Origin of the sequence: Thioclava dalianensis (assembly GCF_000715505.1) — a bacterium.
Lineage (GTDB): Bacteria > Pseudomonadota > Alphaproteobacteria > Rhodobacterales > Rhodobacteraceae > Thioclava > Thioclava dalianensis.
The window spans coordinates 1-56,648 of record NZ_JHEH01000017.1 but is presented as its reverse complement, the minus strand read 5'-3'; the positions used below and the strand labels follow the sequence as shown (position 1 = coordinate 56,648).

Below are 56,648 nucleotides of genomic sequence, written 5' to 3'. Positions count from 1 at the left end.
GGGATCTTCCGCAAATCCGCCGAGGGCGGGCGGATCATGCCCATCGACAAGGGGATCTCGAATGAGTGGCAGGTGCCGGCCGCCGCGACGCTTGATGCGAAGGACGGTGAGCTGGTCGAGGCCGAGCAGACCGGCCCGCGTGGTCGCATGGGGCTGCCCAAGGCCCGCGTGATCGAGGTTTTGGGCGATCCGTCCGCGCCGCGCGCCGTGTCCTTGATCGCGATCCACCAGCACGGCATTCCCGATGATTTCCCCGATGCGGTCGTGGCCGAGGCCGATGCCGCCCGACCCGCCAAGCTTGAGGGGCGAGAGGATCTGACCGATCTCAACTTCGTCACCATCGACCCGGCGGATGCGCGTGACCGCGATGACGCGGTGCTGGTGCTGCCTGATGACGACCCCAAGAACGCAGGCGGCCATCACCTTTGGGTCGCGATTGCGGATGTCGCCCATTACGTCACGCCGGGCTCTGAGCTGGATCGCGAGGCGCGCAAGCGCGGCAATTCCAGCTATTTCCCGGATCGCGTCGTGCCGATGCTGCCCGACAGCCTGTCCGGCGACCTGTGCTCGCTGCATGAGAATGTGGACCGCGCGGTTTTGGCGGTGAAAATGACCATCGACGCGCAGGGGCGCAAGATCGCGCATCGCTTCACGCGTGGCATGATCCGCTCCATCGCCTCGCTGGAATACGGTCAGGTTCAGGACGCGCAGGACGGCAATCCCGACGAGAAAACCGAGGATCTGGTCGAGCCGGTGATCGCGCCGATCTACGCCTGTTATCAAAGCCTGCTGAAGGCGCGTGCGCAGCGCCAGCCGTTGGAGTTGGACCTGCCGGAGCGCCAGATCGTGTTGGGCGATGATGGCAAGGTCGCCTCGATCCGGTTCAAGCAACGCCTTGATGCGCATAAGCTGATCGAGGAATTCATGGTTCTGGCCAATGTGGCCGCCGCCGAAGAGCTGGAGCGCCTCAAGCGCCCGCTGCTTTACCGCGTCCACGAAGAGCCCAGCCTCGATAAGATCGAAGCCCTGCGCGAAGTGGCGCAGGCCTCGGGCTTCACGCTGGCCAAGGGGCAGGTGCTCAAGACCGCGCATCTCAACAATCTGCTGGCGCAATCCGAGGGCAGCGAGTTCGACGAGCTGTTGAACATCACTACGCTGCGCTCGATGACGCAGGCCTATTACCACCCGCAAAATTACGGCCATTTCGGCCTTGCGCTGCGCTCCTACGCGCATTTCACCTCGCCGATCCGGCGCTATTCAGACCTGATCGTGCACCGCGCGCTGATTGCGGGGCATCGCTGGGGCAAGGATGGGCTGAGCGAGTGGGATATCGAGAATCTCGAGGACACGGCCAAGCAGATTTCCGATACCGAGCGGCGCTCCATGGTGGCCGAGCGCGACACGACCGATCGCTACCTTGCGGCGTATCTGAGCGACCGCGTGGGCTCTGAATTCACGGGGCGGATCGCGGGGGTGCAGAAATTCGGCGCTTTCGTGAAGCTTGACGAGACCGGCGCCGACGGGCTGATCCCGATCCGCGAGATCGGGCGCGAGTTCTTCCACTATGACCGCGAGGCGCAAGAGTTGGTCGGCGCGGAGAGCGGGCTCACCATCGCGCCGGGCCTGCGGGTGACCGTGCGGCTGGCCGAGGCTGTGCCGGTAACCGGCGGGCTGGTGCTGGAACTGCTCGATGTCGATGGCAAGGCAATGCCCAAGGGCCGTCGTCACAAGGGCAAACGCCCGGGCACGCGCCCGCCGCGCAAACCTGCGCGCGGGGCGGCGAAGAAAAAGGCCATCGCGCGCAAGGTCAAGCGCACGCGCAAACCCTAAAGCATCCACTCAATCGGCAGGCGCTGCACGATGGCAAGCGCCAGCCGGTGGGTCCATGGCACGCCCGGTTCCTTGTGCAATTCGGGCTGTCCCGGGCGCGACCAGCGCAGACGTTGGGTGCGCGTCATACGCACCCGCCACGACCGCTCGGGGACGGAATTGCGGAAACTGTCGGAGATCTCCGAGGCAATTTCGGGCGCTGAAATCACCAGCCCCAGCTCGGTATTGAGCCGCATTGAGCGCGGGTCGAAATTGAACGATCCGATGAAGACCCGCGCGCGGTCGACGGCAAACACCTTGGCATGCAGCTTGTTGCGTGAAAACGGCGAGGTGCCGCGCACCGATGTGCCCAGAAACTGCCGTGGCCGCATGCCGCGGGGCCGCCGTGCGTTGGCATCAGGCGCGAATTCATAGAGCTCCAGCCCCGCGCGCAGCAGCGCCCGCCGCCGATGGGCATAACCGGAATGGACAATGGGCACATCGGTGGCCGCGTAGGAATTCGTCAGCACCTTGATCTGCACGCCGCTGCGCGCGATTCGGCGCAAGAAGCGCACACCCGCCCGTCCCGGCACGAGATAAGGCGTGATCAGCACCAATTCACGCTCTGGCTGCCCGAGCGCCCGGATCAGGTAGTGCCACAGCAATTTGCGCCCGCGCAGACGCCCGATGATCTTGCCGGGGTCGTCATAAATTACCTGTGCCTCGGCTTGGATCACCTCTTCATCAGAGCCGAGGATTCGGTTGCAATGATCGGGTGCGCGCAGCAATTTGGCATAGCTGCTGGCTTCGGGTTCTGACAGCCGCAACGCCTCGGCCTTGACGATCGCCTCGGCGGCTTCTGGTGTGCACCCGCCTAGGATCAGCGCCGCCGGAATGGCCAGATCCGCGTTCCAATACAGATCGAACTGGGTGCAGATCCGGGGCAGGACCGGCCCCGCGATGGCGGCGTCGAGATCCATATAGAGCCCGCTTTCCGACAACCCGTCGAAATAATCATCCCCGATATTGCGCCCGCCGAGGATCGCGATCCGGCCATCGACGATCATCGATTTGTTGTGCATCCGGCGATTGAGCCTGCGAAAATCCGTGAGATAGCCCAGAAACCGCGCGGTGCGGATCGGGAAGGGGTTGAAGAGCCGCACCTCGACCCCTTCGAGCTGATGGAGGGCTGCCAGCGTGCGATCCATGCCAGCGGTGCCGTTGTCGTCGATCAGCAGCCGGACCCGAACCCCGCGCGCGGCGGCCTGTCGGATCGCATCCAGCAAGATCGCCCCCGACGTGTCATTCTGCCAAATGTAATATTGCAGATCGAGCGAGACCTCTGCCGCGGCGATCAGTTCCAATCGGGCGGCCAGCGCATCAATCGGGTCGGCAAGCATCTGGATGGCACATTTTTCCGCAGGTGCAGCTTTGAGCCGCGCATCGAGCGCTCGCGCGATGGCTCCGGTCTGAGGCGCCATGAGGACCTGCGAGCGGGGGAAGGGGCCTTTGGGGCGACGGTGAGAGAGACGCGCGACGATCAATACCAAGGCGATCAGGCCAACCAAGCCCGCAAGAAAACCCAACAGGGCCAGATGGATCAGCTCTCTTTCCATGTCCTGCGCAGTGTAGAGGGTTATCGATTTTGGGAAAGAGCCTCTGGCCGATCCGCGGCGATTCTCTGATGTAACCCCGCAACGGCCCAAGCGGTTCCAAGCGGCGAGTTATGACATTTCTGCATAGCAGCATGAACTGGACAGTACAGGGTGTTTTGGCCTATCTCGCTGCCCGGGAGCCACGATATTTTTGGAGAGATCATGAAACGCACCATGCAATGGGGTGCCCTTGCCCTGCTGACGATCATCACGCCCGGCCTCGCTGCTGCTGGCACTGTTGAAAAGCTCAAGCTTGGTGAGACCAAGGTCCTCGCCAACTATATCGGCGGTGATTGCAACGCACCCGCTCCGAGCTTCCAGGCGATCAAAGATTACCTGCCCGACTCGAAGCTCGTGACCTATTCGGATGGCGGCGTCGGCCCGTTCGAAAGCAAGCGCTGCGGTGGCACCATCGAGGGGCGTCAGGTCCTCGCAACCGGCGTTGAAGCCGGCACCGAGATCCGCACCTTCCAAGCCAGCCGCATTGGCGTGAAAGTTTACTGATAGCGCAGCGATGCGCCGCTAGAATGTGAAAGGCCGGAGCAGATCGCTCCGGCCTTTTTGCTGTTCAGGGGGCGCCGCATTGCTGCGGCGCAAAGGGCGCGCTGCCTCAGCCGATGGCTGCGGCGCGCACGTCCTCGTCGATGAAGGGCACGTATTGTGCGAAGTTGTCCGAGAACATCTGCACGAGTTTCGCGGCCTGCGCGTCGTAGGCGTCGCGATCATCCCAAGTGCGGCGCGGATCAAGCAACACATCCGAGACGCCCGGCACTTCGACCGGCACTTCGAAGCCGAAATTGGCATCCTTGCGGAACTCGGCATTGTGCAGCGAGCCATCGAGCGCTGCGGTCAGGAGCGCGCGGGTGGCGCGGATCGGCATCCGCGAGCCGGTGCCAAACGCACCGCCGGTCCAGCCGGTATTGACGAGCCAGCACGACGAGCCATGGGCACGGATCTTTTCTTGCAGCAGCTTGCCATAGACCTCGGGGCGGCGCGGCATGAAGGGCGCACCAAAGCAGGTCGAGAAGGTCGGGACCGGCTCGATCACCCCCATCTCGGTCCCCGGCGTCTTTGAGGTGAAGCCCGACAGGAAGTGATACATCGCCTGAGCCGGGGTCAGCCGCGCGATCGGAGGCAGCACGCCGAATGCATCACAGGTCAGCATGATGACATTCTTGGGGTGGCCGCCAAGCGCATTGTCCGAGGCGTTCGAGATATAGTGCAGCGGGTAGGCGCAGCGCATGTTCTCGGTGATCGAGCTGTCGGTGAAATCCAACTCTTTGGTTTCGGGGTCGAACACCATGTTCTCGACGACGGTGCCGAACATCGAGCAGGTCGCGTAGATCTCGGGCTCGGCCTCTTTGCTCAGATTGATCGTCTTGGCGTAGCAGCCGCCTTCGAAGTTGAAGATGCCTTTCTCGGACCAGCCGTGCTCGTCATCGCCGATCAGGATGCGCGAGGGATCGGCCGACAGCGTGGTTTTGCCGGTACCCGACAGGCCGAAGAACACAGCCGCATCATCGGGATCGTCGATCGCATGGTTGGCCGAGCAATGCATCGCCATGACATCCTTGCCGGGCAGGATGTAGTTGAGCAGCGTGAACACGCCTTTCTTGTTCTCGCCCGCATAGGCGGTGTTGCCGATCAGGATCACCTTCTTGTCGAAGTTGAACGCGATCACGGTTTCCGAGCGGCAGCCGTGGCGCGCGGGATCGGCCTTGAAGCTCGGGCAGTTGATGATCGTCCATTCGGGGTCGAAGCTGTCGAGCTCTGCGCGCTCGGGGCGGCGCAGCATCGTGCGCAGGAACAGCGCGTGCCATGCCAGCTCGGCGACGAGGCGTACATCCAGGCGATGGGCCGGGTCCGATCCGGCATAGAGATCTTCGACGAACATGTCGCGGCCCTGAAGATGGGCGAGCATGTCCGCATGCAGAAGGTCAAAGGCCTCGGGGGACATCGGGTTGTTGTTGTCCCACCAGACGGTGTCTTCAACCGACGGGGTCCGCACGATGTGCTTGTCCTTGGGCGAGCGACCGGTATGGGCGCCCGTGGTGCAGTAAAATGCGCCCCCCTTGCCCAGCGTTCCCTCTCCGCGCTTGATTGCCTCTTCGATCAGGGCTGGTTCCAGCAGGTTATAATAGACCGTCCCCAGACCTTCGATCCCTTGGGCTTCAAGGCGCTTTGCTGGGTTTACATGTCCATTGTTCATCTGTCGCTCCCGATGCCGTCATGCGGCGTATCTTGGGTTCCTCTCGGCACCTCGGGGCCTCGAGATGCCGATCAGGGTAGAGAAACTGCCCCGATGAATGGGCTATAGCATGACAATTTTGACAAGGAACAGAAAGCTTGCCGTCGTTAGCGCAACCATTTTCGGGGTTAGCGCCACCATCGCGAATTCTTGCGCAAAGGTGAGGCAAATTAGTCAAACCTTTGAGATTTTCCGCTCTGATGATTCGGGAATTATACGTGATTCGCACATCTTGGTTGATTTGCCGGACCCAAATGCAGATGATGTGTCTAACAACAAAAGAACAGCTATGAGGGGTAAGGGCATGTCAAGGATCGCTTTGGTTGACGATGACCGCAATATCTTGACCTCGGTGTCGATGACGCTTGAGGCGGAGGGATACGACGTCGAAACCTATAATGACGGTCAGGCCGCTTTCGATGCATTCAGCAAGCGCCTGCCGGATATGGCGGTTCTGGATATCAAGATGCCACGGATGGACGGGATGGAGCTGTTGCAAAAGCTGCGCCTGAAAACCGCGATGCCGATTATTTTCCTGACCTCCAAGGATGACGAAATCGACGAGGTGCTCGGCCTGCGGATGGGCGCCGATGATTACGTGAAAAAGCCGTTCTCGCAGCGCCTTTTGGTAGAGCGGATCCGGGCGCTCTTGCGTCGTCAGGAAGCGATCAGCACCGGGGAAGTCGCCACGACCGAAGAAAACAAGGTTATGGTGCGCGGCGCGCTTGAGATGGATCCCCTGCGCCATGCCGTGACTTGGAAGGGCAAGGACGTGACGCTGACCGTGACGGAGTTTTTGCTGTTGCAGGCGCTCGCCCAACGTCCCGGTTTCGTCAAATCCCGCGATCAGCTGATGGATGTGGCCTATGACGATCAGGTCTATGTCGATGATCGCACGATCGACAGTCATATCAAACGCTTGCGGAAAAAGATGCGCACGGCCGATGACGAGTTTTCGGCCATCGAGACGCTTTATGGCATCGGCTACCGCTATAACGAAGAGTGACCCGTACCAGCCATGAGCATCGCGGGGAGGATTGGATTGGGACGGTCGCGCAGGACCAAAGGCAGGCCGACGAAGGCAGGCACTGACGTCATCTTCGGTGAAGATTGGGTCGGGCCTGAGGATGGTGTCGATGAGGACCTGCGGCTCGGTCGTGCCCGCCGTGGGATGATCGCGCTCAACCGCTCGCCGCTTGCCCGCAAGATCATTATCTTCAATTTGCTCGCGATGGTCGTGCTTGTGGTGGGTGTGCTCTATCTCAACCCGTTTCGCGACACATTGGTGATGCAGCGCGAAGCAGGCCTCGTGAATGAGGCGCAGCTCGCAGCCGACGTTTTCGAGGCACAGCTGCCTGCCGGTGCACCGGTCAATCTGGCGGCGGGCGATGGGATTGACCCTGCCGCGACGATTGCGGGCATCCAGCTGCCAGATGGCTCAAATCTCTACCTCTTTGATCCCAGTGCGGCGCTGATCGGCACGTCCACCATGGGAAAGCGCGCCCCGGCAGAGCAGGTCGAGGGGCTTGAATTGGACCGCCGCACCACGATCCTCACCGATTTTCTCGGAAAGATCTGGGGGACCATGTCGCGGGTGATCGCGCGCTCGGGCGATAACGCGACGGTCAATCCGCTTGAGACCGTGCGCCAGATCGTTCCCAGCGCGCTTGCGGGCAAAACGCAGATCCTGTCGCAAAAGAACGCGGCGGGGGCCACGATTTTCGCCGTGGCCACGCCCGTGCGGCAAGGCGACCGGGTCGTTGGCGTACTTGGCCTGACCTCGGTGGCCGGTCAGATCGACGCACTCGTCGCGATTGAGCGCGAGCAGGTGCTGCAGATGTTTGTCATCGCGATCATCGTCTCGATTGGCCTCAGCCTTGTTCTGGCCTCGACCATCGCGAATCCGCTCTCTGATCTGGCCGCTGCCGCCGAAATCGGACGCGAGAAGAACGCCCGCAAAATGGCCCCGGCGCGCGTGCGCATTCCCGATCTGACCGCGCGTCCCGACGAAATCGGGCGGCTGTCGGGGGCGATGCGCGGCATGGTGGCGGCACTCTATGACCGGATCGACGCCAACGAACAGTTCGCCGCCGATGTGAGCCACGAGATCAAGAACCCGCTGGCCAGCCTGCGCTCTGCCGTCTCTTCGCTGCGCATGGTCAAGAAGGAAGAGCATCGCGACAAGCTTCTGGATGTCATCGACCATGACGTGCGGCGGCTGGACCGGCTGGTCAGCGACATCTCCAACGCCTCGCGGCTCGACAGCGAGCTGGTGAAGGAAGAGGAAGAGCAGTTCGATTTGGTGAAGATGGTGGGCAACCTGACGGAGTATCTCGGTCAGGAGGCGCGCAAGAAGGGCGTCGAGTTCATCACCGATCTGCCCAAGCATCCGGTTGAGATTTCGGGGCTGGAGGCGCGGCTCGCGCAGGTCTTCGTCAATCTGATAACCAACGCGACCTCGTTCTGCGAGGATGGCGATGCGGTGCGCGTCTGGGCACGGCGGCGCGACAATCGGGTGCTCGTCGTGGTGGAGGATACCGGCCCCGGCATTCCGCAAGAGGCGTTGAGCAAGGTCTTCAAGCGGTTCTACTCGGAACGCCCCGAGGGTCAGTTCGGCGATCACTCCGGCCTTGGCCTTGCGATCTCCAAGCAGATCATCGAGGCACATGGTGGCGTGATCTGGGCCGAGAATATCCGCCCGACCGATGCCGATCTGACGTCCGACCCGCTGGGAGCACGTTTCGTCGTCGGCCTCCCGGTCTGATCCTGTGACCGTCCCGTTGCTCAACCGCAGCGAAAATATCCACGCCACCGCGGTGGCGCTCGATGCCGAGCGCGGTGTGCTGATCCGTGGTGCCTCGGGCAGCGGAAAGTCTCAACTCGCCCTGCGTCTTATGGCTTTTGGTGCGCGGCTGGTCTCGGATGACCGCACCGATCTGCGCAGCGATGACGCGGGGCAGTTGATCGCAAGCGCGCCGCCCGAGCTTGCCGGGCGGATCGAGGCGCGCGGCGTTGGCATCCTGCGCGCCGATGCCTTGTCGCAGGCGCGCGTCACGCTCTGCGTCGACTTGGACCGGATCGAGGATCAGCGCCTCCCACCCTATCGAAAAGACAGGGTGCTTGGCGTTGCGCTGCCCCTTGTGCTGCAATTGCAAAATGGCCATCTTGACGTGGCAATATTGCAATTCTTGAAAGAAGGCCGATGGGCGTGACCCGATCCGATCCGGCGACACAGCAAGAAGGTCAGCGAGTGGTGCTCGTCTCTGGCCCGTCTGGGGCTGGGCGCACGACGGCGATTGGCGCGCTTGAGGATCTGGGCTACGAGCCGATTATCAACCTGCCGTTGAGCCTGATCCCGCGCCTGCTTTCGGGCCATATCGGTCACCCGGTCGCGCTTGGGGTCGATGTGCGCGGGCGGGATTTCTCCGCCGCCGCCCTGATCGAGCTGATCGACACTTTGACCCGCGAGCCCGATCTCAACCTTGAGCTGCTCTATCTCGACGCGCGCGAAGACGTTCTCGTGCGGCGCTACTCCGAGACCCGGCGGCGGCATCCGCTGTCGCCCGATGCCCCGCCCGGATCGGGTATCGCGCAGGAGGTCGATATCCTCGCGCCGATCAAGCTGCGCGCCGATGTGCTGATCGACACCTCCGAGATGAGCCCGCACGACCTGCGCGCCGAGCTGGGGCGCTTTTTCGACACTGGGCGCATCGAGCGGCTGGCGGTTTCGGTTCATTCCTTCAGCTACAAGCGCGGTGTGCCGCGCGGGATTGATCTGATGTTCGATTGCCGTTTTCTGGCCAATCCCCATTGGGACCCGGCGCTGCGCCCGCTCGATGGGCGCGACGCGGCGGTGGCGACCCATGTTGAGAGCGACCCGCGCTATGCGGAATTCTACGCCAAGGTGATGGATCTCTTGCTGTTTCTCCTCCCGGCCTATGTCGCGGAAGGCAAGGCGCATCTTTCGGTGGGATTTGGATGTACCGGTGGGCAACACCGCTCTGTTATGATGACTGAAACAGTCACCAAAGCGCTTGCAGAGGCCGGTTGGCAGGTGTCTAAGCGCCATAGAGAGCTAGAACGAAAATCGCCCGACGGGGCTGCATCGAAGATGGAGGCAGGCGCGTGATCGGGATCGTGATCGTCGCACATGGAGGGCTGGCACGCGAATATCTCGCCGCCGTTGAGCATGTTGTGGGGCCGCAAGACGGTATCCGGGCCATCACCATCGAAGACGATCACGACCGCGCCGGGAAACAAGCCGAAATTCGCGATGCCGCCGATGATGTCGATCTGGGCGAAGGGGTGGTCGTGGTCACCGATATGTTCGGAGGCTCTCCCTCGAACCTGTCGCTCAAGGCCTGCGAGCAGAACGGGCGCGAGATCATCTACGGCGCGAACCTCCCCCTGCTGATCAAGCTCGCCAAATCCCGCAGCCTCGATGTGCACGCGGCGGTCGAAGCGGCGCTTGATGCGGGGCGCAAGTACATCAACAGTTACACCGTGAAGAAGGCGAATGCCAAATGTCCGTGACCCGAACGCTTGAGATCGTGAACGAGAAGGGTCTTCACGCACGTGCATCGGCCCGCTTTGTCGAGGTTGTTGAGGATCACGACGCCTCTGCGCTGGTCGCTAAGGACGGGCAGTCGGTTTCGGGTGACTCGATCATGGGGCTTTTGATGTTGGCAGCCTCGCGCGGAACCACTATTGAAGTCACGACACGCGGGGCCGATGCCGAAACGCTTGCCGATGCCCTAGAGGCTCTGGTGAAGGACAAGTTCGGCGAAGGCATGTAACCCGCACGGAACCGAGAGGTCCATATCGTGGATGAGCATGTCGAGATCGCCGCAGCTCAAGCGCAATCGAAGGCCTACGACAAGCGCAGGCTGTCCTATGCCGGCACGTTTTCGAACCCTTTCAAAGTGGGAACGATCCGCGCGCTGGAATGGGTGACTGCCAAGACGCGCCTGCTGCGGCTCATTCGCAAATTCGAAAAACGCGGCGCACCGGTCGGGCAGGAGTTCTGGCCGCAGGCGCTCGACATCATGGGGATCGATGTCACGACTCCGCCCGAGCAAATCGCCCGGATCCCCAAGACCGGCCCGCTGGTCGTGGTGGCCAATCACCCGCATGGGCTCGTCGATGGCATGGTGCTGGCCTATCTGATCGGTCAGGTGCGCGATGACTACCTGATCCTGACCCGTTCCTTGCTGACCGGCATTCCCGAGATCGAGCAATATATGCTCCCCGTGCCGTTCCCGCATGAGGCAAACGCCCGCGAAGACAGTCTCAAGATGCGCGCGGCCTGCATGGCGCAGCTGCGGCGTGGCGGGGTCGTGGTGCTGTTTCCGGCTGGGCAAGTCGCGCATTCCGCGACGCTTTTCGGCCCCGTGATCGAGCAGGAATGGAACCCGTTCACCGCAAAGATGCTGGCCCGCTCCGGCGCCAGCGTGGTGCCGATCCATTTCCCGGGCTGCAACTCGCGGGCCTACCAGATCGCCAACCGGCTCAGCGCGACCGTGCGTCAGGGGCTGTTGCTCTATGAAATCCGGCGCGCGCTCAACAAGCCGCAGCATCCAGTGATTGGCCGGGCGAAAACGGCTGAGGAGATCGCGGAGCCACTTAAAAACCCGCGCAAATTCCTGGCCGATCTGCGGGAAGAGACCCTCAAGCTTTAACTCGGGTCCTCCGCTTGGTCGAAATATCTCGGGGGTGACTTCGGCACAGCCGAAGAGGGGGCAGAGCCCCCTTCGCGCCGCCAGCGCTCAGCGCGTCGGCACCGGCGTCTCGCCGCGATAGTCGTAAAAGCCGCGCCCGGATTTGCGGCCCAGCCAGCCAGCTTCGACATATTTCGTCAGAAGTGGGCAGGGGCGGTATTTGGTGTCGGCCAGACCGTCATGCAGCACGTTCATGATCGCAAGGCAGGTGTCGAGCCCGATGAAATCCGCAAGCTCCAGCGGCCCCATCGGGTGGTTCGCGCCCAGCTTCATCGATTCGTCGATCGAGCGGACATTGCCGACGCCTTCATAAAGCGTATAGACTGCCTCGTTGATCATCGGCATCAGGATCCGGTTGACGATGAAGGCGGGGAAATCCTCGGCGGAGGCAGAGGTCTTGCCAAGCTTTTCGACCACGCCCAGCAGCGTCTCGTAGGTTTCCTTGTCGGTCGCGATCCCGCGGATCAGCTCGACCAGTTGCATCACCGGCACCGGGTTCATGAAATGGAACCCCATGAACTTCTCGGGGCGGTCGGTGCGCGAGGCAAGACGGGTGATCGAGATCGACGAGGTGTTCGAAGTCAGGATCGTTTCGGGCTTGAGATGCGGCAGCAGCGCGTCGAAAATCTGCTGCTTGACGGTTTCGCGCTCTGTCGCGGCCTCGATCACCAGATCGGTCGGGCCGAGATCGGTCAGATCGGTCGTCGTCGAGATCCGCGCCATCGCGGCATCGCGGTCAGCTTGGCTGATCTTCTCGCGCGACCCCTGCCGGTCGAGATTTTTCCCGATCGTCGCAAGCGCCTTGTCGAGAGCTTTGCCATCAATGTCGTTGAGCAGGACTTCGAACCCCGCAAGCGCAAAGACATGGGCGATCCCGTTGCCCATCTGACCTGCACCCACGATGCCGACTTTCTCGATCGCCATATTCTGCCCTTTCTTACGTTTGACCCGACCATACGCCGCCAGCCGCCCCATGCAAGAGGCCCACGCCGACAGGGGGCATTTTATCAATAACTGTTTGGCAAGTCTTTCCCGGCACACTGCCATTGGGTGAGTCGAAAGGATAGGTGGGACGATGGCATTTGAATATGCAGGGGCTGGCGCGCTGGATTACTATCCGTGCCGATATGGAAAGTCGAAACTGCTGTTTCGCGGGCCACGGCGCTCGCTGAACGGATCATATGTGGCCGCAATCGGCGGCAGCGAAACCTATGGGAAATTCGTCTCAGAGCCATGGCCCGCCTTGCTCGAGCAGCGTATGGGCCTGCCGGTCGTTAATTTTGGCTACATGAATGCGGGCATCGATGTCTTCATGAACGAGCCGCAGGTGACTCAGGCCACGGATGCGGCGCAGTTCTCGGTCATACAGCTGACCGGCGCGCAAAATATGTCGAACCGCTTCTACGCGGTCCATCCGCGCCGCAATGATCGCTTCCTGCGCGCCTCAAAACTGATGCGCTCGATCTTTCGCGATATCGATTTCACGGAGTTCAATTTCACACGCCATATGCTGACGACGCTGAAGGTCCATGAGCCCGCGAAATTCGCCGCCCTGTCAGAGGAGTTGCGCCAGGCGTGGATGCAGCGCATGCAGGCGCTGCTGGAGCGGGTAGCGGGGCGCAAGGTGCTGCTCTGGCTAGGCGAGTATCGTGACCCCGATCATTGCGATCCGCTAGGCGCAGAGCCGTTTCTGATCACGCGCGCGATGATCGACGCCTTGCGGCCAATGGTCGATGAGGTGGTGCGCGTTGACCCTTCGGTTACGGCACGCAGCTCGGGCACCACGGGCATGCATTTCGGACAGATGGAAGAGCCCTCGGCTCTGATGATGCCTGGCCCCATGGTCCATGCCGAGATTGCCGAGGCGCTGGCCCCGGTGGCGCGGCGCATGCTCTAGGCGGCGCGCGATGTGAAAAGGCCGGGGAACTTCCCCGGCCTTTCAGGTGTCGCAAAACTCTCGCTCAGAGCTTTTCGGTCAGCTCAGGCACGGCGTCGAACAGATCCGCCACAAGACCGAAATCGGCGACCTGGAAGATCGGTGCTTCTTCGTCCTTGTTGATCGCGACGATGACCTTGGAGTCCTTCATCCCGGCGAGGTGCTGGATCGCCCCGGAGATGCCACAAGCGATATAGAGCTCGGGCGCCACGACCTTACCGGTCTGACCGACCTGCCAATCGTTGGGCGCAAAGCCCGAGTCCACAGCCGCGCGCGAGGCGCCAACGGCGGCGCCCAGCTTGTCGGCCAGAGCCTCGATCACCTTGAAATCATCTTCGGAGCCGACGCCACGGCCACCCGACACGACGATCTTCGCCGAGGTCAGCTCGGGACGGTCGCTTTCCGCGACCTTATCCTCGACCCAGCTCGACAGACCGGCGGCCTCGGCCGCCCCCACGGTCTCGACCGAGGCCGCGCCGCCGTCGCCTGCCGCATCGAAGGTCGAGGTACGGAAGGTGATGACCTTCTTCTCGTCTTTCGACTTCACGGTCTGGATCGCGTTGCCCGCGTAGATCGGGCGCTCGAACGTGTCCGCATCGACGACGCCCGACACATCGGACAGGATCATCACGTCCAGCAGGGCTGCCACGCGGGGCATCACGTTCTTCGCATCGGTCGTCGCAGGCGCCACGATGTGGCTGTAATCGCCCGCGAGGCTCACGATCAGCGCGGCGGTGGGTTCCGCCAGACGGTGACCCAGCGAGGCATCCTCGGCGACGAGCACTTTGGCCACGCCGTCGATCTTGGACGCGGCCTCGCCTGCCGCGGCAGCCGAAGCGCCCGCGCAGAGCACCGTCACGTCGCCCAGCGATTTCGCCGCGCTCACCGCCTTCGCGGTCGCATCGAGCGACAATTCGCCATTATTCACTTCACCCAGCAGCAGAACGGCCATCACACGACCCCCTTCTCTTTGAGTTTCGCCACAAGCGTGTCCACATCGGGCACGATCTCGCCTGCCTGCCGCGTTTCGGGCTCTTTGACCGAAACCACTTCAAGGCGCGGGCTGACATCGACGCCGAAATCGTCGGCGGATTTTTCCTCAAGCGGCTTTTTCTTCGCTTTCATGATGTTGGGCAGCGATGCGTAGCGCGGCTCGTTGAGGCGCAGATCGGCGGTGACGATCGCGGGGAGCTTGACCTCGATGGTCTGCAAACCGCCATCAACCTCGCGGGTGACCTTCGCGGCCTCGCCCTCGACCACGACTTCGGAGGCAAAGGTCGCTTGCCCCCAGCCCAGCAGCGCGGCCAGCATCTGGCCCGTCGCGTTCATGTCGTTGTCGATGGCCTGCTTGCCCAGGATCACCATCTTGGGATCTTCGGCCTCGACGACCTTGGCAAGGATCTTGGCCACGGCCAGCGGCTCGATATCTTGGTGCACGTCATCGGCGGCGACGACGAGAATCGCGCGGTCCGCCCCCATGGCAAGCGCCGTGCGCAGGGTTTCCTGCGCCTGCTTCACGCCAATCGAGACGACGATGATTTCTTCGACAATGCCCTTTTCTTTCAGACGGATCGCTTCTTCGACTGCGATCTCGTCGAACGGGTTCATCGACATTTTGACATTGGCGAGATCGACACCGCTTCCGTCCGCTTTCACGCGGGCTTTCACGTTATAGTCGATCACGCGCTTAACCGGCACCAGGACCTTCATGGCGTGTCTCCCTATTCTGGCGTCCACGTTTTCGCGGTGGACAGACTTTCTCGGTAATTTTGTTACTAGAGGATAGGACCAAGGGACAGTGCTAATTCGCCTCTTTGGCCCGTGGAAACGTCACGTATTTTTGCGCCTGCTTGTGTTCTTTGCACGATGCTGCGCGGGGCAGCGACGCGTGAGCGCGATCTCGCGGTCGGCAAAGTCCCGATCGGGGCTGCGATGCGAGACGATGACGAAACCTGCCTCGGGCAGCAGGGCGCGCAGGCCTTCAAGCGTGGCGCGTGCGGTTGCGGCATCGAGCCCTTCGGTCGGCTCGTCGAGCAGCAAAATGTCGGGATTGCGCAGGGCGGCGCGCGCAAGGGCCAGCCGCTTGGATTGCCCGCCTGACAGACCCGATCCGCCCTCGTTGAGACGCGCCTCGAACCCGCCCCGCGCCGCAAGCACTCGGTCGAGCGATACTGCCCGAAGTGCTGCCTCCGCCGCCTTTTGCGACAGCAGCTCTCCCGCGGGCACCGCCAGCGCGAGGTTCTCGGCCACACTGCCGCCGATCAACTGGCTACGTTGGGGGACCATCGTGAGATGGCGGCGCAGATCCGTCTCGGGCCAATGCGCGAGCGTCTCACCCAACACCGAGCAGGTGCCTTCGCTGGTTGGCAGAAGGCCCGCCAGCACCGCCAGCGCGGTCGATTTTCCGGCCCCCGACGGTCCGGTGAGAAACAGCGTCTCGCCCCGGTGTAGCTCAAAATTCAGCTCCGCAAAGACCGGCCCGCTCGCGCCCGGGCGGGTGAAGCTGAGATCACGGACCCGCAGCAGCGGGGCGTCCGCGACAGGGTGCGCCTGTGTCGGAGCAATGGGGCGTTCCGGGGTGCGGGCCAGTTCGACCACACGCGCGCCCGCTTCTTGCATCCGGCCGATTTCGGCCATGCCCCGGCGCAGCAGCATCACCGATTCCGCCAGCGCAAGCGCCACGAAAAAGCCGATGGCGGCGCGGGCGGGAGTAATCTGGCCCGATGCGGCCATCTGCCCCGCGATGGCAAGGGCAGCCCCCGCCGCGAGGGCCGTGGTCAGCCCGATCACGGCACCGATCCGGCGGTCGAGCGCCTCAAGGGTGCGGCGTGCGCGGGCTTCGGCGGTGACCTCTTCGAGGGCGCGGTTGATCTCGCTCTGCAGTTGGCCCGAGACCGCAAGATCGGCCCGCCCGCGCAGCAGCTCCAGCGTGCGCGTCCGGATCGCCTGAAGCGCGGTTTCCGCAGCCCGCGCCTGATGGCGCGCGGCACGGGCGACCCAGATCAGCCCGCCGCCGCCGCCGATCAGGTAGATCGCAAAGACGCTCAGCCCGACCGGCAGGCTCTCAAGCCACCACAGCATCAGCAAAGCGGCCAGTTGCGCCATGCCGCCCGCAAGGAAAGGCACGATCAGGCGCAGCAACAGCCCGTCCAGCGCATCGACATCCGAGGTCATCCGGTTGAGCGCTTCGGCGCCCCGCAGCCGGGCCTGTTCCTCATGCGGGCGACGCGCCACCCCGTCCATCAACGAGAGCCGCAGATCTGCCAGCGCGCGCAGCGTGGCATCATGGGTCAACAGCCGCTCGCCATAGCGTCCAGCGGCTCGCCCCAGCGCCAGCCCTCGCACCCCCGCAGAGGGCTCGAAAATGTTCAGCGCGATCCCGGTGATTCCGGCGGCGCCTGCCGCGGTCACCAGCCAGCCCGACAGGCCCAGCAGTGCCGCCCCCATCGCCAGGACGATGAAAGACAGGATCAAGCCGCGCGAAAACGCCCATTTTTGTTGGACGATCAGACGCCATGCAAGGCCGAGTAGAACGCTCATGCAACGCCCTCCAATGCAATTGCGCGATCCATCGCGGCCACGAGGGCCGGATCGTGACTGGCGACGATCAGCGTGATGCCAGCTTCGCGCAGTGCCACCAGCCCCGCGATCACCTTGGCGGCGGTGTCCGGGTCGAGATCGGCGGTCGGCTCATCGGCGAGCAGCAGCGGGCGGCGGGCATAATGGGCGCGCGCGATCAAAAGCCGACGCGCCTCGCCGCCTGACACGCCACCGCCCATATCGCCAAGCCGGGTCTCCAGGCCGCCGGGCAGGCCCGCGATGATGTCTTGGGCGGCTGCGGCACTCAATGCGCCGTCCAGATCGCCCTCCCGGCCCAGCGTGATCAGGCCCCGCAGGCTGGTATCGGCAAAGCGCGGCACCTGCGGCAGCCAGCCCAGACCGGCGCGCCACGCATCGGCGCTTTGGGCATCGAGCACATCCGTGCCCCATTCGATGGTGCCGCTTTCGCTCTCCAGAAGTCCCGCCAGGGCCGACAGCAGTGTGGTCTTGCCCACACCGGAGGGGCCAGTGATCGCAACGGCCTCACCCGGTGCGACCGCGCCATCAGGCAGCGCAATCGGGGCCGCGTCGCGGGCCGGGCGCAATCGCAGCCCCTGCCAGCGCAGGATGCCGCCTGCGAGCGGTTGGCCCGCGCCGCCGTCCCCAAGGATCTTGCGGGCGGCCTCGATCTCGGTCTCGGCGGTGTCGAGCTCGGACCCGACGGCCAGCGCGGCCGCGCGGTCATGCCAAGCGGCGGCCAGATCGCGCAAGGGTTGGAAGAATTCCGGGGCGATCATCAGCAGAAAGATCCCGGTCGCCGGCGTCATCGGCGCGCCCCATGTTCCGAAATGCATCCAGCCGATCAGCGAGAAGCCGACATACATCGCCACCATCGCCACACCCAAGGCCGAAAACAGCTCAAGCACGGTCGAAGAGAGGAAGGCCACGCGCAACACGGCCATGGTGCGGCGGCGCAGATCCTCGGTCTTGTCTTTCAGAACCTCACGCGCGCGCCCCTCGGCGCCCAGAAGGCGCAGGTCGCTCATGGCGGCGATGCGGTCGATCAGCAGGCTGTTGAGCGCGCCGATCTCGATCATCTGCTTTTCCGACGCCTGCTGCGCGGCCATCCCGATCAGAGCCATGAAAATCGGGATCAGCGGCCCTGCGATCAGCAAGATGAGGGCGACAACCCAGCTTTGCGTGGCCGCGATCACCAGAAAGGCGAGCGGCACGATGCGGGCGCGCATGAAGCTTGGCTGATAGCGCGTGGCCCAAGGCGTCAGCGCGGCGAGTTTCTCGGCAACCAGCGCGGCGCTATGGGCAGGCGAGAGCGCGGCTGCCCCTGTCGCCTGACGGGCGGCCTGCGCGACAAGGCGGCTGCGGGCGTGAATGACGATGGCTTCGGCGGCATCCGCGCCCAGCTTTTGCGCCGCCCAATCAAGCGCGATCCGCACAAGTGCCAAAGCCACGAAGCACAGCGCGCCTGCGAGCGGCGAGAGCGCGGGGCTGACCCCGGGGGCCACGAGGTGACCCAGAACAAGCCCGACCACGGCCGCCTGTACCGGCCAGATCAGCGCCGAGAGCACGGACAGCCATCCCGAGGCGCGCAGGCGCTTGGACTGTGGGGCGGCGAGACGGTTGAGGATCTGCTTGGGGCTTTGCGGGCTGCTATCGGTCATTGGCTTTCCTGCGCTTGCAAGAGCCAGATAGCGGGCTGGGACAGTCGCGGCAATGGCGCTGCGACAATAGGCCCCTTGCCAAAGCGCTTACAAAAACCAGAACCGCCCGGACATACAGGCCCGGGCGGTCGGTTCGAGGGTTACCAGTCTCGAAAAGATGATGTCGTCACACCGCCTATCAGGCGGCGCGCGCGGTCAGCTTAGCACGGAGCGATATACTCGCGGCCATACTGGTCACGATAGCGGCACTGGCCCGGCTGGTTGGCACGGCCGATCACGGCGCCCGCAACGGTACCTGCGGCGGCACCAAGGGCTGCGCCTTCGGCACGTTTGCCGTCTTTGGACACGGCAGCGCCGAGTGCGGCGCCCGCGACACCGCCGGTCAGGGCCGACTGGTTCTCAGGCGTCATTTGGCAAGCAGCAACACCGGTGACGAGCGGCAGAACGAGAAGAAGTTTTTTCATGATTGGTCTCTCCCAGGTTTTTCATTCTGAGCGCTCAACGTGCCGTCTGGTCACGGGGTTCCAAAAGTTCTTCAGTAATGGTTCCCGTTTGCGTGAGCGCGCGGCGGAGTTTTGCTGTGCCGGGATATAAGAAACGCCCGAAGCCAGTGGCCCCGGGCGCTCTACTCTGCTCGATTAGGCCTTCCCGTTTGGGATTAGCTCTTGGTTTTCGGCGACGGACGGGTCTCGAGAGTCACCGAGAGCGTGAGCGGCTTGTTGGCGCGCAGCAGCGAGAGCTGGACCGTCGTGCCGGGGTTGTCCGAACCGATGGCGCGGGTCAGATCGCGGGGCGTTTTCATCGGCTTGCCGTCAACAGCCACGATGATATCGCCGCGTTTCAGGCCCGCTTTCTGCGCCGGGGTGTCGTCGCTGACATTGGCGACCAGCACGCCTTCGGGTTTGTCGAGGCCCAGTGCCGCTGCGATATCCGCGCTAACCGGCTGGATGCCCACGCCGAGGAAGCCGCGCTTCACGGAGCCGCCGTTTTGCAGATCCTGCACAACGGTCTTGATCGTGTCCGAGGGAACCGAGAAGCCGATGCCGACCGAGCCACCCGTGGGCGAGATGATCGCGGAGTTCATCCCGATGACCTTGCCCTCTGCGTCAAACAGCGGACCGCCCGAGTTGCCTTTGTTGATAGCCGCGTCCGTCTGGATGTAGTTGTCGAACGGACCCGAGTTCAGATCGCGCCCGAGCGCAGAGACGATGCCCGCCGAGACCGAAGTGCCCAGACCGAACGGGTTGCCGATCGCCACAACCGGCTCGCCGACCTGCACTTTGTCGGAATCGCCAAAGCCCACGGTGGTGAGATCCTTGTCGGTCTTGACCTTGATCAGCGCGATGTCGGTGGCCTTGTCCTCGCCGATCACCTTCGCATCCTCGCTGGTGCCGTCCGAGAACGTGACCTTCACGCTTTCCGCACCGTCCACGACATGCGCGTTGGTAACGATATAGCCGTCTTTCTCGATGATGAAGCCGGTGCCGAGCCCGGTGATCTCGGGGCGTTGCATCTGTTGATCCGGACCGTCCTGATCCCCGGGCATGCCGAAGCGGCGCGAGAAGAACTGGAACGGGAAATCCTGGGGCATGCCCATCTGGGCCATTTCCTGATCATCCGCCTTTTTCTTGATCTCGATCGTGACGACAGCGGGCATCACCTGTTTCACAAGATCGACCGTGTTTGTGAGAGCTTGCGCCGAGGCGATGGTGGGAGCGGCAATGATCCCCGTTGTAGCGATCGAGCCCGCGCCAAGCATTGCAGTGGCCGCGAGGGTGCGCAGCAGGTGGGGTTTGCGGATCTCTTGCATTCGTATCTCCTTGAGACTGGTGTGCGTATTAACCGATTGCATCCTATGTGAGGGCCAAGCCTGTCGGGGACTCTGCGGGAAGGTTGCAGTGATGTTATTCTTTTCACCTTAAGGGGATCAGGGCGTGACTTGCCTTGCACGTGAGGCCATCTAGGATGCGAGACAAGGAAAGAGGCCGATGAAGATTTTGCTGATCGAAGATGACGCGACCACCTCGGATTACGTGTCCAAAGGGCTGCGCGAAGAGGGGCACACGGTCGACGCGCTGACCAATGGTCGCGACGGTCTCGCGCAGGCGCTGGCGGGCGAATATGATGTGATGATCGCCGACCGCATGCTGCCCGAGCTGGACGGTCTGTCGGTCGTGCGCGCCGTACGTGCCGCCAAGATCACCACGCCGGTGATCTTTCTGACCGCGATTGGCGGGGTCGATGACCGGATTGAAGGGCTCAACGCGGGTGCCGATGACTATCTCGTCAAGCCCTTCGCCTTTGGCGAGCTGTCTGCCCGGCTGGCAGCGCTTGCCCGCCGTCCGCAGGCGCAGGCCGAGCAGGTCGTGCTGGAGGCGGGCGATTTGCGGATGGATCTGATCTCGCGCCGGGTGACCCGCGCAGGCCAAGAGATCGACCTTTTGCCGCGCGAATTTGCCCTGCTGGAGTTCCTGCTGCGTCGCAAGGGCCGGGTGCAGACCCGCACGATGCTGCTGGAAGGGGTCTGGGATCTCAATTTCGATCCGCAGACCAATGTGGTCGAGACTCATATTTCGCGGCTGCGCAACAAGGTGGATAAGCCCTTTGAGCGCGATCTGATCCACACCGTGCGCGGCGCGGGCTACCGGATCGAGGGATGAGGCGCTGGCGGTTGAACCGGGCCGCTATTCTGGCCTCGACGCCGTTGCGACAGGCGCTGGGGCTGATGGCGCTGGTTTTCGCGATCCTGCTGGTCACGCTTGGATTTGCCTATGTGGCGCTGCGCTCTTCGAGCGAGGATTCGATCCGCGCCGATCTCAAGCAACAAACGGCGGTGTTTCAGGTGGCCGCCAATCCCGAGACGCTCTCGGTGATTGTCTCGGCCGAGGCGCGTGCCGCCGATCCGGCCGAGCGCGCGATTGCCTTCGTGCTGGCGGATGGGCGGCAGGTTGGCAATGTTCATGTCGTGCGCAAATCCGGGCAATGGGTGATCGGGCGCAACCCCGATTTCCCCGCGCTCTCGCAACATGGCTATTTCACTCTGGTGATGCCGCTCGCGGGCGGATTTCTGGTGATCGGTGAGAGCCAGGCCCCGATTGCCGAGCTGACATCGACCTTCCTTGCGATCCTGATCTTTTCCTTCGTGCCTTCGGTGCTGGTCTCTGCCGCTTATGGTGCTTGGGCGGGGATGCGCACGCGCCGCCGGGTGAGCGTGATCGAGGACACGCTCGATGCGCTGACCGAGGGGCGGCTGGATGCGCGCGTGGCCCGGTCGGCGATCCGGGCGGCGCGCGGCGATGATTTGGCGCGGATCGGCGCGCGGCTCAATGTGATGGCGGCGACGCAGGAATCGACGGTCGAGGCGCTGCGGCAGGTCTCGGCCGATATCGCGCATGATCTCAAAACGCCGATGCAGCGGATCTCGGTCTTGCTGTCGCAGTTGCAAACCGAGCTGCCCGAGGGCTCGGAGGCCCGGCAGTTGGCGGCGCGGGCCAATGCAGAGGCTGAGGGGGCGGTCGCGGTGTTCCACGCGCTGCTGCAGATCGCGCAAATCGAGGGGGGGAGCCCGAAGAACCGCTTCACGCCGGTCGATCTGGGCGCATTGGCCGGCGATATCACCGAGCTTTATGCGGCCAGCGCAGAGGAGGCAGGCGGCCAGATCGCATTGGCGAAGCGTCCCAGCGGCAGCATGATGGTGCTGGGTGATCGCAGCCTGCTGGGCCAGATGCTCTCGAATCTGATCGAGAACGCGATCCGTCACGCAGGCGATGCGCCGCAGATCACGGTCGAGGTTGTCGCGCGGGACGAGCTTGTTGAGCTGCGCGTGCGCGATCGCGGGCCGGGCATTCCCGAGGCCGAGCGCGGGCAGGTGCTGCAACGGCTCTACCGGCTGGAGCACTCGCGCACGACGCCGGGCAACGGGCTCGGATTGGCGCTGGTCGACGCGGTGGCCGGGTTGCACGACGCGCAACTGACTCTTTCGGACAATGCGCCGGGCCTAGTCGTAACGCTGGGGTTTCCCCGGGTCTAAGCTGATCTTAACTGTCTTTGAGGTCGAATTCGGTGAGGAAGCGCGCCGCCAGCGGCAGGCTCGCGGCCCCAATCGCGCGGGCATCGGCCCCGGCATGGCCTTCCAGCACGCGCGGCGCAATCATCCCCGAATGGTTCATCCCGGCAAGCGCGTCGCGGGTCTGCGCGACAAGGCGCGCCCGCAGCGCATCGGGCATCCAGCCATCAATCACCACGGCTTCCAGATCGCACAGCGCCCCGGCCGAGGCCGCAATATGCGCAAGCCCTTTGGCGGCCCCCTCCATCCACGGATCGAGGATATACGGCGGCACCGACCAATTCTCGCGCGATTCCCAGAGAAACTCGGAATCCTGCCCCTGCGCGCGCAGCCGAGCCTCCAGTCCGGAGAGAGAGGCCACGTCCAGAAGCTGGACCTGACCACCTTTTCCATCGGGCACCGGCATCGAAGCCAGCGCGCCCGCATTGCCACGCGACCCGGTGACGAGCGAGGCGTTCATCACCAGCCCGCCGCCCACGAAGAAGCCAAGGAAGGCGTAGATGAAATGGCGCGGAAGCTCTTCATCGGCATGCAGAAGCTCGGCATTGCACGCAGCCGAGGCGTCATTCTCCAGCAGGACAGGCCACGGAAATTCGGCCTCCAGCTCGGCCCGGATGTCGCGTCTGCGCCAGCCGCTCATCGCTGTAGGAGGCAGCCCCAGCGCCGTCCCCCAGTCCCACATCTGGAACGGAGCGCCGATCCCCATGCCAAAGACCCGTGCGCGCCTGCGCGGCTTCATTTCGGCGAGGATCTCTTGCACCGCGCGGCGTGCGAAGGCGACGGTGTCATCGGGCGTCGGATAATCGTGACGCGCAACGCGGCTTGCGCGCGGCTGTCCCAGAAAATCGATCAGCATCAACTCGCTGCGGCGCCGCCCCACCTTGAGCCCAAGAAAATACCCGCCCTCGGGATTGAGCCGCATCGGAACGGTCGGTTGCCCCACTTTGCCGCGCACCGGATCGCATTTGAGCAAGAGGCCTTCGGTCTCAAGCGCGCGCATGATCACCGAGACGGTCTGCGCCGAAAGCCCCGTGAGCCGCGCGATTTCGGATTTGGCCAAAGCGCCTTTATGGCGAATGATCGACAGGACCAGACGCTCGTTATGGTTGCGCATGGCCGTATGGTCAGAGCCCATTTTGGGCAGCGCCATTCCGGTTGATCCGGTCTCTTGGGTCGCTCTGTTCACGGGCCTCTCCCTCCGGCGTGTTGCGCCGATCTATCTACAATGGCGCGGTCGGTCAGTTTCGTCAATTAATAAATCAGAGTGATTTATCTATTGACTGGCCGGTATGATTCGGGTCACTTTTGTTCACGAGGCCGGCGATGTCCGGCAGGAGATCTCTTGGGAGGAGACTGATTATGATGAAGAAAACGCTGATTCTCGGCGCGACCGCTCTGACGATGGCTGCCAGTGGCGCTTGGGCGGAAACCACCGCTTGCCTGATCACCAAAACCGACACAAACCCCTTCTTCGTCAAGATGAAGGAAGGCGCTCAGGCCAAGGCCAAGGAGCTGGGCATCAAGCTCAACACCTATGCCGGCAAGCTGGACGGCGATGTCGAAAGCCAGATCGCTGCGGTTGAAAGCTGCATCGCAGCCGGTGCGAAAGGGATCCTGATCACGCCCTCCGACAGCCGTGCTCTGGCACCTTCGGTCACGCAGGCCCGCAAGGCCGGGGCGCTCGTCATCGCACTCGACACCCCCTTCGAGCCCGCCGATACTGCCGATGCGACCTTCGCCACCGACAACTTCAAGGCTGGTGAGCTGATCGGCGAATGGGCCAAGGCCAAGATGGGCGACAAGGCGGCGGATGCGAAGATCGCGCTGCTCGACCTCAACCCCAGCCAGGTTTCGGTGGATTACCTGCGCGATCAGGGCTTCATGAAGGGCTTTGGCATCGACATCAAAGATCCCAAGAAAATCGGTGACGAGGACGACTCCCGCATCGTCGGTCATGATGTGACCAACGGCAACGAAGAGGGTGGCCGCACCGCGATGGAGAACCTTCTCCAGAAGGATCCGGGCGTCAACCTCGTCTACACGATCAACGAGCCCGCAGCCGCTGGTGCCTATGAGGCGCTCAAGGCCGTCGGTCTTGAGAAGCAGGCGCTGATCGTTTCGGTCGATGGCGGCTGCCCGGGCGTGGAGAACGTCAAGGAAGGCATCATCGGTGCGACCTCGATGCAATTCCCGCTGCTGATGGCCTCCAAGGGCGTCGAGGCGATTGCCGCATTCGCCAAGGATGGCACCAAGCCTACGAACTCCAAAGGCTTGGATTTCTTCAACACCGGCGTGGAGCTGGTGACCGATCAGCCGGTCGACGGCATCGAGTCGATCACCTCGGAAGAGGGCCTCAAGCGCTGCTGGGGCTAAGATCTGCATGACGACCCGAAGGGGCCGCCATGCGCGGCCCCTTCTGTTTTCGCAGCCGGCACAGGCCGGTTCCTATTGGAGATAAAGGATGTCGGACATGACCCAAACAGAACCCGGCGGACAATCCTTCGAGCGCGATCTCGACAAGAGCGACAAATCGGTCGCGGCATTCGAGGCGCGCAAGCGTGGCCCGCTCGGCACGATCCAGCACGTATTGCACGGCAACCCGACGATGGTGCCGGTGATTGTGCTGCTGATTTCTGTCGCCGTCTTCGGGCTGATCGCGGGAGGCAAGTTCTTCTCGGCCTTCAACCTCACCTTGATCATGCAGCAGGTCTCGATCATCGGGATTCTCGCCGCCGCCCAATCGCTGATCATCCTGACGGCTGGGATCGATCTGTCAGTGGCCGCGATCATGGTGCTGATGTCGGTGATCGCAGGCAATCTTGCCGTGTATCACGGCGTGCCCGCGCCGCTGGCGCTGCTGGTGGCTTTTGTTGGCGGCGCCTGCGCCGGTCTGATGAACGGGTTTCTCGTCACCAAGGTCAAGTTGCCGCCCTTCATCACGACGCTGGGCACGTGGTCGATCTTCTTCGCGCTCAACCTGTGGCTTTCGGGCGCACAGTCGATCCGCTCGCAAGATATCGACAGCAACGCGGCCTTGCTCAAGTTCTTTGGCAACACGATCACGGTTGGCAATGCGCGGCTGACCTATGGCTCGGTGCTGATGGTGCTGGTGTTTCTGGTGCTGTGGTACATGCTCAACAAGACCGCATGGGGGCGTCACGTCTACGCGGTGGGCGATGACAAAGAGGCCGCCGAACTGGCCGGGATTCGCACCGATCGCACGCTGCTGTCGATCTATGCGCTGGCAGGGCTGGTCTGTGCGATCGCCGCTTGGGCGTCGATTGGCCGGGTGGGCTCGATCTCTCCGCAGGCCTTCTACGAGGCCAACCTGCACTCGATCACCGCTGTGGTGATTGGCGGCATCTCCCTCTTCGGCGGGCGCGGCTCGATCATGGGGGCGCTGTTTGGCGCGCTGATCGTGGGCGTGTTCCAGTCGGGGCTGCGCCTCGCGGATGTCGACGTGCTCTGGCAGGTCTTCGCAATCGGCTGGCTTATCATCATCGCGGTCGCAATCGACCAATGGATCAGAAAGGTGTCGGCATGAAACGCGAACCCATTCTTACCGCACGCGGTCTGGTCAAACGCTATGGCCGCGTCACGGCGCTCGATCACTGCGACTTCGACCTTTATCCCGGCGAGATCCTTGCGGTGATCGGCGATAACGGGGCGGGGAAATCCTCACTGATCAAGGCGCTCTCGGGCGCTGTCCAGATCGACGAGGGCGAGATCCGGCTCAATGACAAGCCGGTCCATTTCAAAAGCCCGCTTGAGGCGCAGGATGCGGGCATCGCTACCGTTTACCAGACGCTCGCTTTGTCTCCGGCGCTCTCGATTGTCGACAACATGTTCGTGGGGCGCGAACTGCGCAAACCGGGCGTGGCGGGCAAATGGCTGCGCATGCTCGACAAACCGGCGATGCGGAGCTTTGCGCGCGAAAAGCTCAACGATCTGGGGCTGATGACGATCCAGAATATCGATCAGCCGGTCGAGACACTCTCGGGCGGTCAGCGTCAGGGTGTGGCCGTGGCCCGTGCGGCGGCGTTCGGCTCCAAGGTGATCATCATGGACGAGCCGACGGCGGCGCTGGGCGTGAAGGAAAGCCGTCAGGTGCTCAAGCTGATCCAAGAGCTGAAATCGAACGGTGTTCCGATCATCCTGATCTCGCATAACATGCCGCATGTGTTCGAGGTGGCCGACCGTATTCACGTCCATCGCCTCGGTAAACGGCTTTGCGTGATCGACCCGAAGAAGCATTCGATGTCGGATGCGGTGGCCTATATGACCGGCGCGAAACTTCCCGACGATCTGGGCGAGGCGGCTTAACTCCACGCCCGCATTCCACAGAGAAACGCCCGGCTTTGAAGCCGGGCGTTTTGTCTTTCAGCAGTGCCAATCCCGATGCGTCAGCCGCGGGGACCGGCCTCCAGCGTATCCTCGAAGGTGCGCAGACCGGCGCGGGGCGCCTGCACCAGCACCGCCATATTGCCCGGCTTATGGGCATTGCGCAGCATCATCGTATGGGCCTGCGGGATCTCTGCCCAGGGAAACACCTCGGACATGCAGGGATCGAGGCGCCGCTCCACCATCAGCCGGTTGGCCGAAGACGCCTGTTTGAGATTGGCGAAATGCGAGCCCTGAAGGCGCTTTTGATGCATCCACATGTAGCGCACATCGAAAGTGCAGTTGAACCCGGAGGTGCCCGCGCAGATCACCACGATCCCACCCTTCTTGACCACCAAGGTCGAGACCGGGAAGGTCGCCTCGCCGGGATGTTCGAAGACCATGTCAACGCTCACGCCCTTGCCGGTGATCTCCCAGATCGCCTTGCCGAACTTGCGCGCCTCTTTGAGCCACTCGTTATATTCCGGCGTGTTGACCGTGGGCAGCTGCCCCCAACAATTGAAGTCCTTGCGGTTGATCACGCCCTTTGCGCCCTGATCCATCACGAACTGGCGCTTGCTTTCGTCCGAGATCACGCCGATTGCATTCGCGCCTGCCGTGTTGGCCAGCTGGATCGCATAGGAGCCAAGCCCCCCCGAGGCGCCCCAGACCAGCACGTTCTGCCCCGGTTTCAGCTCATGCGGGTGATGGCCGAAGAGCATCCGATAGGCGGTGGCGAGCGTCAGCGTGTAGCAGGCGGATTCCTCCCAGGTCAGGTGCTTGGGACGCGGCATGAGCTGCTGGGCCTGCACGCGGGTGAACTGCGCAAACGAGCCGTCGGGCGTCTCATAGCCCCAGATCCGCTGGCTGGGCGAGAACATCGGGTCGCCGCCATTGCACTCCTCATCGTCGCCATCATCCTGATTGCAATGGATCACGACCTCGTCGCCGACTTTCCAGCGGGTGACCTTGTCGCCCACTTTCCACACGATGCCTGACGCATCCGAACCCGCGATGTGATAGGGCTGCTTATGCCCGTCGAAGGGAGAGATCGGCACGCCGAGCCCCGCCCAGACGCCGTTATAATTGACGCCTGCCGCCATCACGAGCACCAGCACTTCTTGGCTGTCGATCTCCCAAGTGTCGACAACTTCGACCTCGAAGCTCTGTTCGGGCTCGCCATGACGCTCGCGCCGGATCGCCCATGCATACATCTTGGGCGGGACATAGCCGAGCGGCGGCATTTCACCGATCTCATACAGCTCTTTCTCGGGGGCGTCGTAGGGCGCGATCCCAGTGTTGTGGTCAAGGGCCATGGCTCTCTCCTGTCTTTATGCCGCGTCGCAGAATCGGGCGGTGATTGTCTGAGGGATACGTATCAAAGAGTAATTTTACAATAGTTTTTGGTGACTACTTTGTAATTTTATGTCCCTCTGGTTTTGTGATGCCACGTCGTATGCCTGATTTTACTACAGATCTCTGTCGCGCGATCAAAAAGCCGCCCCCGCCGCAGTGCGGCGAATTGACAGAGACACAAAGCTCAATATATGACGGTTGTTGCGCAATTTTATTGCGCTGTCAGTTTTCGTCGTCGGAGGACGCCATGACCCAAGATGCAACTCCCGCCAAGGACCGCCCCTGGCTGTTTCGCACCTATGCCGGCCATTCCACGGCAAAGGCCTCCAATGCGCTCTACCGCGCCAACCTCGCCCGCGGGCAGACTGGCCTCTCGGTGGCCTTCGATCTGCCCACCCAGACCGGCTATGACAGCGATCACATCCTGTCACGCGGGGAGGTCGGCAAGGTCGGCGTGCCGGTCTGCCATCTGGGCGATATGCGCGCGCTGTTCGACGAGATCCCTCTGGATCAGATGAACACATCGATGACGATCAATGCCACCGCACCTTGGCTGCTGTCGCTCTATATCGCCGTGGCCGAAGAGCAAGGCGCGGATGTGCGCGCGCTGCAGGGCACGGTGCAAAATGATCTGGTGAAGGAATATCTCTCGCGCGGCACCTATATCTGCCCGCCCAAGCCAAGCCTCGCGATGATCACCGATGTCGCGGCCTATACGCGCGAGCATCTGCCGAAATGGAACCCGATGAACGTGTGTTCCTACCACCTGCAAGAGGCCGGAGCGACGCCCGAGCAGGAGCTCTCCTTCGCCTTGGCGACGGCGATTGCGGTGCTCGACGATCTCAAGGGCAAGGTCCCGCCCGAGGCCTTCCCGGCCATGGTGGGCCGGATTTCCTTCTTCGTGAATGCAGGCATCCGATTCGTCACCGAGCTCTGCAAGATGCGCGCCTTCACCGAGCTGTGGGACGAGATCACCGCCGAGCGCTACGGGATCGAAGATGCGAAATACCGCCGCTTCCGCTACGGGGTGCAGGTCAACTCGCTGGGCCTGACCGAGCAACAGCCCGAAAACAACGTCTACCGCATCCTGATCGAGATGTTGGCCGTGACGCTGAGCAAGAACGCCCGCGCCCGCGCCGTGCAACTGCCCGCTTGGAACGAGGCGCTTGGCCTGCCGCGCCCATGGGATCAGCAGTGGTCGCTTCGGATGCAGCAGATCATGGCCTATGAGACCGATCTGCTGGAATTTGACGATCTGTTCGAGGGCAACCCGGCCGTGACTGCGAAGGTCGAGGCGCTCAAAGCCGGTGCGCGCGCCGAGCTGGACGCGCTGGACGGGATGGGCGGCGCGATTGCCGCGATCGATTACATGAAGGCCCGTCTGGTCGACAGCAACGCCGCGCGGCTGGGGCGGATCGAGGCGGAGCAAACCATCGTCGTGGGCGTCAATCGCTGGCAGGAGGGCGAGCCCTCGCCGCTCACAGCAGGCGATGGCGGGATCATGGTGGTCGATCCGGCGGTGGAGGCCGAGCAGATTGGCAGGCTGGCGGTTTGGCGCGCCAGCCGCGACACGCAAGAGGTCAATGCCGCGCTTGAGACGCTCCGCGCCGATGCCCGCGCGGGCCGCAACATCATGCCCGCCTCAATCGCTGCGGCACGCGCCGGGGTCACCACCGGCGAATGGGCCGACATCATGCGCGCGGTCCATGGCGAATATCGCGGCCCGACCGGTGTGTCGCGCAATCCCTCGAACCAGACCGAGGGGCTCGATACGATCCGCGAGGCGGTCGATGCGGTCTCCACCCGGTTGGGCCGCCGACTGAAATTCCTCGTCGGCAAACCCGGCCTCGACGGACATTCCAACGGCGCCGAGCAGATCGCGGTGCGCGCGCGCGATTGCGGCATGGACATCACCTATGACGGCATTCGCCTCACGCCCGAGCAGATCGTGGCAAAGGCCATCGAAGATCAGGCCCATGTCGTCGGGCTCTCGATCCTCTCAGGCAGCCACCTGCCGCTGATCGAAGACCTGATGGCACGGATGAAACAGGCGGGGCTTGCGGATATCCCGGTCGTGGTGGGCGGCATCATTCCCGAAGAGGATGCGACCCGGCTGCGCGCGCTTGGCGTGGCCCGCGTCTATACGCCCAAGGATTTCGAGTTGAACCGGATCATGATGGATATCGTGGCGCTGGCCACGCCCGAAGAGGCCGCCGCCTGATCCGCGCGCCGTCCGGCAAGCCCTGTCGGACGGCGCGCCCGCTCGTCCTGCCGTCTTCCTCTTGATGAAAATATCCCCGCCGGAGGCTCCGCCGCGTCGGATCTCTTCGCGGCATGGGCTTTGGCACTTCCGCCCGCCAAGGGGCACCGTTATGGTCGCGCCATGACACATTCAGCGATCCAGTTTTCCGACGATCAGGCCGAAGCCTGGGATGCCGTAGCCGCAGCGCTTGAAGAGGCCGGCGTCGACATTCTCGAGGGCCATTTGCAGCCCGAAGGCGGTGGCAGCCGGGTGCTGTCGGTGATCGGCAAGGCGGGGTCGGGCAAGACCTTGCTGCTGGCCGAGCTTTACAAGGCGCTCGAGGCGGCGGGGCTCGATCTGGTGTCCGGCGATTTCGAAGGCAAGCGCAAGCGCGAGCGGCGCACTCTGGCGATCCTCGCGCCGACCAACAAAGCGGCCTCGGTGCTGCGCAATCGCGGCGTGCCTGCGACCACGATCCACCGCATCCTCTACACTCCGGTCTATGACCCGGAATATGAGCAGATCGCGGAATGGCTGACGGGGCAGGGCAGCCGCCCCGATATCACGCAATTGCAGATCACGGGGCTCACCGAAGAGGCGCTCGACCGGGCCAAGGCGTTCTACGATCTTCAAAAGTCGATCCCCGGGGCGCTGGCCTCGGCGGGGCTGCGCGGCTCGGATTTCATTCGGGGCTGGAAACGGCGCGAAGATCCGCTCGATATCGGGTTCGTCGATGAGGCCTCGATGCTCGACGAGCGGCAATTCGATGACCTCAAGGAAATCTTCCCGACGCTGGTGTTGTTTGGCGATCCCGCGCAGCTCGCTCCGGTGAACCAATCGGGCGAGATGGTGTTCGAGCGCCTGCCCGACAAAAGCAAGCATGTGTTGCACCGCATTCACCGTCAGGCCGAGGACAACCCGATCCTCGATCTCGCGCATATGCTGGGCGATGAGAGCGTGGGCTTCGAGGCTTTCGAGCGCGCCGTGCAAGAGGCCGCAGCCCGCGATGACCGCGTGGTTTGGGCCGAGCGGGTGGAATGCGACCTGATGGCCCGCTCGCCGGTTCTGGTCTGGCGCAATGCGACGCGGATCCGGCTGATCCATGCGTTTCGCACCGCCCATAGCGCGCCGTCCGATATGATGCTGCCGGGCGAGCCGCTGATTTGCGACGGGATCGAGCTGCCCGCCAAACATCGCAAGAAGCGGATCGATCTGGAGGCGCGGGGCCTGATCAAGGGCGCGCAGGTGGTCTATCTGGGGCCGGGCAAAAAACCGGGCTTCTCGCGGCTTCACGTGATGGGGGCCGAGGATCCGCGGCTTTCGGCGGCCTCCATCGTCAAGATCGAGATGCCCGAACTGGAAGAACCTTTCATCCCCTTCGCCGCCCGGATGGGGGCCACCTTCCTGCATGGCGCGGCGGTCACGATCCACAAGGCGCAGGGCAGCCAATGGCCCGATGTGCAGGTCTTTGCACCCGACATCTACGCCGCCTACCGCGCGGGGCGGACGGAGGCGGGCATCCCGCTCTGGAAACGTCTGGCCTATGTCGCGATCACCCGTGCGCAGCACAGGCTGCATTGGGTGATCCGGGCGCGCTTGGGCAAACCCGCAGCACCGCTCTCGATCGACGATCTGCCCAAAGGCGGTGGCGCGCTCAAGCTCGAAGCAGAGGTTCGCGAAGGCTGAAGCCCGCGCTAGCGGATAAAGCGGAAGATGGCCGCCGCCGCCCAGCCCGCGATCACGGCCACCGCAAGCGACAGCAGCCCGTAAAGCGCCGCGTGTTGATGCGAGAGCATATAGAGCCAGCGCTCCAGCCCGACCTTGTTCACGCTGATCGCGGATTGATACTGATCGACCAGCTTGCCGTCGCGCAAAAGGAAGATTCGGGTCTTGTATTCGCCCTCGGTCAGGTTGGCGGGCAACGAAAAATCGGCGCGAAACAGTGTGTTTTCCACGAGCCGCACACCGCCCGTTTCAAGCTGATAAAGCCCCTGACGTTCGCGGATACGGATCATGGCTTGCGTGAACGGTTGGGTGTTTTGCACCAGAAGCGGGCCCGAGAAGGCCCGCATCGCCATCGGGACCGAAATCCGCTGCTGCACATCGACTCGGCGGTCGAGGATCTGGTCGAGCGGCCCAGAGGTCGCCACGGCGTAATAGCTCGGCGCCGAGGCCACGCCCACCGAAGCGGTGTTGACCCAGATCCCGAACTCACGCGATTTGCGCCGGATCAGGACCGGGCCGAGCGGGCCTTCGAGCGTCACAATCACCGCGAGTTTCTGATCTTCGGGTTCGGGCGCTTGCCGCTTGATCGCGCCGTAGATCAGGATCTGCGACCCGTCAAACGAGGTGGTGATCCCGATATTGTCCCGGCTCAGCCCCGCCACGATCTGCTCGGGCGGTTTGGCCGGGGCCGTCTCGGTCCCGGCCGCGACCTGCGCGCAAAGCGGCATGGCCGTCAGCAGCACGGCGCTTAGGGCGATCAGGGCGCGGATCATGCGTGCCCCCCGCTTGCGATGGAGTAAATATCATGCGGCGTGATCACCAGATCCGCCCCAAGTTTCAGCGCGACGACGATCACCAGCAGCGCCAGCAGGATGCGGAGCTGCTCGGCCTTCAGCTTGGCCCCCATGCGCGAGCCGATCTGCGCGCCCACGACCCCGCCTGCGATCAGCAGCAGCGCCAGCATCACGTCGACGGTCTGGTTGGTGATGGCATGCATCAGCGTCGTGAAGGCCGACACGAACAGGATCTGAAACAGCGAGGTGCCGATCACGACCTTGGTGGGCATGTGCAGCAGGTAGATCATCGCAGGCACCATGATGAAGCCGCCGCCCACCCCCATGATCGCCGCGAGCACGCCTACCAGAACCCCGACCAGAAGCGGCGGGATCACCGAGATATAGAGGCCCGAGGCACGAAACTTGAACTTGAAGGGCAGTTTATGCGCCCAGCTATGCGGATTGCGCTTTTTGCGCACGCCGCCCGTGCGTTGCCGCCGCATCGTGCGCAGGGATTCGAGAAACATCAGCACGCCGATGCCGCCCAGAAACACGACATAGCAAAGCTGGACCGCAAGATCGATCTGGCCCAGCCGGGTGAGCAGGTTGAACACATAGATCCCGCTGGCCGATCCCAGCAAGCCGCCCACCAGCAGCACCAGACCCATCGGGATGTCCACCGCCTTGCGCTTGAGCTGTGCGAGCACGCCCGACACGGACGAGGCCACGACCTGATTGGCACCGGTGGCCACGGCCACCGCAGGTGGGATGCCGATGAAAAACAAAAGCGGGGTGATCAGAAAGCCGCCGCCCACCCCGAACAGACCCGAGAGCAGGCCGACAATGCCGCCGAGGCCCAGCAGGGTGAACATATTGACCGAGACTTCGGCGATGGGCAGGTAGATCTGCATGCGGCACACCTGCTAGAGCGGGTCTTTCCTGTTTGCCCTTGCTCGGTCGGTCTGTCAAACCCCGGCGTCGGACGCGATCACAACTGTTGCAGATATCGTCGCAAAACCCGTTCGAGCTTGGCCGCGCCCATGGGGGCGATCGCCTTGGTCTGCTCGTGGCTGATCTGCTCGTCCGCCATGCCCGCGCCCATATTGGTGATCACCGACACCGCCGCGACCCGCAGCCCGAGGAACCGTGCGAGGATCACTTCGGGAACGGTGGACATACCGAGCGCATCCGCCCCGAAGATCCGCGCCGCACGGATCTCGGCGGGGGTCTCAAAACAGGGGCCGGAGAACCAGCAATAGACGCCTTCGGGCAGGTCGATCCCCTCCGCCTTGGCGGCTGCGGCAAGACCTGCGCGGATCTGCGGATCATGCGCCTCGGTCAGCGGCACGAACCGCGCATCCGAGGGTTCGCCGATCAGGGGATTGTTGCCCGAGAAGTTGATGTGATCGCTCAGCATCATCAGCCCGCCCGGCGCGATATCCTCGCGCAGGCTTCCGGCGGCATTGGTCAGCAAAAGCTGCTCGCAGCCCAGCTCGCGCAGGATCTCGAGCGGCAGCCGCATCTCGGCAGGATTGCCATGCTCGTAGTAATGCACCCGCCCGCCGAACACTGCGACCCGGACCCCTTCCAGCGTGCCGATCACCAGCTTGGGGTTGTGTCCCGAGACGCCCGCATGCGGAAAGCCCGGCAGATCCGAGTAGGGGACTGCCACGCCCTCGACCTCTTCGGCCAGATGGCCAAGGCCCGACCCGAGGATCAGCCCGAGCGCGGGCGGCTCCACGCCTGCCTTCGCGCGGATCAGATCGGCAAGCTCAGCGCTCTTTGACATAAGGTTGTCCTCCGGCACGCGGCGGGATCGCCTTGCCGATGAATCCGGCAAGAATGATCACGGTCAGGATATAGGGCACGGCCTGCATGAACTGGATCGGCAGGTTCACAACGCCAAGGTCGATATTGGGATAGCGGTTCGAGATCGCCTCCAGCAGGCCAAAGAGCATCGTGGCCCCCAACGCGGGAACGGGGCGCCACTTGGCAAAGATCAGCGCGGCAAGAGCGATATAGCCGCGCCCGGCGGTCATCTCTTTCACAAAGCCCGCCGCAAGCCCGGTCGCCAGATAGGTGCCTGCCAGCCCCGAGAGAACGCCGGTGATCGCAACCGCCGTGTAGCGCAGCCGGACCACTGAGATACCGGCGGTGTCCACCGATTCCGGGTTTTCGCCCACCGCGCGCAGCCGCAGCCCGAAGCGGGTGCGAAACAGCACCCACCATGTCAGCGGCACCATCGCGAAGGCGACATAGACAAGGATCGAATGGCCTGAGAGCAGGTTGTCATAGAGCTGCCCGATCACCGGCACGTCCTTGACGGCCTCGGCCCCCGGAAGGGTGATCGGCTCGAACCGGCCCGAGCCAGAGAGCTGCGGCGTGCGCCCGCCTTGATGGAACCAGCTCTGCGCGATCAGCACCGTGAAGCCCGAGGCGAGGAAATTCACCGCAACCCCGGAGATCAACTGATTGCCCCGGAAGGTGATCGAGGCCATCCCGTGGACGAGTGAGAGGCTCAGCGCCCCGCCGACGCCCGCCATCAGCCCGAGCCAAGCTGAGCCGGTGACCGCGGCCACGGCGCCCGAGAAAAAGGCCGCCATCAGCATCTTGCCTTCAAGCCCGATGTCGAAAATGCCAGCGCGTTCGGAAAACAGACCCGCAAGGCAGGCCAGAAGTAGCGGCGTGCCAAGGCGCACCGCGCTATCGAGAAGCTCGACTATGGTTGCGAAATCCATGGATCAGGCCTCCTTCCGGGCGTTGGCGCGGGCGACGAAAAATTGCTCGATCGGGCCGCGCAGCATGTTGTCGAACGCGCCCGTGAACAAGATCACCAGTGCCTGAATCACGGTAATCAACTCACGCGGGATCGATGTCTCCAGCGCCAGTTCACCGCCGCCCTGATAGAGAAAGCCGAACAAAAGCGCGGCGAGGAATACGCCAAACGGGTGGTTGCGGCCCATAAGTGCCACCGCGATGCCGATGAAGCCCGCGCCCTCGACGGAGTTGAGCACAAGGCGATGCGCCTCGCCCATGACGTTGTTGGTCGCCATCAGACCGGCCAGCGCGCCCGAGATCAGCATCGCCGCCATTACGATCTTGACCGGCGAGATGCCTGCATAGCGCGCGGCGGGCTCGGAGCGGCCAAAGGCGCGGATCGCAAAGCCCAGCCGGGTGCGCCAGATCAGCCCCCAGACCAGAAAACACGCGACGATCGCGATGAAGAAGGAGACGTTCGCGGGCACGGATTTGCCGAAGAACTGACCGATCAGCGGCATGTCGTGGAAGGTCGGCAGATGGGTGGCTGCGGGAAAACGCGCCGTCGCCGGGTCCATCGAGCCGCGCGGACGCAGCACATTGACCAGCATGTAATTGAGCAGCGATGCCGCGATGAAATTGAACATGATCGTGGTGATCACGATATGGCTGCCGCGCTTGGCTTGCAGATAGGCCGGGATCGCGGCCCAGGCCGCCCCGAACACCGCGCCGCCGATCATCGCGCCGATCAGCGCGAGATACCAATTCGGCCACGGCACCATCAGCAGCACCAGCGCCACACCAAGCCCGCCCAGCGTGGCCTGACCCTCGCCGCCGATATTGAACTGGCTGGCGTGATAGGCCACGGCCACCGCAAGCCCGGTGAAGATGAAGTTGGTCGCGTAATAGAGCGTGTAGCCCCAGCCATAGGGCGAGCCCAGAGAGCCATCGACCATCACGCGGATCGCCTCAATCGGGTTCTCGCCGATCAGCAAGACCACGATGCCGGAAATGACAAAAGCAATCAGCAGGTTGAGCAGGGGGATCAACGCAACGTCGATCCACTTCGGGGTCTTTTCCATTACTTCACCACCCCTGCCATCATCAGTCCCAGCTCTTTCTCATCGGTGTCTTCGGGGGCGCGCTCGCCCATGATCTGACCGTCGAACATCACCGCGATCCGATCCGAAAGCGCGCGGATCTCGTCCAGCTCGACCGAGACCAGCAAGATCGCGGCGCCTTGGTCGCGCAGCTCCACGATGCGCTTATGGATGAACTCGATCGCGCCGATATCGACGCCGCGCGTGGGCTGGCCCACCAGCAGCAGATCGGGATTGCGCTCGATTTCGCGCGCAAGAACGATCTTTTGCTGATTGCCGCCCGAGAAGCTTTTCGCAGGCAGGGTCGGGATCGGCGGGCGCACATCGAAGCGGTTCATCGCCTCTTGCGTATGCGCGGTGATGCCCGCGTTATCCATCACCAGCCTGTTCTTCTGGTAGGCCGGATCGGAATGATAGCCGAAGACCATGTTTTCCCAAGCCGCGAAATCGAGGATCAGGCCAAGGTGGTGGCGATCTTCGGGCACATGGGCGATCCCCTTGGCCCGGCGCGACTGGCCGTCGGAATGTTTGCCCGTAAGGTCAAGCTCTTCGCCATTGAGCCGGATCGTGCCGGTCCCGTTGGCAAAGCCGCCCAGCACTTCGAGAAGCTCTGACTGACCATTGCCCGAAACCCCGGCGATCCCAAGGATCTCGCCTGCGCGAATTTGCAGATTGATGCCCCGCAGCCGCTCGACGCCGTCTTCGTCGCGGACTTTCAGGTTCTCGATCTCCAGCACCGTCCTGCCCGGATTGGCCTTGGTCTTGGCGACATTGAGAAGGACCTTGCGCCCCACCATCAGCTCGGCCAGATGCTCGGGGCTGGTCTCGGAGGTGCTCACGGTCGCGGTCATCTCGCCACGCCGCATCACACTCACCGTGTCGGTCGTCTCCATGATCTCGCGCAGCTTGTGGGTGATCAGGATGATCGTCTTCCCCTCATCCTTGAGGTGATTAAGGATGCGGAACAGGTGATCGGCCTCGTCGGGGGTCAAAACGCCCGTGGGCTCGTCAAGGATCAGGATATCGGCCTGACGGTAGAGCGCCTTGAGGATCTCCACGCGCTGCTGATGTCCGACCGACAGCTCTTCGATTTTCTCGTCGGGATCGACGTTGAGCTCATATTCCTCGGCCAGCCGCTTGAGTTCCCGCCGCGCCTTGTTCAGCGACGGGCGCAGCAATGCCCCATCTTCCGCGCCCAGAATGATATTCTCGAGCACAGTGAAATTCTGCACCAGTTTGAAATGCTGGAACACCATCCCGATCCCGGCAGAGATCGCGGCCTGACTGTCGGGGATCTGGGTGTGCTTGCCCTTGATCCAGATCTCGCCTGCATCCGCCTTGTAGAACCCGTAGAGGATCGACATCAGGGTGGATTTTCCAGCACCGTTCTCACCGATGATGCCATGGATCGTACCGGGCATGACCCGGATCGAAATGTCTTTATTGGCCTGCACCGTGCCGAAGGCTTTCGAGATGCCCTTGAGCTCGATTGCAGGCGCGCCCGTGGGCGTCGCTACGCTTTTAGCGGCAGGGGCGGCAGTTGCCTGCCGCCCCGCTTTCGTGGTGTTTTGATCTGCCTGCATTACTCGACCGGGCAGCTGTCATCCGACATGTAGTCGTGCACTTTGATCTTGCCCGAAATGATGTCGGCCTTGGCTTGATCCACGGCTTTCAGCATCGCCGGGGTCACGAGCGACTTGTTATTGTCGTCGAGCGCAACGCCCACGCCATCATCGGACAGGCCCATGACTTTGATGCCCGGCTTGAGGTCCGGCCCGGCCTTAAACGCCTCATCGACAGCCGTGTCGACGCGCTTGAGCATCGAGGTCAGGATCTTGCCCGGATGCAGGTAGTTCTGGTTGGAATCGACACCGATCCCCAGAGCGCCGCCATCGGTTGCGGCCTGCAGAACGCCGATACCGGTGCCGCCGGCGGCTGCGTAGATCACATCCGCGCCTTGGCTGATCTGGGCCTTGGCGATCTCGCCGCCCTTCACCGGGTCATTCCAAGCAGCCGGGGTGGTGCCGGTCATGTTCTCGATGACCTTGGCGTCCGGGTTGGCCGCTTTCACGCCCTGTACATAGCCGCAGGCGAACTTGCGGATCAGCGGGATATCCATACCGCCGACGAAGCCCACGGTGCCGGTTTTCGAGGCCATGCCCGCCATCAGGCCGACAAGGTAGGAGCCTTGCTCTTCCTTGAAGACGATCGATTCCACGTTGGGCTGATCGACGACCATATCGATGATCGCGAATTTCGTGTCCGGGTAGTCGGGGGCGACCTGATTGAGCGTGTCGCCAAAGGCAAAGCCCGTCATCACGATCGGGTTGGCACCGGATTCAGCCAGCTTGCGCAACGCTTGCTCACGCTGGGCCTCCGATTGCATCTCCAGTTCCTTGTACTTCCCGCCGGTTTCTTCGGCCCAGCGTTTCGCGCCGTTGTAAGCCGCCTCGTTGAAGCTCTTGTCGTATTTGCCACCAAGGTCATAGATCACGGCGGGTTCGGCGAGTGCAGCACCAGCGCTCAGCGCGAGCGTGGCGGCGGCGCCGAGGAACTGTTTGAATAAGGTCATGGATCACTCCCAGTCATTACGGCCTATTCGGTTGGCCTGTTTAGCGCGGCCTTCGTCATGGCGCGCGGACCTACGGATTTGGGCAGAGCTTGCCATGAGGGTCAAGCGACAATCACTAACTGACGCAAGGGAGGGCTACAAATTTGATTGATTGGTCAGCCCGCCGCCGATCCCAGAGGCAGTCCCATGACAACAGCATCCTGCGGCACCCCTTCGGGCGTGCGGTAATAGGCGCGGCGACGCCCCGATTCTTGCCATCCCGTCGCGACGTAAAGCGCGCGCGCCGCGGCATTGGTCTCGGAGACTTCCAGGAAGGCCGAGCAAACATTGCGGGTTTGGCACTGCGCGACGAATTGCGCCATCAGGCGGCGCGCGATGCCGCGGCGGCGCTGCGCGGGATCGACGGCCAGCGTGAGCAGCTCGGCCTCATCCACGATCACCCGGCCCAGCAGAAACCCGCCCGGCTCCTGCACCAAGAACACACCATCCTGCGCCAGAAAATCGGCAAATTCCGCAGCGCTCCACGGGCGCGGCGTCGTGAAACAGGCGGCATGCAGCCGGGAAAGGTCTTCGGGGCCCATCAGTCGAGGATCACCGGCGGCGGGTCCGAGGGCGGCGCGGCATCGGCGGCCCGCAGGTAGAGCGGGGCCGGGCGCGTGCCGGGCACCACCTCGCGGAGCGCGGCGATCCGGGCGACGGCTTCGGCGGGGGCATGGGCGGCAGGGGCCACCTTCGCCCCGAGCACCTGCGCCACCTCTGCGGCTGCGGACCCGATGCAGGTCAGGTCCGGCTCGGCCCAATCGGGATCGAGCGCGTCCAGCGCACATAGCTCCAGCGTCACGGGCGCGGCCATCCGGTAGCCCTGCAGATAGGCCCGCCCGCGCGGCGCGGCACTGGCCGCAAGCACCGGGCCACTGCTATCCGCGCTCAGCGCATCGAGGACCGACACGCCAATTGCCGGAATCCCAAGGCTGAGCGCCAGCCCGCGCGCCGCCGAAACCGCGATCCGCACGCCGGTAAAATTACCCGGTCCGATGCCCACGCCGATCCGTGCCAGATCGCGCCAGCCGATCCCGGCCTCGGCTAGCACCTCTTCGAGCATCGGCATCAACCGCTCTGCCTGTCCCCGGCTCATCTCTTCGTGGCGGGCCGCGATGCAGCGGTCGCCCGACAACAAAGCGGCCCCGCAATGCGAGGCCGATGTGTCGAAGCCGAGGATCAGCGCGTCAGGCATTGACCGGACGCACCTCGGTGACTTCGGGGATGTAGTGGCGCAGCAGGTTCTCGATGCCCATCTTGAGCGTCAGGGTCGAGCTGGGGCAGCCCGCGCAGGCGCCTTGCATATGCAGATAAACCACGCCGCGTTCAAAGCCGTGGAACGTGATATCGCCACCATCCTGAGCTACCGCCGGGCGCACCCGGGTATCGAGCAGCTCTTTGATCTGGTGGACGATCGCGCCGTCCTCGCCGTCATGCTCGGCATGGCCCGAGGGGGCTGCCTCGCCCTCGATTACCGGGGCGCCGGACTGGAAATGCTCCATGATCGCGCCGAGGATCGCGGGTTTCGCATGGTCCCACGAAGTGGCGTCTTCCTTGGTGACGGTCACGAAATCCGAGCCGAAAAACACGCCGGTCACGCCCGGCACGGCAAAGACCCGTGCGGCGAGTGGCGATTTCACAGCCGACTCAGGCGTCGGAAAATCTGCGGTGCCCATCTCGAGCACGGTCTGGCCCGGCAGGAACTTGAGCGTCGCGGGGTTCGGGGTTGTCTCGGTCTGAATAAACATCGCGTGCCTCCTTGGCTTGCGTTTCATATGCGCCTTCCGAGCGAATGAATCAAGTATAGCGGGGGCAGGACACAGATCCGTGCGGGCTCAGGTGATCTGCTCGAGCTTTTCCTTCGACATCTCGCCGGGCACCACGGTCAGCGGGCAGGGCAGGGAGCCCGCCTGTTTCGTCATCTGGCTCACCAGCGGCCCCGGGCCGCCCTTTCCGGTCCCGGCCCCGAGCACCAGCACGCCGATATCGGTGTTCTCCTGGATCACGTTGAGGATCTCGGCGGCAGGCTCGCCCTCCCGGATCAGCAACTCGGGCTCGACGCCCTGACGGTCGCGCATCCATTTGGCAAAGACTTCGAAATGCGCCTCGATCCGCTCGCGGGCCTCGTCGCGCATGATCTCGGCCACGCCGATCCAGTGCTGATACTCGTCGGGCGGAATGACCGACAAAATCATCACGCCGCCGCCGGTATGGCTGGCGCGCATCGCCGCGAACCGCATCGCGTTGAGACACTCGCGCGTGTCATCGAGGACAACCAGAAACTTCCGCATCTTGCCTCCGTGGCCTGCGCCTGTCGCGGGATCATCGCGCGTGTCGGACGCTTTGGCAACCTCGCTCAAAGCGGGGCCCCAAGCGCCCAGTCCCAGTAGCTTTCGCGCGCGGCGCGGGTGATGGGACCGATCTCGAAGCGCGTATCCTCAAAGGCCGCGACCGGGGTGACCTTGGCAAAGTTGCCCGACAGGAAGACCTCGTCGGCGGCGTGGAAATCGGCCAGCGTAAGCACCGCCTCATGCACCTTGAACCCGGCGCTCCGCAGGTTCGCGATATGGCGGGCGCGGGTGATCCCGGCCAGAAAGGTGCCATTGGCGATCGGGGTGAAGATCTCGCCATCGCGCGCCATGAAGATATTGGCCGTGGCGCTTTCGGCGACATTGCCCTGAGCATCCTGCACCAGTGCATTGCCGAACCCCTTGGCCTGCGCCTCGACCAGCATCCGGGCATTGTTGGGATAGAGGCACCCGGCCTTGGCGTTACAGACGTTATCGGCCAGCACGGGGCGGCGGAATTGCGTGGTGGTCAGCGTCGTGGCCGCTTCGGGATCGGGCATCGCAACCTCTTCGAGGCACAGCGCGAACCGGGTCTCGCCGCGCATCGGGGCCACGCCCAGATCCGAGCCCGCCACGGCCCAATACATCGGGCGGACATAGACGGCCGCCCCCTTGGGATATTTGCGCAGACCCTCGCGGGCGATTTCGACAATCGTCTGGGGTTCAAGCGTCGGCGTGATCATCAGCGCATCCGCCGAGCGGTTGACCCGCGCGCAGTGCAGATCGAGATCGGGCACCAGCCCGTCGAACAGCCGCGCGCCATCAAAGACAGAGCTGCCCTGCCAAAGCCCGTGATCGGCTGCGCGCATGACGGGAATGTCGCCCTCGTGCCACTCGCCTTCGAACCATGTGCGGATATTTGTGCCAAATGCCATCGGTCGCCTCCAAATCTGGGCGGAGAGAACCACCGCGCGCAGGCCGTGTCCAGTCAGCCGATTGTATCGGTATCAACCGGAGAGATGCCTGAGGGCGCGCGCGGCGCGAGACATGACGTTGCGCGAGGATTGGCGGAATGCTCTAACGGCCTTTGTTCGCGCGACCTTGCCGCGCCAGAGCCGGAGCCCTTCACATGCCAAGCCCATCCCTGTCCTCAAGTCATCCGCGCCTTTTGATCGTGGGGGGCAGCGGGCGGCTGGGGCGGTTGATCGCCGCCGCTTGGGCGCGTGCACCGGAGGGCCCGCCCGTGACGCCGATCTGGCAGGCCCGTCGCGATTTGGGGCTTGGCGGGCCGATCTTTGATCCGCTGGAGGCACCAGAGGCCTTTGCCCGGGCCTGTGCGCAATCCGATGCGGTGCTGTTTCTCGCAGGGCGCATCAACGGCCCGCCCGCGGCGCTTGAGATCAACGTCGCGCTGGCCCGGGCTGCGCGCGCGCAGGCGCTCAGGGCAGGCGTGCCGCTGATCATGGCCTCGAGCGCTGCCGTCTATGGGCGCGGTGCGGGGCTTTTGTCCGAGACCGCGCCCTGCGCGCCGCTCAATGATTACGGGCGCTCGAAACTGGCGGTGGAGGCCGTGCTGGAGGGGATGGCGCGGGGCTGTGCGCTGCGGATCGGCAATGTCGCGGGGGCCGATGCACTGCTGGGTGCGCCCGCCCCGCCCGAGGGGCGCAAGCTGCATGTCTTCACCGATGGCTCCGCGCCCCGGCGCAGCTATATCGGTCCGAGCGCGCTGGCCGATGCGGTCGCGCATCTCGCCTGTCTCGCCGTCGCGCAGCCCGAGACGCTGCCCGCATGTCTCAATCTCGCGCAGCCCGGCGCTGTGGGCATGGACGAGCTGCTATCAGCTGCGGGCGAGAGCTGGTCTGCGCAGCCCGCCCCGCCCACGGCCATTGCGCATGTGGAGCTGGATGTCACGCGCGCGGTCAATTTGGGCCTTGTAGCGCCCGCCCCGCTTGACGCGCAGGCCATGGTCGAGGATATGCAGCGCGTGAAACAGGAGATCCAATGACACGCTCGCAACGCTTGGCAAAACGCGCCCTTGATCTGGTGCTGGCGGTCTTGCTGACGCCGCTGATTGCCGTGCTGTTCCTGTTCACGATGGTCACGGTGATCTTGTTCGAAAAACGGCCTTATTTCTATGCCGCCGAGCGGATGAAGACGCCCGATCGCAGCTTTCGGCTGCTGAAATTCCGCACGATGGAGGTCGCCTCAGGTGATTCGGGCGTGTCCGGCGGGCATAAAATCCAGCGGATCACCCGGATGGGCGGAATCATGCGCAGAACCCGCGCGGATGAGTTGCCGCAGATCTGGAATATCTATCGCGGCGATATCAGTTTCGTCGGGCCGCGCCCGCCGCTGCGCGAATATGTCGAGCGCTTTCCCGAGGTCTATGCGGAGGTCTTGCGCACGCCGCCGGGGGTCACAGGTCTGGCATCGCTATATTTTCATGGTCACGAAGACTGGATCCTCAACCGCTGTAACAACGCCGAAGAGGTGGACCGGGCCTATTGCGAGCGCTGCATCCCGGCCAAGGCCAAACTGGATCTGATGTATCAAAAACATGTTTCAGTTTGTTTCGATCTCGTGCTGATTTGGCGGACATTCAAGGGCGTCTTCCGCTGAGCGTCGCTCAGATGCGACGGTCTTAAGAAATTTTCCTCCAATTGCTTCTCTCTTTTGGTATTACTTCGCCCATATCGATATACCCCATGCTTTAGGACTGTCATCGCGAGCCTCACCGCTGATGTTTAAACGCTACATGACGCTTTCCCGGGATCAGAAGAACTTCTTTCTTCTGATGATCGACGTGTTTCTTGTGCCCGTCGTGGGCTGGGTCACGAGCGTGCTGCTTCTGCGTTACGATCCCGCCATGATGGCAAGCGGCTTGCAGTTGTTGCCTTTCTTGATGTTGACCGCGGCGATCATGTCGGTGGCGCTTGGCCTCAACCGGATCCAGCTCAAGCATTTCGACAGCGACGGGGTCAGCCGCGCGCTGATCCTTACCGTCTGCCTGTCGGGTATGGGATGGCTGCTTGATCGCGCGATCGGCTACAATGTCGGTGCTGCGGCCCCCGTCTTCTTCGGTCTGCTTTACTTCCTGTCCTATATTGTATTGCGGCGCGGCCTCCTGCGGCTGCTGGGCGTGCTCTATCGCCGCTCGCGCATCGTGTCGCGGGTTGCGATCTTTGGAGCGGGCCATACCGGGATCAAGCTTTCGCGCGAGATGATGGATCGGCCCAATGTCATGGTCTATGCCTTCATCGACGACAATCCCGCGCTGCGTGGCTCGCAGGTCAACGGGCTCAAGGTCTACCCGGTGTTTCAGGCCGACCGGCTTGGCGAACGCTACAATATCAACCGCGTGATCCTCGCCGATCCAGATCTGCCCGATGCGCGCCGCGCGGTGCTGTCGCGCCAGTTCGAGGCGCTGGGCATCTCGGTCCAGACGCTGCCCGCTTTCGCCCAGCTGATCGACGATAACGGCCTTGTCTCGCGGCTGGAGCCGGTGACCTCGGGCCATCTGATGGAGCGCGACGAGCTGTATCAGACGCTGCAAACGAGCTGCGTGGCCTATGCGGATAACACGGTACTGGTGTCCGGGGCAGGCGGCTCGATCGGGCTGGAACTGTGCCGTCAGGTGCTGTCCTGCCGTCCCGCGCGGCTGATCTTGCTGGAGCTGTCGGAATTGGCGCTTTACGCCGCCAACGAGGAATTGCGCGTGTTGGCTGAGCCCTACGGCATCGAGGTGATCCCGATGCTCGGATCGGCTGCCGATCCGGTGCTGGTCGAGGGGATTTTCGCCAACCATTCGGTCGATGTCGTGATGCATGCGGCCGCCTATAAGCACGTCCCGCTGGTCGAGCTGAACCTGCGCTCAGGGCTGCAAAACAACGTCTACTCGACGCAGGTCCTTGCCCGTGCGGCGCGGGACGCAGGCGTGGCCCGCTTCGTGCTGGTCTCGTCGGATAAGGCGGTGCGTCCGGGCTCTGTGATGGGCGCGTCGAAGCGACTGGCCGAGCTGATCGTGCAGGACCTCGCAAGCCGGGCAGAGCACACGATCTTCTCCATCGTGCGCTTTGGCAATGTGCTGGGCTCCTCGGGCTCGGTGGTGCCGCTCTTCGAAGAGCAGATCCGCCGTGGTGGCCCGGTTACACTTACCGATCCCCGCGTGACCCGCTATTTCATGACGATTCAGGAAGCCGCCCGTCTGGTGCTGCTCGCGGGCAGTTTCGCTGAAGGCGGCGAGGTCTATGTGCTCGATATGGGCAAGCCGATGCTGGTGCGCGATCTGGCGCGCCGGATGATCGAGGCGCGCGGCTTTCTGGTCCGCGACGCGGACCATCCCGAAGGCGATATCGAGATTGTCACCACCGGGCTGCGCCCCGGTGAGAAGCTGCATGAAGAGCTGATGGTGCGCAAAGGCGCAGGCAGCACCTCGCATCGCAAGATCATCCGGGTGCGCGAAGATCAGCTCTCGGAACTGCAAACCGCCGCGATGCTGCGCGATCTGCGCGAGGCGGTGGACCGCGACGATCAGGCCGAGATGCTGGCGATCCTTGGCCGCGCGATCCCGGAATATCAGCCGCAAAGCCATGCCCCGGAGAGCCTTCAGATGCAGGTGATCCAAGAGCGCAACGCGGCCAATCACCCCGCCGAGTGATCCGCCCCTAGCGCCGCTCAGGCGAAGGGATCCTCCGGATAGCCGACCCCGGCCAGATAGAGCCCCTGCGGCGGACAGACCGGACCGCAAGCTGCGCGGTCGCGGGCCTCCAGCGCCGATCCGACCCGCTCGGGCGACCATGATCCCGCCCCCACACGTTCCAAAGTCCCGACAATCGAGCGCACCTGATTGTGCAGGAACGAGCGTGCGCGCAGCCGGAAGTGATATTCCACACCGCCCGGGATCTCCTGCTCCGAGATGGTGATCTCGTCGAGCGTTTTCAACGGCGATTTCGCCTGACACAGGGTCGAGCGAAACGTCGTGAAGTCATGATGCCCGATCAGATGAGCCGCGCCCGCGCGCATCGCATCGATATCGAGCGGATTGCGCACCTGCCAGACCTGCCCGCGCGAGAAGGTCATCGGCGCACGCCGCTGGACCAGCCGGAACAGATAGCGCCGCTCGCCTGCCGAGAACCGCGCATGAAAATCCTCGGGCACTTCCGCACAGGCGAGAATCGCCACGGGATGCGGACGCAGGTGGTGGTTGATGGCCTCTGTCAGCCGGAACGGATCCCAAGATTTTTGCAGATCGACATGGGCCACCTGCGCGGTCGCATGCACACCCGCATCCGTGCGCCCGGCAGCCGCGATTGTATGCGGCCCCGGCTCAAGCCGCGCCAGCGCAGCCTCGATGGCACCCTGCACGGAGGGGTGGTCTGTCTGGCGCTGCCATCCCGAAAAGGGCCCGCCATCATATTCGATCTGGAACGCATATCTGGGCATAAGCTGCCAATAGCGCGGTCGATATGGGGGCTGCAATCCCCATCGCGGCCTCGTTTCGCGCGCCTCCCGGGGCTGCGGCCCCTTTCAACCACCCGGCACGCTGTCTATCTTGAGCCCATAACACCTTCGAGAGGGGCAGGTTTTGGGCATTTCCAATATCGCGGACGGCATCACGCGCAGGTTCGAGGGGCTTGGCTCGCAGGTCTCCGAGACCTTTTTCGAACCGGTGATCCGGGTGGGCGTGACCGGGCTGTCGCGGGCGGGAAAGACGGTGTTCATCACCTCCCTTGTGGCCAATCTGCTGGACCGGGGGCGGATGCCGGCGCTCAGTGCCGCCAGCGACATCACGGCGGCCTTCCTGCAGCCGCAGCCCGATGACACCGTGCCGCGCTTTGATTACGAGAGCCACCTCGCGGCGCTCACCGGACCCGAGCCGCATTGGCCCGAGGGCACCCGCGCCGTCTCGGAGCTGCGGTTGTCCTTCCGCATCCAGTCGCGCGGCATCCTTGGCGCGGTGCGCGGCCCGCGCGTCGTGCATCTCGATATCGTGGATTATCCCGGCGAGTGGCTCCTTGATCTGGGGCTGATGGAGAAAACCTACGCGCAATGGTCTGATGAAGTGCTCGCGCGGCTGCCCAATCGTCCCGAGGGGCCGGGCTATCTTGAGATGGCTGAGGCCTGCGATGGCACGGCAGACTTCACCGAGCCGCAGGCCAAGGCGCTGGCCGCCCGCTTCACCGCATACTTGACCGCTGCGCGCGAAGCCGGGTTCTCCGACTGCACGCCGGGGCGTTTCCTGTTGCCCGGCGAGATGGCCGGATCGCCCGCGCTGACCTTCGCGCCGCTGCCCGCAGGCGAGGCTCCGCGCCGCTCGCTCCGGCGCGAGATGGAGCGCCGCTTTGACGCCTATAAGCGCGAGGTCGTCAAACCGTTCTTTCGCGATCATTTCGCCAAGATCGACCGGCAGGTCGTTCTCGTCGACGTGCTCGGTGCGATCCACGCAGGACCGGCAGCGCTTGAGGATCTGCGCGCTGCGATGGCCGATATCCTGAGCGCGTTTCGTCCCGGCCGGGCGCGCTGGCTCACCTCGCTGCTGGGCGCGCACCGGGTCGAGCGCATCCTGTTTGCCGCCACCAAGGCGGATCACCTGCACCATTCCCAGCATGCGCGCTTGACCGCGATCACCGGGGCGCTGCTGCGCGAGGCGCGCGACCGCGCCGATTTCGCAGGGGCCAAGACGCAGGCGCTTTCCATCGCGGCGCTGCGCACGACGACCGAAGAAGTGATCACCCATGAAGGGGCCGAGCTGAACGCGGTGCGCGGGCGTCTTGCGAGCGGCAAATCCGTGGCGCTTTACCCCGGTGATCTGCCCGCCGATCCGGCCTATCTTCTCGCGCCCGCCGCGCGCGGGGCGCAGGCTTGGCTCGATGGAGATTATGCGATCATGAATTTCGCCCCCGCGCCGGTCAGCCTCAAGCCCGGCATCGGCCCGCCGCATATCCGGCTCGACCGCGCGGCAGATTTCCTGATCGGGGATAAGCTATGAAGAAACCTGTGATGATCGAGATCGACGACGCGCCCTCGCCCGCCGAGGCACCGCCGATCGAGGATATGCCCACCGCAACCGAGGAACGTCTGGAGGGGCGCGCGATGCAGATCGCAACCCGACTTGGCGCGCGGCGGTCCTCAGTGATCACGCGGTTTTTCTGGCGCGCGCTGGTGGCTCTGGTGGGGTTCTTGATCTCCGTCGCGCTGTGGCGGTTCATCGATGGTCTGTTTGCCACCCATCCGATCCTTGGCTGGATCGGCACCGCGCTGGTCGCCGCCTGCGCCTTGGCGGCGCTGCTGCTGGCGGGGCGTGAGATCGCGGCCTTCTCGCGGCTGGCGCGGCTCGATACGGTGCATAAAGAGGTCTCCGAGGCGCTGGCCACGGACGATCTGAGCCGTGCGCGTCGCGTCGTGACCCATGTGTCGGGCCTTTATGCGGCACGCTCTGACATGGAATGGGCGCGGACCCGTCTGGCCGAGCGCTCGGATGAGCTGCTCGATACCGACACGCTGATGGGATTGGCCGAGACCGAGCTGATGGCGCCGCTCGACGCCGCAGCCCGGCTGGAGATCGAGGCCGCCGCGCGCACAGTGGCCACCGTGACCGCGCTGGTGCCGCTGGCTCTGGCAGATGTATTCACCGCACTCACCGCCAATCTGCGGATGATCCGCCGCATCGCCGAGATCTATGGCGGGCGTTCGGGCACTCTGGGCTCGATCCGGCTCGCGCGCACGGTGATGACCCATCTCGTGGCGACGGGGGCCGTGGCTGCGGGCGACGATCTGATCGAGACCGTCACGGGCGGGCATCTGATGACGAAGCTCTCCCGCCGCTTCGGCGAGGGGGTGGTCAATGGCGCGCTCACCGCCCGAGTCGGGATCGCGGCCCTCGAGGTCTGCCGCCCGATGCCGTTCCGCGTGCTCAAAAAACCGCGGGTGACGAATCTGATCGGGCGGTCTCTGAGCGGTGTGTTCGGCCAGAAATCACGCGGCGCTTAAAGCGCGCGCCAACCGATATCGCGCCGCACGAACCCTTCGGGCCAGTCAATCGCATCGACCATCGCATAGGCGCGCGCCCGGGCCTCCGCGAGGCTCGCACCGCGCGCCGTCACGTTCAGCACGCGCCCACCGGACGCGACAATTGTCCCATCGCGGGAGGCCGTGCCCGCGTGGAACACCATCTGATGGCTGTCTTGCGAAATCGCATCGAGCCCCGCGATCACCGAGCCCTTCTCATAAGCGCCCGGATAGCCCTTGGCCGCCATCACCACCGTCATCGCGTGATCGGGGGCCCATTGTGCGCGCATCTCGCCCAGCCGTCCCTCGGCGCAGGCCAGCAGCAGATCAAGCACCTGCGCCCCCAGCCGCAGCATCAGCACCTGACATTCGGGATCGCCGAAACGCACATTATACTCGACCAGCCGGGGCTGACTGTCCTTGATCATCAACCCGGTATAAAGCACGCCCTGAAACGGGGTGCCGCGCTTGGCCATCTCGGCCACGGTCGGGCGCACGATCTCTGCAAGCGCCTTGGCTTCGATCTCGGGGGTGAGAACGGGAGCCGGGGAATAAGCCCCCATCCCGCCAGTATTGGGGCCGGTATCGCCTTCGCCCACGCGCTTATGGTCCTGCGCGCCGCCGATATTGAGGATGTTTTCGCCATCGCACAGGATGAAGAGCGAGGCCTCTTCGCCCTCCATGAATTCCTCGATCACGACTTCCGCGCCCGCGTCCCCAAAGGCACCGCCGAAGATCTCGTCGATGCCCTCCAGCGCCTCCTGCAGCGTCATCGCGACGATCACGCCCTTGCCAGCGGCCAGCCCGTCGGCCTTGATCACAATCGGCGCGCCCTGCGCTGTGACATAGGCTTTGGCGGCTTCTGCATCGGTAAAGCGCGCATAGGCAGCCGTCGGCGCGCCACAGGCATCGCAGATCTCTTTGGTGAAGGCTTTCGAGGCCTCAAGCCGGGCGGCCTCAGCCGAGGGCCCGAAGGTCAGATAGCCCTGCTCGCGCAGCGCATCGGCCACACCGGCAGCCAAGGGCGCCTCGGGGCCGATCACCACGAAATCCACCGCATTCGCCGCGCATAGCTCAAGCACCGCTGCGCTGTCATTGGGGTCGATTACCGCGCAATCGGCGATCCGAGCGATGCCCGCATTGCCCGGCGCCACGATCAGACGGTCGCATTTCGGGTTTTGCTTGATCGCCCATGCCAGCGCATGTTCGCGCCCACCACTGCCCAGCACCAGAATGTTCATCTCACTACCCCTTGGCCTTGCCGTTTCCGCCTTCTAAGCTGGCGCAAAGAGCGAGGCAAGGCAGGCTGATGGACCTTCTGGACGACGAGAGCGGCTCGAACGCGCATGATTACACCGTCTCCGAGATCTCGGGCGCGGTGAAGCGCGTGATCGAAGGCGAGTTTGGCCGTGTGCGTGTGCGGGGCGAAGTGGGACGGGTCTCGACGCCGCGCTCGGGGCACATGTATTTCGATCTCAAGGATGATCGCTCCGTCATCGCCGCCGTGTCCTGGAAAGGGCAGGTCGCCAGAATGGAGGTCCGTCCCGAAGAGGGGATGGAGGTGATCGCCACCGGCAAGCTGACCACCTTTCCGGGCCAATCCAAATACCAGCTGATCGTCGATACGGTGGAGCCCGCAGGCGCCGGTGCGTTGATGGCGATGCTTGAGGCGCGGCGCCGCGCGCTTGCCGCCGAGGGTCTGTTCGACCCCGCCCATAAACGCCCGATCCCGTGGCTGCCCAATGTGATCGGGGTCGTGACCTCGCCCTCGGGCGCCGTGATCCGCGACATCCTGCATCGGCTGCGCGACCGCTTTCCGCGCCATGTGCTGATCTGGCCGGTTGCGGTGCAGGGTCAGGCCTGCGCGCCCGATGTGGCCCGCGCAATCCGTGGTTTCAACGCGATTGCACCGGGCGGTCCGGTGCCGCGCCCCGATCTGATCATCGTGGCCCGCGGCGGTGGCTCGATCGAAGATCTCTGGGGGTTCAACGAAGAGGCGGTGGTGCGCGCCGCCTTTGAGAGTGAAATCCCGCTGATTTCGGCGGTCGGCCACGAGACCGACACGACGCTCATCGACCACGCCTCGGATCGCCGCGCGCCCACGCCCACCGCTGCCGCCGAGATGGCCGTGCCGGTGCGCGCCGAGCTGGCAAGCTGGCTGTCGGAGGCGCAGGCCCGGATGGGTCGGGCCGCGCGCGGACGGCTGGAACATCGCGGCCAGCGCCTCCACGATCTGTCGCGCGGCCTTGGCCGTCCCGAAGCGCTCACCCAATCCGCCCGGCAAAGCTACGACATCTGGGCCGAGCGGCTCAAACCCGCGCTGCGCACGCTGGTCTTGCGCAAAAACACCCGCTTTGCCCCGCTATCGGCACGGATCGAGCCGCGCCTGCTGCGCCAGTTCATGGGCAATGAAACCCAGCGCCTCTCCGGGCTGGCCGCGCGCCTGCGCCCGGCCCCCGGCACCCGGCTGCGGCGCGGGCAGGAGCAGCTTGATATGCTGGAGCGCCGGTTGCAGGCCGCGCGCGCGCGCATGACAAGCGATGCGCAGCGCCGCATTCGCGAGGATCACGCGCGGCTCGCGGGGCTGGAGGCCCGGCTTGCGCGGCTGCCGCAGACCCGCATCGATGCGCTGCGCGACCGGCTCGAGCGGCTGGACCGGATGCGCCAGACGCTGGGTTACCGAGAGACGCTCAAACGCGGCTTTGCCGTGATCCACGGACCTGAGGGCGTTATTACCGAAAGCGAGACCGCGCGCCGCCAACCCGGCCTCGAGATCGAATTCGCCGATGGCAAACTCGCCGTGATCCCCGGCGGCGGCAGCCCCACCGCGCCGCCCGCCAAATCAAAGGCCAAGAAAAAGCCCGCAGATCCCGGCTCCGATCAAGGCAGCCTGTTTTAAGGCGTCCCCTTCCTCTTGATCCAGATATCCCGGGGGGCTGACAAACCCTGCGGGTTTGACAGTGGGAGCAGATCCCCCTTGCGCGCGACGGGCCTCAGACGCCGACGCCGGGCCCCTGACAGCTCAGGGGCGCGTGGCTCTCGCTCAGCGACCCCAGAGGCTCACTGGCCGGATCGCCGCGAAACTTTGCTACAAGCCCCTGCGCGCCATCGTAAAATGTCCAGCATTGCAGCGGCAGCTCTTGGCCGTAATCGAAGCAGATATACTGCCCGTCCTGATACCAGTCGCCCTCTTTGCACTCGTCTGCCGTGAAGGCCCAGATCACCTTGTGTCCCGGCTTGTATTGCTCGGTGCCGTAGGGCTGGCCGTGGCTGGAATAGGTGATCGTGCGCCCCAGCGTTCGGGCGTTGAACTGCTCGGCAGTGAGCGGCGGGCCAAGATCGCTTTGGGGATCGGTGGGCGTGCTTTGTTGTGCGGCCCCAAGCGAGGCGCTCAGGATGGCGGCGGTAGCGAGAGACAGAAACAGGCGCATGGGCACTCCGTGAGGCTCAGGTTGGGCTCAACCTGCCAGATTGCCGGGCGCTTGCCTAGAGTGTCGTCTCAGGCGTGTGGCGGTCGAGCGCGGCGAGTCGCCGGTCCATGACGCGCCGCCAGAGCGGGGGCACAAGCGCCAGCGCCGCCATCGCGGGCAGGCTGCGCGGCAGCATGGGGCGCGCGGGCTCCGCCGTCTCGCCCAACCGCAGCGCCGGGTATCTGCGGCCCGGATGGGCGTGGTGATCGGAATGGCGCGGCGCGTTGAGCATCCACAGCCCCGAAATCGGATGCGGCGCATCCCAGCTGTGGCGCGTCGTGACCGGCGCATAGTCTCCATTGCCGCGCTGCGCGCGCTGCAAGCCGTAATGCTGCACATAATCGGACAGCAAAAGCTGCAACTGCGCGTAAAGACAGAGCAAAAGATAGGCCAGCACGCCGGGCGGCCCGAACAAAATCCCGACCAGAAGGACGAACCACAGCCCGCCCAGCACATAGCTCGGATAGGGTCCGAGCGCCGCGATCCGCACGCGCAACCGTGTCACCAGATCCGCATCTGCGGCAGGCACGCGGCGCTGCGCCAGAGCGCGCTCCATCTCCAGCCCGGCCACGAAGCCCCCGATCCAGGCGCGCGGCGCAAAGCTCCAGAACCCCTCGCCACGCTGGGCCGAATTGGGATCGTCGGGGGTCGCCACGAACCGATGATGCACCAGCCGATGGGCCGAGCTGTGATGGCCGAACAAAAGCGAGATATAGACCCATTTGCCAAGCGCAAACAGGCGCTTATCCGTGCGGTGGATCAGCTCATGCGCGTTCGAGTTCGACACCTGCCCGAAGAAGAGCCCAAACCCCAGAAGCACCGCGATCCACGACCAGCCCGCTAGAAACGTATGGCCTGACAGCGCCGCGACCGCCAAGATCAGCAGCCCGAAATGCGTGCAGGCAAGCGCGATCGACAGCCGGTCTGCGGCGGGAAATTCCGAGCCTTCGGGGGCGTCCGGGGCGGCGCGCGCGATGATCTCATCCAGCAAGAAGATGAAAAGCGCGATCCAGACCAGCGCCAGCCATGCGGGCCAGCCGCCAAACACTGCGCCTGCGATCAGGATCGGCACCGGGGCGAGCGTGACGAGCGCGAAGGCATCCACGTCGGGGATCTGGCCCTGACGCCCGAACAGCGTGGCGAGCGGACCGGGCAGCCGATCCCGCCCGCGCCGTGCGGGGGGCGCATCCGCCTCGCGCGCGGGGGAGGGATCTTGAGTGTCGTGCATATTCGGCTCGCTTGTTGTGACCTGACGCTGCGCTTGCACGCCAGTCTGGCGACGATTTTGGCTATTTTACGGCAAGCACCGCGCAGCGCCAGAGGCCGCGAGCCTCTTTTCACCGGCGTTGCGATGAATTAGGTGAGAGGGAACGAAAGGCCTGTCACGATGTCGTTCTTCAACAAACTCAAATCGCGCCTCACGCGGTCTTCCTCCAAGCTCGAAAAAGGGCTCGAAGATATCGTGGCCGAAAATGCAGCAGAGCCTGAGGCATCCGAGACCCCGGAGCCGGAGGCCGCCCCCAAGCCGCAAACCCGTTCCGAACCCGAGCAGTCTGAGCCGCCCGCGTCCGAGCCGGTCTCGCTGCCCGATCCGACTTTCCCCGCGCCGGGCTACGTCCCCGCCCCGGTAACCGAGCCGGTCGAGCAGGAGAACGCCCAGCCCGCCAAAGCACCGCTCGATATCCAACCCGCCTTGCCCAAAGCCGATCCCGTGCCGCGCAAGCCGGGGCTTCTGGGGCGGATGTTTGGCGCAGAGCCGAAAGTGGTCGAGCCGCGCCGGGTGCTTGACGACGAGATGCTTGAAAGCCTTGAAGAGCTGCTGATCGCCTCGGATATGGGCGTTGATACCGCGCTGCGCGTCTCGGCCAATCTGGCCGAGGGGCGGATGGGTCGCAGGCTGTCAGTGACCGAGATCAAGGAGCTTCTGGCGCAGGAAATCGCGCGGATCATGGAGCCGGTCGCCAAGCCCTTGCCGCTCTTTCCGAAAAAGCCGCAGGTCGTGCTGGTCGTAGGCGTGAACGGCTCGGGCAAGACCACGACGATTGGCAAGCTGGCAAGCCAGTTCCGGGCCGCTGGCAAGCAGGTTGTGATTGCCGCAGGCGATACGTTCCGGGCCGCCGCCGTTGAGCAATTGCAGGTCTGGGGGGAGCGCGCGGGCGTGCCGGTTCTGACCGCGCCTGAGGGCTCCGATCCGGCCTCGCTGGCGTTTGACGCGATGAAGAAGGCCGAGGAAGACGGCGCCGATCTGCTGATGATCGACACGGCGGGCCGGTTGCAAAACCGCGCCGATCTGATGGAGGAACTGGCCAAGATCGTGCGCGTGATCCGCAAGCGCGACCCGGATGCGCCGCATAACACGCTCTTGGTGCTGGATGCGACGACCGGGCAGAACGCGCTTCAGCAGGTCGATGTGTTCCGCAAGATCTCGGATGTGTCGGGGCTGGTGATGACCAAGCTGGATGGCACCGCCAAAGGGGGCGTGCTGGTGGCGCTGGCGGACCGTTTCGGGCTGCCCATTCATGCCATCGGTGTGGGCGAGCAGCTTGATGATCTCGCGCCCTTTGATCCCGAAGAGTTCGCGCAGGCGCTGGTCGGGCTGGAGCCAGACGCGCGCCGCTAACGCAGCTTCGGGATGCCGCCGGGCAGCATGTCGCGCTCGACCACGCCCTGCCGCAGACTGGTGCCGATCTTATGGGCCAGCGCCGACCATGCGGCGGCTTTGGGCTGTGGCAGTTCCTCGGCCAGAACCGTGTCGAACAGATCGAGCCAGGTCGAGAACATGCCGGGGCGCACATTGCCCGCGCGGCGATGGACCATCATCGGCGAGCCGTCATAGCCCGGACGCCGCAGGATCGCGCCTTTCCAGAACGCCGCGACCCGAGCCTCATGGGCGGGCCAGTCGGTGACATGTACGCCAAAGACCGGCCCCAGCATCGCATGGTCGCGCACCCGCGCATAGAACCGGGCGACGACATGGTCGATCTCGGGCTCGGTCAGATCGAGGCGGGCAAGCGGGTCACTCATAGGGTTGGAGATAGGCGGGGCTGCGGGCGCGATCAAGCACGCATATTGCCTCAGGTCTCGCCAAACAGATCGGGTTTGGGCGGGGCCGGGCGCGGGGCCTCAAGACCGAGATGCCGCCATGCGCGCGCGCCCAGCATCCGCCCGCGCGGCGTGCGCGAGATCAGCCCCTGCTGCAAAAGATAGGGCTCGATCACTTCCTCGATCGCATCGCGCGCCTCCGAGAGCGCAGCCGAAAGGGTTTCCACCCCCACCGGCCCGCCGC

Annotated in this window: 53 protein-coding genes (1 of these 53 running past the window's edge); 24 read left to right on the top strand and 29 right to left on the bottom strand. The window is 64.0% G+C overall.

Annotation, left to right across the window (positions count from 1 at the left end):
- Positions 1-1,830, top strand: the 3' portion of a protein-coding gene (gene rnr, locus DL1_RS13460) for a ribonuclease R (RefSeq protein ID WP_038067193.1). It extends 447 nt beyond the left edge of the window; 1,830 of the gene's 2,277 nt are visible here — the last part of the coding sequence; the start codon falls outside the window, past its left edge; the stop codon is at positions 1,828-1,830.
- On the opposite strand, the gene DL1_RS13455 is transcribed toward rnr, so the two are convergent.
- Positions 1,827-3,425 (bottom strand): phospholipase D-like domain-containing protein, encoded by a 1,599-nt coding sequence (locus tag DL1_RS13455; protein WP_051693555.1) that lies wholly within the window; start codon positions 3,423-3,425, stop codon positions 1,827-1,829. The two genes, rnr and DL1_RS13455, sit on opposite strands and share 4 nt — an antisense overlap.
- 201 nt (positions 3,426-3,626) lie before the next feature.
- Here DL1_RS13455 and DL1_RS13450 point away from each other — a divergent pair, with 201 nt between their 5' ends.
- Entirely contained in the window at positions 3,627-3,968 is a 342-nt protein-coding gene (locus tag DL1_RS13450; RefSeq protein ID WP_051693554.1) for a hypothetical protein, read from the top strand.
- Positions 3,969-4,074: 106 nt separating this feature from the next.
- Here DL1_RS13450 and DL1_RS13445 read toward each other — a convergent pair whose 3' ends face one another.
- Positions 4,075-5,673, bottom strand: a complete 1,599-nt coding sequence (locus DL1_RS13445) for a phosphoenolpyruvate carboxykinase (protein WP_038067190.1) — start codon at positions 5,671-5,673, stop codon at positions 4,075-4,077.
- 343 nt (positions 5,674-6,016) lie between these two features.
- Between DL1_RS13445 and DL1_RS13440 the strand changes: the two genes are divergently transcribed.
- Genes DL1_RS13440 through DL1_RS13410 form a run of 7 tightly spaced genes read left to right on the top strand, consistent with a single transcriptional unit; the run spans position 6,017 to position 11,390 of the window.
- Entirely contained in the window at positions 6,017-6,718 is a 702-nt protein-coding gene (locus DL1_RS13440) for a response regulator transcription factor (RefSeq protein ID WP_038067188.1), read from the top strand.
- A gap of 12 nt (positions 6,719-6,730) precedes the next feature.
- Positions 6,731-8,476 (top strand): sensor histidine kinase, encoded by a 1,746-nt coding sequence (locus DL1_RS13435; RefSeq protein ID WP_038067186.1) that lies wholly within the window; start codon positions 6,731-6,733, stop codon positions 8,474-8,476.
- Between the two features lie 4 nt (positions 8,477-8,480).
- Entirely contained in the window at positions 8,481-8,924 is a 444-nt protein-coding gene (locus DL1_RS13430; protein ID WP_245739562.1) for an HPr kinase/phosphorylase, read from the top strand.
- A complete protein-coding gene (gene rapZ / locus DL1_RS13425) occupies positions 8,915-9,841 on the top strand; it encodes an RNase adapter RapZ (RefSeq protein ID WP_051693553.1) in 927 nt (308 codons plus the stop codon). The genes DL1_RS13430 and rapZ overlap by 10 nt, the downstream gene beginning before the upstream one ends.
- On the top strand, positions 9,838-10,245 hold the full coding sequence (locus DL1_RS13420; RefSeq protein ID WP_038067184.1) for a PTS sugar transporter subunit IIA: 408 nt from the start codon (positions 9,838-9,840) through the stop codon (positions 10,243-10,245). The genes rapZ and DL1_RS13420 overlap by 4 nt, the downstream gene beginning before the upstream one ends.
- Entirely contained in the window at positions 10,236-10,508 is a 273-nt protein-coding gene (locus DL1_RS13415) for an HPr family phosphocarrier protein (protein ID WP_038067180.1), read from the top strand. The genes DL1_RS13420 and DL1_RS13415 overlap by 10 nt, the downstream gene beginning before the upstream one ends.
- 27 nt (positions 10,509-10,535) lie before the next feature.
- Positions 10,536-11,390, top strand: coding sequence for a lysophospholipid acyltransferase family protein (locus tag DL1_RS13410; RefSeq protein ID WP_051693552.1), 855 nt, complete (start codon positions 10,536-10,538; stop codon positions 11,388-11,390).
- 87 nt (positions 11,391-11,477) lie between these two features.
- Here DL1_RS13410 and DL1_RS13405 read toward each other — a convergent pair whose 3' ends face one another.
- A complete protein-coding gene (locus DL1_RS13405; RefSeq protein WP_038067178.1) occupies positions 11,478-12,353 on the bottom strand; it encodes a 3-hydroxybutyryl-CoA dehydrogenase in 876 nt (291 codons plus the stop codon).
- Positions 12,354-12,504: 151 nt separating this feature from the next.
- Between DL1_RS13405 and DL1_RS13400 the strand changes: the two genes are divergently transcribed.
- Positions 12,505-13,326, top strand: a complete 822-nt coding sequence (locus tag DL1_RS13400) for a DUF6473 family protein (RefSeq protein WP_038067176.1) — start codon at positions 12,505-12,507, stop codon at positions 13,324-13,326.
- Between the two features lie 64 nt (positions 13,327-13,390).
- On the opposite strand, the gene DL1_RS13395 is transcribed toward DL1_RS13400, so the two are convergent.
- The 6 genes from DL1_RS13395 to DL1_RS13370 all read right to left on the bottom strand — a co-directional run bounded on the left by DL1_RS13395 (position 13,391) and on the right by DL1_RS13370 (position 20,394).
- Positions 13,391-14,317 carry an electron transfer flavoprotein subunit alpha/FixB family protein gene (locus DL1_RS13395; RefSeq protein ID WP_038067173.1) on the bottom strand — a complete coding sequence of 309 codons (927 nt, stop codon included), beginning with the start codon at positions 14,315-14,317 and terminating at the stop codon, positions 13,391-13,393.
- Positions 14,317-15,075: an electron transfer flavoprotein subunit beta/FixA family protein gene (locus DL1_RS13390; protein ID WP_038067170.1), complete on the bottom strand. Its 759-nt coding sequence runs from the start codon at positions 15,073-15,075 to the stop codon at positions 14,317-14,319. The genes DL1_RS13395 and DL1_RS13390 overlap by 1 nt, the downstream gene beginning before the upstream one ends.
- 120 nt (positions 15,076-15,195) lie before the next feature.
- Positions 15,196-16,905 carry an amino acid ABC transporter ATP-binding/permease protein gene (locus tag DL1_RS13385; protein ID WP_051693551.1) on the bottom strand — a complete coding sequence of 570 codons (1,710 nt, stop codon included), beginning with the start codon at positions 16,903-16,905 and terminating at the stop codon, positions 15,196-15,198.
- Positions 16,902-18,584 carry an ABC transporter ATP-binding protein/permease gene (locus DL1_RS13380; RefSeq protein WP_038067168.1) on the bottom strand — a complete coding sequence of 561 codons (1,683 nt, stop codon included), beginning with the start codon at positions 18,582-18,584 and terminating at the stop codon, positions 16,902-16,904. The genes DL1_RS13385 and DL1_RS13380 overlap by 4 nt, the downstream gene beginning before the upstream one ends.
- A 200-nt stretch (positions 18,585-18,784) precedes the next feature.
- Positions 18,785-19,048 (bottom strand): glycine zipper domain-containing protein, encoded by a 264-nt coding sequence (locus DL1_RS13375; protein WP_038067166.1) that lies wholly within the window; start codon positions 19,046-19,048, stop codon positions 18,785-18,787.
- A gap of 194 nt (positions 19,049-19,242) precedes the next feature.
- Entirely contained in the window at positions 19,243-20,394 is a 1,152-nt protein-coding gene (locus DL1_RS13370; protein WP_038067164.1) for a Do family serine endopeptidase, read from the bottom strand.
- 178 nt (positions 20,395-20,572) lie between these two features.
- On the opposite strand from DL1_RS13370, the gene DL1_RS13365 reads away from it, so the two are divergent.
- Together DL1_RS13365 and DL1_RS13360 are read left to right on the top strand one after the other, a co-directional pair.
- The gene (locus DL1_RS13365; RefSeq protein WP_038067160.1) at positions 20,573-21,244 is read left to right on the top strand and encodes a winged helix-turn-helix domain-containing protein; all 672 of its coding nucleotides are present in this window, start codon (positions 20,573-20,575) and stop codon (positions 21,242-21,244) included.
- A complete protein-coding gene (locus tag DL1_RS13360; RefSeq protein ID WP_038067157.1) occupies positions 21,241-22,614 on the top strand; it encodes a sensor histidine kinase in 1,374 nt (457 codons plus the stop codon). The genes DL1_RS13365 and DL1_RS13360 overlap by 4 nt, the downstream gene beginning before the upstream one ends.
- 7 nt (positions 22,615-22,621) lie before the next feature.
- Here the strand turns inward: DL1_RS13360 and DL1_RS13355 are convergent, their stop codons facing one another.
- Positions 22,622-23,836: an ROK family transcriptional regulator gene (locus tag DL1_RS13355; RefSeq protein ID WP_342726154.1), complete on the bottom strand. Its 1,215-nt coding sequence runs from the start codon at positions 23,834-23,836 to the stop codon at positions 22,622-22,624.
- 176 nt (positions 23,837-24,012) lie between these two features.
- On the opposite strand from DL1_RS13355, the gene DL1_RS13350 reads away from it, so the two are divergent.
- From DL1_RS13350 to DL1_RS13340, 3 genes are all read left to right on the top strand, one after another.
- On the top strand, positions 24,013-25,023 hold the full coding sequence (locus tag DL1_RS13350) for a sugar ABC transporter substrate-binding protein (protein ID WP_038067268.1): 1,011 nt from the start codon (positions 24,013-24,015) through the stop codon (positions 25,021-25,023).
- 97 nt (positions 25,024-25,120) lie between these two features.
- Positions 25,121-26,194, top strand: a complete 1,074-nt coding sequence (locus tag DL1_RS13345; protein WP_425441839.1) for an ABC transporter permease — start codon at positions 25,121-25,123, stop codon at positions 26,192-26,194.
- A complete protein-coding gene (locus DL1_RS13340) occupies positions 26,191-26,973 on the top strand; it encodes an ATP-binding cassette domain-containing protein (RefSeq protein ID WP_038067149.1) in 783 nt (260 codons plus the stop codon). The genes DL1_RS13345 and DL1_RS13340 overlap by 4 nt, the downstream gene beginning before the upstream one ends.
- An 80-nt stretch (positions 26,974-27,053) precedes the next feature.
- Here DL1_RS13340 and ccrA read toward each other — a convergent pair whose 3' ends face one another.
- Positions 27,054-28,346: a crotonyl-CoA carboxylase/reductase gene (gene ccrA / locus DL1_RS13335; protein ID WP_038067147.1), complete on the bottom strand. Its 1,293-nt coding sequence runs from the start codon at positions 28,344-28,346 to the stop codon at positions 27,054-27,056.
- 287 nt (positions 28,347-28,633) lie between these two features.
- Between ccrA and DL1_RS13330 the strand changes: the two genes are divergently transcribed.
- Positions 28,634-30,607, top strand: a complete 1,974-nt coding sequence (locus tag DL1_RS13330) for a protein meaA (protein ID WP_038067144.1) — start codon at positions 28,634-28,636, stop codon at positions 30,605-30,607.
- Between the two features lie 162 nt (positions 30,608-30,769).
- Complete coding sequence (locus DL1_RS13325; protein ID WP_038067265.1) at positions 30,770-32,314, top strand: ATP-dependent DNA helicase; 1,545 nt, start codon at positions 30,770-30,772, stop codon at positions 32,312-32,314.
- 8 nt (positions 32,315-32,322) lie between these two features.
- Here DL1_RS13325 and DL1_RS13320 read toward each other — a convergent pair whose 3' ends face one another.
- The 12 genes from DL1_RS13320 to DL1_RS13265 form a co-directional block, all read right to left on the bottom strand.
- Positions 32,323-33,126 (bottom strand): TIGR02186 family protein, encoded by an 804-nt coding sequence (locus DL1_RS13320; protein WP_051693550.1) that lies wholly within the window; start codon positions 33,124-33,126, stop codon positions 32,323-32,325.
- Entirely contained in the window at positions 33,123-34,040 is a 918-nt protein-coding gene (locus DL1_RS13315) for a sulfite exporter TauE/SafE family protein (protein ID WP_038067142.1), read from the bottom strand. Before DL1_RS13315 ends, DL1_RS13320 begins: the two co-directional genes overlap by 4 nt.
- Before the next feature lie 77 nt (positions 34,041-34,117).
- Positions 34,118-34,918 (bottom strand): purine-nucleoside phosphorylase, encoded by an 801-nt coding sequence (locus tag DL1_RS13310; RefSeq protein ID WP_038067140.1) that lies wholly within the window; start codon positions 34,916-34,918, stop codon positions 34,118-34,120.
- Positions 34,902-35,867, bottom strand: a complete 966-nt coding sequence (locus DL1_RS13305; RefSeq protein ID WP_038067138.1) for an ABC transporter permease — start codon at positions 35,865-35,867, stop codon at positions 34,902-34,904. The genes DL1_RS13310 and DL1_RS13305 overlap by 17 nt, the downstream gene beginning before the upstream one ends.
- Before the next feature lie 3 nt (positions 35,868-35,870).
- Positions 35,871-36,968: an ABC transporter permease gene (locus DL1_RS13300; protein ID WP_038067136.1), complete on the bottom strand. Its 1,098-nt coding sequence runs from the start codon at positions 36,966-36,968 to the stop codon at positions 35,871-35,873.
- Entirely contained in the window at positions 36,968-38,569 is a 1,602-nt protein-coding gene (locus DL1_RS13295; RefSeq protein WP_081856345.1) for an ABC transporter ATP-binding protein, read from the bottom strand. The genes DL1_RS13300 and DL1_RS13295 overlap by 1 nt, the downstream gene beginning before the upstream one ends.
- The gene (locus tag DL1_RS13290; RefSeq protein WP_038067133.1) at positions 38,569-39,558 is read right to left on the bottom strand and encodes a BMP family lipoprotein; all 990 of its coding nucleotides are present in this window, start codon (positions 39,556-39,558) and stop codon (positions 38,569-38,571) included. Before DL1_RS13290 ends, DL1_RS13295 begins: the two co-directional genes overlap by 1 nt.
- A 155-nt stretch (positions 39,559-39,713) precedes the next feature.
- Positions 39,714-40,139, bottom strand: a complete 426-nt coding sequence (gene rimI / locus DL1_RS13285) for a ribosomal protein S18-alanine N-acetyltransferase (RefSeq protein ID WP_038067131.1) — start codon at positions 40,137-40,139, stop codon at positions 39,714-39,716.
- Entirely contained in the window at positions 40,139-40,792 is a 654-nt protein-coding gene (gene tsaB, locus DL1_RS13280; protein ID WP_038067129.1) for a tRNA (adenosine(37)-N6)-threonylcarbamoyltransferase complex dimerization subunit type 1 TsaB, read from the bottom strand. Before tsaB ends, rimI begins: the two co-directional genes overlap by 1 nt.
- On the bottom strand, positions 40,785-41,345 hold the full coding sequence (locus DL1_RS13275) for a NifU family protein (RefSeq protein ID WP_038067128.1): 561 nt from the start codon (positions 41,343-41,345) through the stop codon (positions 40,785-40,787). Before DL1_RS13275 ends, tsaB begins: the two co-directional genes overlap by 8 nt.
- An 87-nt stretch (positions 41,346-41,432) precedes the next feature.
- Positions 41,433-41,888, bottom strand: a complete 456-nt coding sequence (locus DL1_RS13270; RefSeq protein WP_038067259.1) for a universal stress protein — start codon at positions 41,886-41,888, stop codon at positions 41,433-41,435.
- Positions 41,889-41,953: 65 nt separating this feature from the next.
- Complete coding sequence (locus DL1_RS13265; protein WP_038067125.1) at positions 41,954-42,820, bottom strand: branched-chain amino acid aminotransferase; 867 nt, start codon at positions 42,818-42,820, stop codon at positions 41,954-41,956.
- A gap of 194 nt (positions 42,821-43,014) precedes the next feature.
- Between DL1_RS13265 and DL1_RS13260 the strand changes: the two genes are divergently transcribed.
- From DL1_RS13260 to DL1_RS13250, 3 genes are all read left to right on the top strand, one after another.
- Positions 43,015-43,890, top strand: coding sequence for an NAD-dependent epimerase/dehydratase family protein (locus DL1_RS13260; RefSeq protein WP_051693549.1), 876 nt, complete (start codon positions 43,015-43,017; stop codon positions 43,888-43,890).
- Positions 43,887-44,504 (top strand): sugar transferase, encoded by a 618-nt coding sequence (locus tag DL1_RS13255; RefSeq protein ID WP_038067123.1) that lies wholly within the window; start codon positions 43,887-43,889, stop codon positions 44,502-44,504. The genes DL1_RS13260 and DL1_RS13255 overlap by 4 nt, the downstream gene beginning before the upstream one ends.
- A gap of 121 nt (positions 44,505-44,625) precedes the next feature.
- On the top strand, positions 44,626-46,542 hold the full coding sequence (locus DL1_RS13250) for a polysaccharide biosynthesis protein (protein WP_038067120.1): 1,917 nt from the start codon (positions 44,626-44,628) through the stop codon (positions 46,540-46,542).
- A gap of 17 nt (positions 46,543-46,559) precedes the next feature.
- Here the strand turns inward: DL1_RS13250 and truA are convergent, their stop codons facing one another.
- Entirely contained in the window at positions 46,560-47,327 is a 768-nt protein-coding gene (gene truA, locus DL1_RS13245; RefSeq protein WP_038067118.1) for a tRNA pseudouridine(38-40) synthase TruA, read from the bottom strand.
- A gap of 142 nt (positions 47,328-47,469) precedes the next feature.
- Between truA and DL1_RS13240 the strand changes: the two genes are divergently transcribed.
- Together DL1_RS13240 and DL1_RS13235 are read left to right on the top strand one after the other, a co-directional pair.
- Positions 47,470-48,873: a YcjX family GTP-binding protein gene (locus DL1_RS13240; RefSeq protein WP_038067115.1), complete on the top strand. Its 1,404-nt coding sequence runs from the start codon at positions 47,470-47,472 to the stop codon at positions 48,871-48,873.
- Positions 48,870-49,874 (top strand): YcjF family protein, encoded by a 1,005-nt coding sequence (locus DL1_RS13235; protein WP_038067113.1) that lies wholly within the window; start codon positions 48,870-48,872, stop codon positions 49,872-49,874. The genes DL1_RS13240 and DL1_RS13235 overlap by 4 nt, the downstream gene beginning before the upstream one ends.
- On the opposite strand, the gene purD is transcribed toward DL1_RS13235, so the two are convergent.
- Positions 49,871-51,133 (bottom strand): phosphoribosylamine--glycine ligase, encoded by a 1,263-nt coding sequence (purD, locus tag DL1_RS13230; RefSeq protein WP_038067110.1) that lies wholly within the window; start codon positions 51,131-51,133, stop codon positions 49,871-49,873. The two genes, DL1_RS13235 and purD, sit on opposite strands and share 4 nt — an antisense overlap.
- A gap of 65 nt (positions 51,134-51,198) precedes the next feature.
- On the opposite strand from purD, the gene xseA reads away from it, so the two are divergent.
- Entirely contained in the window at positions 51,199-52,791 is a 1,593-nt protein-coding gene (xseA, locus tag DL1_RS13225; RefSeq protein ID WP_038067255.1) for an exodeoxyribonuclease VII large subunit, read from the top strand.
- Between the two features lie 94 nt (positions 52,792-52,885).
- Here xseA and DL1_RS13220 read toward each other — a convergent pair whose 3' ends face one another.
- Together DL1_RS13220 and DL1_RS13215 are read right to left on the bottom strand one after the other, a co-directional pair.
- A complete protein-coding gene (locus DL1_RS13220; protein WP_038067108.1) occupies positions 52,886-53,323 on the bottom strand; it encodes a hypothetical protein in 438 nt (145 codons plus the stop codon).
- Positions 53,324-53,378: 55 nt separating this feature from the next.
- Positions 53,379-54,590 carry an alkane 1-monooxygenase gene (locus tag DL1_RS13215; RefSeq protein ID WP_081856344.1) on the bottom strand — a complete coding sequence of 404 codons (1,212 nt, stop codon included), beginning with the start codon at positions 54,588-54,590 and terminating at the stop codon, positions 53,379-53,381.
- Between the two features lie 159 nt (positions 54,591-54,749).
- Between DL1_RS13215 and ftsY the strand changes: the two genes are divergently transcribed.
- Positions 54,750-55,982 carry a signal recognition particle-docking protein FtsY gene (gene ftsY, locus DL1_RS13210; RefSeq protein WP_038067105.1) on the top strand — a complete coding sequence of 411 codons (1,233 nt, stop codon included), beginning with the start codon at positions 54,750-54,752 and terminating at the stop codon, positions 55,980-55,982.
- Here ftsY and DL1_RS13205 read toward each other — a convergent pair.
- Both DL1_RS13205 and DL1_RS13200 read right to left on the bottom strand, forming a co-directional pair.
- Positions 55,979-56,386, bottom strand: coding sequence for a group III truncated hemoglobin (locus tag DL1_RS13205; protein ID WP_038067102.1), 408 nt, complete (start codon positions 56,384-56,386; stop codon positions 55,979-55,981). The two genes, ftsY and DL1_RS13205, sit on opposite strands and share 4 nt — an antisense overlap.
- Positions 56,387-56,436: 50 nt before the next feature.
- Positions 56,437-56,648: Holliday junction DNA helicase RuvB C-terminal domain-containing protein (locus DL1_RS13200; RefSeq protein ID WP_038067098.1), on the bottom strand; the 212-nt coding region annotated here is incomplete at its 5' end.

Bases quoted from the DNA above. Each gene is read 5' to 3' on its own strand.
- DL1_RS13365 (WP_038067160.1), top strand. From the start codon at position 20,573: ATGAAGATTTTGCTGATCGAAGATGACGCGACCACCTCGGATTACGTG.
- DL1_RS13400 (WP_038067176.1), top strand. From the start codon at position 12,505: ATGGCATTTGAATATGCAGGGGCTGGCGCGCTGGATTACTATCCGTGC.
- DL1_RS13435 (WP_038067186.1), top strand. From the start codon at position 6,731: ATGAGCATCGCGGGGAGGATTGGATTGGGACGGTCGCGCAGGACCAAA.
- DL1_RS13275 (WP_038067128.1), bottom strand. From the start codon at position 41,345: ATGTTTATTCAGACCGAGACAACCCCGAACCCCGCGACGCTCAAGTTC.
- DL1_RS13305 (WP_038067138.1), bottom strand. From the start codon at position 35,867: ATGGATTTCGCAACCATAGTCGAGCTTCTCGATAGCGCGGTGCGCCTT.
- DL1_RS13205 (WP_038067102.1), bottom strand. From the start codon at position 56,386: ATGAGTGACCCGCTTGCCCGCCTCGATCTGACCGAGCCCGAGATCGAC.
- rapZ (WP_051693553.1), top strand. From the start codon at position 8,915: ATGGGCGTGACCCGATCCGATCCGGCGACACAGCAAGAAGGTCAGCGA.
- DL1_RS13390 (WP_038067170.1), bottom strand. From the start codon at position 15,075: ATGAAGGTCCTGGTGCCGGTTAAGCGCGTGATCGACTATAACGTGAAA.
- DL1_RS13395 (WP_038067173.1), bottom strand. From the start codon at position 14,317: ATGGCCGTTCTGCTGCTGGGTGAAGTGAATAATGGCGAATTGTCGCTC.
- DL1_RS13415 (WP_038067180.1), top strand. From the start codon at position 10,236: ATGTCCGTGACCCGAACGCTTGAGATCGTGAACGAGAAGGGTCTTCAC.
- DL1_RS13380 (WP_038067168.1), bottom strand. From the start codon at position 18,584: ATGACCGATAGCAGCCCGCAAAGCCCCAAGCAGATCCTCAACCGTCTC.
- DL1_RS13290 (WP_038067133.1), bottom strand. From the start codon at position 39,558: ATGACCTTATTCAAACAGTTCCTCGGCGCCGCCGCCACGCTCGCGCTG.
- DL1_RS13255 (WP_038067123.1), top strand. From the start codon at position 43,887: ATGACACGCTCGCAACGCTTGGCAAAACGCGCCCTTGATCTGGTGCTG.
- DL1_RS13310 (WP_038067140.1), bottom strand. From the start codon at position 34,918: ATGTCAAAGAGCGCTGAGCTTGCCGATCTGATCCGCGCGAAGGCAGGC.
- DL1_RS13385 (WP_051693551.1), bottom strand. From the start codon at position 16,905: ATGAGCGTTCTACTCGGCCTTGCATGGCGTCTGATCGTCCAACAAAAA.
- DL1_RS13450 (WP_051693554.1), top strand. From the start codon at position 3,627: ATGAAACGCACCATGCAATGGGGTGCCCTTGCCCTGCTGACGATCATC.
- DL1_RS13325 (WP_038067265.1), top strand. From the start codon at position 30,770: ATGACACATTCAGCGATCCAGTTTTCCGACGATCAGGCCGAAGCCTGG.
- DL1_RS13215 (WP_081856344.1), bottom strand. From the start codon at position 54,590: ATGCACGACACTCAAGATCCCTCCCCCGCGCGCGAGGCGGATGCGCCC.
- DL1_RS13235 (WP_038067113.1), top strand. From the start codon at position 48,870: ATGAAGAAACCTGTGATGATCGAGATCGACGACGCGCCCTCGCCCGCC.
- DL1_RS13330 (WP_038067144.1), top strand. From the start codon at position 28,634: ATGACCCAAGATGCAACTCCCGCCAAGGACCGCCCCTGGCTGTTTCGC.
- DL1_RS13265 (WP_038067125.1), bottom strand. From the start codon at position 42,820: ATGGCATTTGGCACAAATATCCGCACATGGTTCGAAGGCGAGTGGCAC.
- DL1_RS13320 (WP_051693550.1), bottom strand. From the start codon at position 33,126: ATGATCCGCGCCCTGATCGCCCTAAGCGCCGTGCTGCTGACGGCCATG.
- DL1_RS13340 (WP_038067149.1), top strand. From the start codon at position 26,191: ATGAAACGCGAACCCATTCTTACCGCACGCGGTCTGGTCAAACGCTAT.
- tsaB (WP_038067129.1), bottom strand. From the start codon at position 40,792: ATGCCTGACGCGCTGATCCTCGGCTTCGACACATCGGCCTCGCATTGC.
- DL1_RS13315 (WP_038067142.1), bottom strand. From the start codon at position 34,040: ATGCAGATCTACCTGCCCATCGCCGAAGTCTCGGTCAATATGTTCACC.
- DL1_RS13445 (WP_038067190.1), bottom strand. From the start codon at position 5,673: ATGAACAATGGACATGTAAACCCAGCAAAGCGCCTTGAAGCCCAAGGG.
- ccrA (WP_038067147.1), bottom strand. From the start codon at position 28,346: ATGGCCCTTGACCACAACACTGGGATCGCGCCCTACGACGCCCCCGAG.
- DL1_RS13295 (WP_081856345.1), bottom strand. From the start codon at position 38,569: ATGCAGGCAGATCAAAACACCACGAAAGCGGGGCGGCAGGCAACTGCC.
- DL1_RS13300 (WP_038067136.1), bottom strand. From the start codon at position 36,968: ATGGAAAAGACCCCGAAGTGGATCGACGTTGCGTTGATCCCCCTGCTC.
- purD (WP_038067110.1), bottom strand. From the start codon at position 51,133: ATGAACATTCTGGTGCTGGGCAGTGGTGGGCGCGAACATGCGCTGGCA.
- rimI (WP_038067131.1), bottom strand. From the start codon at position 40,139: ATGGGCCCCGAAGACCTTTCCCGGCTGCATGCCGCCTGTTTCACGACG.
- DL1_RS13345 (WP_425441839.1), top strand. From the start codon at position 25,121: ATGACCCAAACAGAACCCGGCGGACAATCCTTCGAGCGCGATCTCGAC.
- DL1_RS13455 (WP_051693555.1), bottom strand. From the start codon at position 3,425: ATGGAAAGAGAGCTGATCCATCTGGCCCTGTTGGGTTTTCTTGCGGGC.
- DL1_RS13370 (WP_038067164.1), bottom strand. From the start codon at position 20,394: ATGCAAGAGATCCGCAAACCCCACCTGCTGCGCACCCTCGCGGCCACT.
- DL1_RS13440 (WP_038067188.1), top strand. From the start codon at position 6,017: ATGTCAAGGATCGCTTTGGTTGACGATGACCGCAATATCTTGACCTCG.
- DL1_RS13350 (WP_038067268.1), top strand. From the start codon at position 24,013: ATGAAGAAAACGCTGATTCTCGGCGCGACCGCTCTGACGATGGCTGCC.
- DL1_RS13405 (WP_038067178.1), bottom strand. From the start codon at position 12,353: ATGGCGATCGAGAAAGTCGGCATCGTGGGTGCAGGTCAGATGGGCAAC.
- DL1_RS13360 (WP_038067157.1), top strand. From the start codon at position 21,241: ATGAGGCGCTGGCGGTTGAACCGGGCCGCTATTCTGGCCTCGACGCCG.
- DL1_RS13220 (WP_038067108.1), bottom strand. From the start codon at position 53,323: ATGCGCCTGTTTCTGTCTCTCGCTACCGCCGCCATCCTGAGCGCCTCG.
- DL1_RS13270 (WP_038067259.1), bottom strand. From the start codon at position 41,888: ATGCGGAAGTTTCTGGTTGTCCTCGATGACACGCGCGAGTGTCTCAAC.
- DL1_RS13375 (WP_038067166.1), bottom strand. From the start codon at position 19,048: ATGAAAAAACTTCTTCTCGTTCTGCCGCTCGTCACCGGTGTTGCTGCT.
- DL1_RS13250 (WP_038067120.1), top strand. From the start codon at position 44,626: ATGTTTAAACGCTACATGACGCTTTCCCGGGATCAGAAGAACTTCTTT.
- DL1_RS13260 (WP_051693549.1), top strand. From the start codon at position 43,015: ATGCCAAGCCCATCCCTGTCCTCAAGTCATCCGCGCCTTTTGATCGTG.
- truA (WP_038067118.1), bottom strand. From the start codon at position 47,327: ATGCCCAGATATGCGTTCCAGATCGAATATGATGGCGGGCCCTTTTCG.
- ftsY (WP_038067105.1), top strand. From the start codon at position 54,750: ATGTCGTTCTTCAACAAACTCAAATCGCGCCTCACGCGGTCTTCCTCC.